General features: G+C 53.2%; 45 protein-coding genes (1 of these 45 running past the window's edge). 9 read left to right on the top strand and 36 right to left on the bottom strand.

Annotated features, from left to right (window positions below; translation table 11 throughout):
• From CHH67_RS03510 to leuC, 19 genes are all read right to left on the bottom strand, one after another.
• On the bottom strand, window positions 1-1489 hold a 1489-nt coding region (locus CHH67_RS03510), incomplete at its 3' end, for a DNA gyrase/topoisomerase IV subunit B (RefSeq protein WP_095263592.1).
• 102 nt (window positions 1490-1591) lie between these two features.
• A complete protein-coding gene (locus tag CHH67_RS03505; protein ID WP_095263591.1) occupies window positions 1592-2581 on the bottom strand; it encodes an ABC transporter permease in 990 nt (329 codons plus the stop codon).
• The gene (locus tag CHH67_RS03500; RefSeq protein ID WP_095263590.1) at window positions 2574-3542 is read right to left on the bottom strand and encodes an ABC transporter ATP-binding protein; all 969 of its coding nucleotides are present in this window, start codon (window positions 3540-3542) and stop codon (window positions 2574-2576) included. Before CHH67_RS03500 ends, CHH67_RS03505 begins: the two co-directional genes overlap by 8 nt.
• 62 nt (window positions 3543-3604) lie before the next feature.
• A complete protein-coding gene (locus CHH67_RS03495; RefSeq protein WP_095263589.1) occupies window positions 3605-4450 on the bottom strand; it encodes a GDSL-type esterase/lipase family protein in 846 nt (281 codons plus the stop codon).
• A 195-nt stretch (window positions 4451-4645) separates the two neighbouring features.
• Window positions 4646-5740, bottom strand: a complete 1095-nt coding sequence (locus CHH67_RS03485) for a threonine aldolase family protein (RefSeq protein ID WP_095263587.1) — start codon at window positions 5738-5740, stop codon at window positions 4646-4648.
• A 181-nt stretch (window positions 5741-5921) separates the two neighbouring features.
• Window positions 5922-6764: a CAP domain-containing protein gene (locus CHH67_RS03480; protein WP_095263586.1), complete on the bottom strand. Its 843-nt coding sequence runs from the start codon at window positions 6762-6764 to the stop codon at window positions 5922-5924.
• A 284-nt stretch (window positions 6765-7048) separates the two neighbouring features.
• Window positions 7049-7510 carry a GNAT family N-acetyltransferase gene (locus CHH67_RS03475; protein ID WP_095263585.1) on the bottom strand — a complete coding sequence of 154 codons (462 nt, stop codon included), beginning with the start codon at window positions 7508-7510 and terminating at the stop codon, window positions 7049-7051.
• A 140-nt stretch (window positions 7511-7650) separates the two neighbouring features.
• Window positions 7651-9450, bottom strand: a complete 1800-nt coding sequence (locus tag CHH67_RS03470) for an ABC transporter ATP-binding protein (RefSeq protein WP_413773600.1) — start codon at window positions 9448-9450, stop codon at window positions 7651-7653.
• Window positions 9451-9518: 68 nt separating this feature from the next.
• The gene (locus CHH67_RS03465; RefSeq protein ID WP_095263583.1) at window positions 9519-11303 is read right to left on the bottom strand and encodes an ABC transporter ATP-binding protein; all 1785 of its coding nucleotides are present in this window, start codon (window positions 11301-11303) and stop codon (window positions 9519-9521) included.
• A gap of 324 nt (window positions 11304-11627) precedes the next feature.
• Complete coding sequence (locus CHH67_RS03460) at window positions 11628-15293, bottom strand: dynamin family protein (RefSeq protein ID WP_095263582.1); 3666 nt, start codon at window positions 15291-15293, stop codon at window positions 11628-11630.
• An 865-nt stretch (window positions 15294-16158) separates the two neighbouring features.
• The gene (locus tag CHH67_RS03450; RefSeq protein WP_095263580.1) at window positions 16159-16440 is read right to left on the bottom strand and encodes an NAD/NADP transhydrogenase alpha subunit; all 282 of its coding nucleotides are present in this window, start codon (window positions 16438-16440) and stop codon (window positions 16159-16161) included.
• A 27-nt stretch (window positions 16441-16467) separates the two neighbouring features.
• Entirely contained in the window at window positions 16468-17154 is a 687-nt protein-coding gene (nth, locus tag CHH67_RS03445; protein WP_095263579.1) for an endonuclease III, read from the bottom strand.
• 85 nt (window positions 17155-17239) lie between these two features.
• The gene (locus CHH67_RS03440) at window positions 17240-19951 is read right to left on the bottom strand and encodes an S-layer homology domain-containing protein (protein WP_095263578.1); all 2712 of its coding nucleotides are present in this window, start codon (window positions 19949-19951) and stop codon (window positions 17240-17242) included.
• Between the two features lie 78 nt (window positions 19952-20029).
• Window positions 20030-20593 carry a GerMN domain-containing protein gene (locus CHH67_RS03435; protein ID WP_095263604.1) on the bottom strand — a complete coding sequence of 188 codons (564 nt, stop codon included), beginning with the start codon at window positions 20591-20593 and terminating at the stop codon, window positions 20030-20032.
• 51 nt (window positions 20594-20644) lie between these two features.
• Window positions 20645-22030, bottom strand: coding sequence for an N-acetylmuramoyl-L-alanine amidase family protein (locus CHH67_RS03430; RefSeq protein ID WP_095263577.1), 1386 nt, complete (start codon window positions 22028-22030; stop codon window positions 20645-20647).
• 240 nt (window positions 22031-22270) lie between these two features.
• On the bottom strand, window positions 22271-22954 hold the full coding sequence (locus CHH67_RS03425; RefSeq protein WP_095263576.1) for a GerMN domain-containing protein: 684 nt from the start codon (window positions 22952-22954) through the stop codon (window positions 22271-22273).
• Between the two features lie 40 nt (window positions 22955-22994).
• Window positions 22995-24431 carry an N-acetylmuramoyl-L-alanine amidase family protein gene (locus CHH67_RS03420; protein WP_095263575.1) on the bottom strand — a complete coding sequence of 479 codons (1437 nt, stop codon included), beginning with the start codon at window positions 24429-24431 and terminating at the stop codon, window positions 22995-22997.
• Between the two features lie 240 nt (window positions 24432-24671).
• The gene (gene leuD, locus CHH67_RS03415; protein WP_095263574.1) at window positions 24672-25274 is read right to left on the bottom strand and encodes a 3-isopropylmalate dehydratase small subunit; all 603 of its coding nucleotides are present in this window, start codon (window positions 25272-25274) and stop codon (window positions 24672-24674) included.
• 19 nt (window positions 25275-25293) lie between these two features.
• Window positions 25294-26718, bottom strand: a complete 1425-nt coding sequence (gene leuC / locus CHH67_RS03410; protein ID WP_176475519.1) for a 3-isopropylmalate dehydratase large subunit — start codon at window positions 26716-26718, stop codon at window positions 25294-25296.
• Window positions 26719-26924: 206 nt separating this feature from the next.
• Here leuC and CHH67_RS03405 point away from each other — a divergent pair, with 206 nt between their 5' ends.
• Window positions 26925-27866: a LysR family transcriptional regulator gene (locus CHH67_RS03405; protein WP_095263572.1), complete on the top strand. Its 942-nt coding sequence runs from the start codon at window positions 26925-26927 to the stop codon at window positions 27864-27866.
• Between the two features lie 133 nt (window positions 27867-27999).
• On the opposite strand, the gene CHH67_RS03400 is transcribed toward CHH67_RS03405, so the two are convergent.
• Together CHH67_RS03400 and CHH67_RS03395 are read right to left on the bottom strand one after the other, a co-directional pair.
• Window positions 28000-28188, bottom strand: coding sequence for a hypothetical protein (locus CHH67_RS03400; RefSeq protein ID WP_095263571.1), 189 nt, complete (start codon window positions 28186-28188; stop codon window positions 28000-28002).
• 84 nt (window positions 28189-28272) lie between these two features.
• Entirely contained in the window at window positions 28273-29082 is an 810-nt protein-coding gene (locus CHH67_RS03395) for a carbon-nitrogen family hydrolase (protein WP_095263570.1), read from the bottom strand.
• Window positions 29083-29389: 307 nt separating this feature from the next.
• On the opposite strand from CHH67_RS03395, the gene CHH67_RS03390 reads away from it, so the two are divergent.
• From CHH67_RS03390 to CHH67_RS03355, 8 genes are all read left to right on the top strand, one after another.
• Window positions 29390-30580 (top strand): pyridoxal phosphate-dependent aminotransferase, encoded by a 1191-nt coding sequence (locus tag CHH67_RS03390; protein ID WP_095263569.1) that lies wholly within the window; start codon window positions 29390-29392, stop codon window positions 30578-30580.
• Window positions 30581-30929: 349 nt separating this feature from the next.
• Window positions 30930-32033 carry a glutamate 5-kinase gene (gene proB, locus CHH67_RS03385; RefSeq protein ID WP_095263568.1) on the top strand — a complete coding sequence of 368 codons (1104 nt, stop codon included), beginning with the start codon at window positions 30930-30932 and terminating at the stop codon, window positions 32031-32033.
• A gap of 56 nt (window positions 32034-32089) precedes the next feature.
• Window positions 32090-33337 (top strand): glutamate-5-semialdehyde dehydrogenase, encoded by a 1248-nt coding sequence (locus CHH67_RS03380; RefSeq protein ID WP_095263567.1) that lies wholly within the window; start codon window positions 32090-32092, stop codon window positions 33335-33337.
• Window positions 33338-33367: 30 nt separating this feature from the next.
• The gene (gene proC / locus CHH67_RS03375) at window positions 33368-34237 is read left to right on the top strand and encodes a pyrroline-5-carboxylate reductase (RefSeq protein ID WP_095263566.1); all 870 of its coding nucleotides are present in this window, start codon (window positions 33368-33370) and stop codon (window positions 34235-34237) included.
• A complete protein-coding gene (locus CHH67_RS03370) occupies window positions 34234-35448 on the top strand; it encodes a 2,3-diketo-5-methylthiopentyl-1-phosphate enolase (RefSeq protein ID WP_095263565.1) in 1215 nt (404 codons plus the stop codon). Before proC ends, CHH67_RS03370 begins: the two co-directional genes overlap by 4 nt.
• Window positions 35445-36122 carry a 2-hydroxy-3-keto-5-methylthiopentenyl-1-phosphate phosphatase gene (locus CHH67_RS03365; protein ID WP_095263564.1) on the top strand — a complete coding sequence of 226 codons (678 nt, stop codon included), beginning with the start codon at window positions 35445-35447 and terminating at the stop codon, window positions 36120-36122. Before CHH67_RS03370 ends, CHH67_RS03365 begins: the two co-directional genes overlap by 4 nt.
• A complete protein-coding gene (locus tag CHH67_RS03360; RefSeq protein WP_095263563.1) occupies window positions 36123-36788 on the top strand; it encodes a methylthioribulose 1-phosphate dehydratase in 666 nt (221 codons plus the stop codon).
• Window positions 36789-36962: 174 nt separating this feature from the next.
• Window positions 36963-37256, top strand: a complete 294-nt coding sequence (locus CHH67_RS03355; RefSeq protein WP_095263562.1) for an SdpI family protein — start codon at window positions 36963-36965, stop codon at window positions 37254-37256.
• 37 nt (window positions 37257-37293) lie between these two features.
• Here CHH67_RS03355 and CHH67_RS03350 read toward each other — a convergent pair whose 3' ends face one another.
• From CHH67_RS03350 to dinG, 15 genes are all read right to left on the bottom strand, one after another.
• A complete protein-coding gene (locus CHH67_RS03350) occupies window positions 37294-38433 on the bottom strand; it encodes a hypothetical protein (protein WP_230875561.1) in 1140 nt (379 codons plus the stop codon).
• Window positions 38434-38458: 25 nt separating this feature from the next.
• Window positions 38459-38920: a hypothetical protein gene (locus tag CHH67_RS03345; protein WP_095263561.1), complete on the bottom strand. Its 462-nt coding sequence runs from the start codon at window positions 38918-38920 to the stop codon at window positions 38459-38461.
• The gene (locus tag CHH67_RS03340; RefSeq protein WP_244908070.1) at window positions 38917-39573 is read right to left on the bottom strand and encodes an RNA polymerase sigma factor; all 657 of its coding nucleotides are present in this window, start codon (window positions 39571-39573) and stop codon (window positions 38917-38919) included. Before CHH67_RS03340 ends, CHH67_RS03345 begins: the two co-directional genes overlap by 4 nt.
• A gap of 24 nt (window positions 39574-39597) precedes the next feature.
• Window positions 39598-40107 carry a GNAT family N-acetyltransferase gene (locus CHH67_RS03335; RefSeq protein WP_095263560.1) on the bottom strand — a complete coding sequence of 170 codons (510 nt, stop codon included), beginning with the start codon at window positions 40105-40107 and terminating at the stop codon, window positions 39598-39600.
• An 88-nt stretch (window positions 40108-40195) separates the two neighbouring features.
• Entirely contained in the window at window positions 40196-40957 is a 762-nt protein-coding gene (locus CHH67_RS03330) for a CPBP family intramembrane glutamic endopeptidase (protein WP_244908069.1), read from the bottom strand.
• Between the two features lie 177 nt (window positions 40958-41134).
• Entirely contained in the window at window positions 41135-41854 is a 720-nt protein-coding gene (locus CHH67_RS03325; protein ID WP_095263558.1) for a DnaD domain-containing protein, read from the bottom strand.
• 17 nt (window positions 41855-41871) lie between these two features.
• On the bottom strand, window positions 41872-43167 hold the full coding sequence (gene asnS / locus CHH67_RS03320; RefSeq protein WP_095263557.1) for an asparagine--tRNA ligase: 1296 nt from the start codon (window positions 43165-43167) through the stop codon (window positions 41872-41874).
• A 23-nt stretch (window positions 43168-43190) separates the two neighbouring features.
• The gene (locus CHH67_RS03315; protein WP_095263556.1) at window positions 43191-44405 is read right to left on the bottom strand and encodes an acetate/propionate family kinase; all 1215 of its coding nucleotides are present in this window, start codon (window positions 44403-44405) and stop codon (window positions 43191-43193) included.
• Entirely contained in the window at window positions 44402-45274 is an 873-nt protein-coding gene (locus CHH67_RS03310) for a 3-hydroxyacyl-CoA dehydrogenase family protein (RefSeq protein ID WP_095263555.1), read from the bottom strand. The genes CHH67_RS03315 and CHH67_RS03310 overlap by 4 nt, the downstream gene beginning before the upstream one ends.
• Before the next feature lie 137 nt (window positions 45275-45411).
• Window positions 45412-46914, bottom strand: coding sequence for an AAA family ATPase (locus CHH67_RS03305; RefSeq protein ID WP_095263554.1), 1503 nt, complete (start codon window positions 46912-46914; stop codon window positions 45412-45414).
• A complete protein-coding gene (locus CHH67_RS03300; protein ID WP_095263553.1) occupies window positions 46907-47440 on the bottom strand; it encodes a hypothetical protein in 534 nt (177 codons plus the stop codon). The genes CHH67_RS03305 and CHH67_RS03300 overlap by 8 nt, the downstream gene beginning before the upstream one ends.
• 322 nt (window positions 47441-47762) lie before the next feature.
• Window positions 47763-48281 (bottom strand): cell wall elongation regulator TseB-like domain-containing protein, encoded by a 519-nt coding sequence (locus CHH67_RS03295; protein ID WP_095263552.1) that lies wholly within the window; start codon window positions 48279-48281, stop codon window positions 47763-47765.
• Window positions 48282-48311: 30 nt separating this feature from the next.
• Window positions 48312-49613 (bottom strand): amidohydrolase, encoded by a 1302-nt coding sequence (locus tag CHH67_RS03290; RefSeq protein WP_095263551.1) that lies wholly within the window; start codon window positions 49611-49613, stop codon window positions 48312-48314.
• Window positions 49588-50253, bottom strand: a complete 666-nt coding sequence (locus tag CHH67_RS03285; protein ID WP_095263550.1) for a redox-sensing transcriptional repressor Rex — start codon at window positions 50251-50253, stop codon at window positions 49588-49590. Before CHH67_RS03285 ends, CHH67_RS03290 begins: the two co-directional genes overlap by 26 nt.
• 45 nt (window positions 50254-50298) lie before the next feature.
• A protein-coding gene (dinG, locus tag CHH67_RS03280; RefSeq protein WP_095263549.1) for an ATP-dependent DNA helicase DinG crosses the window boundary here: on the bottom strand, window positions 50299-51884 show its 3' portion. Its footprint extends 1300 nt past the window's final position; only the last 1586 of its 2886 coding nucleotides appear in the window; its start codon lies off the right edge, out of view; it ends in the stop codon at window positions 50299-50301.

The following is a 51884-nucleotide window of genomic DNA, read 5'->3' as shown; positions in this document are numbered from 1 at the left end:
ATACAATCGCCCGGTACTCCTCGTTTTTCAAAATATCAGCCAGCTTCGACTTCTCCGGGTTCATCGGCTTGCCCTTCAGCGGCAGAATCGCCTGGATTTTCGAATCCCGGCCCTGCTTCGCCGAGCCGCCAGCGGAATCGCCTTCCACGATGAACAGCTCCGTCCGTGTGAAATCCTTCGATTGAGCCGGCGTCAGCTTGCCGCCCAGATTGGAGCTCTCGCTGCGCTTCTTGCCGCTGCGCATCTCGTCTCTGGCTTTGCGGGCCGCTTCGCGGGCTTTGGAAGCCTGGATCGCTTTCTTCAGCAGCGTTTGCGCAACTTGCGGATTCTCCTCCAGGAAAATCTGCATCTTCTCGGTTACGATACTATCGACCGCACTGCGGGCGGAGGCGCTGCCAAGCTGATCCTTCGTCTGGCCGACGAATTCCACCTCCGACATTTTGACGCTGATGACCGCCATCATCCCTTCCCGCAGATCGTTGCCCTCCAGGTTCTTGTCCTTCTCCTTCAGAAGGCTGTTCTTCCGGGCATAATCGTTCATCACACGCGTGTATGCCGTCTTAAAGCCGGTCTCATGCGTTCCTCCGCCCCGGGTCGGGATGGAGTTGACGAAGGATGCCAGCGTCTCCGTATAACCGGCATTGTATTGCAGCGCGATCTCCACTTCGATATCATCCTTCTCGGCATAGAAATGGATGACATCGTGAAGCACATCCTTGCCTTCATTCAGAAACTGAACGAACTGGCTCGCTCCGCCTTCGTAGAAGAACTCTTCGCCATTGCCGCTTCGCTCATCCTTGAGCACGATGCGCAAGCCCGAGTTAAGAAACGCGATCTCCTGAAGCCGCTCGGCCAACGTGTCGTAGTTGAGATTGGTGCTGGCCGTGAAGACGCGTGCATCTGGCTTAAACGTAATCTTGGTCCCGGTCTTGTTCGTATTGCCAAGCACCTCAAGCCCGGTCACCGGCTCACCTACATGCTCCTTGCCGTCCTTGTCCTTCCAGTACTCGAAGCGCTGACGATGAATTTTGCCATCGCGATAGATCTCCACTACGAGCCATTCGGACAGCGCGTTAGTCACCGATGCACCAACCCCGTGCAATCCGCCCGATTTCTTATATCCCGACCCGCCGAATTTACCGCCAGCATGCAGAATCGTAAAGACCACCTGTGGAGTAGGGATGCCTGTCTTGTGCATGCCGGTCGGAATTCCGCGCCCGTTATCATAGACGGTCACCGAACCGTCTTGATGCAATGTAATTTCAATTCTCGTGCAGTACTTGGCCAAATGCTCGTCAACGGCATTATCCACGATCTCCCACACCAGATGATGCAAGCCGGACGTGCTGGTGCTGCCTATGTACATGCCTGGCCGTTTGCGTACCGCAACCAAGCCTTCGAGCACTTGAATGTCGTCAGCATCGTATCCTGAACGGCTGTTACCGCCATTCTGTGATGACTCTGCAAACAAATCGATCTGTTCGACCATTCATGCTCCTCCTTCAATTCTCATATCAAATCATTCAATAACGATACTTTGGGAATCATACCCTAGAAAAAATGCAAACAGATGTTTCATGCTTTGTCCATTTTAATTCAATATATCCCTTCTCGTAAAGACGCTGAATGAAACTAGGATGGCCAAAGCCGCCCAAACCGCCAGTACAATCAGGGAAAAATTGAGTGTCATGCCTTCAATTGGAGGCAGATTGCCGGCCAAATAGTCGGTCAGGTTCAAATTCACCATGAACAGATATTTGGCACTGTTCCAAGCGGAGGCCATGTTCGTCAAAATATTGCCTGCAATGAGAGCCGCCATCATAATGACGATGCTGGCCGCCGTGCTTCGTACAAGCACGGACACCATAAAGGCCAGCATGCCGACACAGACACCGACATACCAGACGAGACCGCCTTGCATCAGCAAATACTTCCACTGCGGCACCGCTTGAACCGTGGACATGTCGACCTCCGAGCCTACGATCGTAAAGCCCGTGAATATCGGCAGATTAAACCCGGCGTAGCCGAAGGCCAATCCGGACACAAGATAAGCGATAATATATGCCGACACCACGATGAGCGAGATAAACATCAACAGTGCGACCAGCTTGCTGAGCAGCACTTTCCATCGCTTGACCGGGCGCGTAAGCAGCATCTTGATCGTCCCCGTCGTCCGCTCCCCGGACACAATATCGGAGGCGATCGCCATAATCATGAGCGGGATGAACAAGGAGATGGAATTATTCATGAACTCACGGGTAAATGTGACGCCATTCGGTTCATTAGGATTTACATCATGCTCCAAATAATACCGCATTTGCTGAATAAAAATCATCCGGTATCGCTTCCATTCATCCGGAATCCGGTCGCTGCTGAGCGAAGACTCGTTATCCGTGATCCGCTGCTGCAGCTCCAGCCGCCAGTCGCTGTTAAACTTGTCGCGGCTTCGCTCAGCCGATTTCATCTGTGCATATGTAAACATCGGCACCAGAACGAGCAGCACAAGCAATATGACATAAAATCGCTTGCGTTTGACAATTTTTATCGTTTCATTCTGGATCAAAGGCCACAAGCTACTCAATATTCTCACCCTCCGTCATCTGGAGGAACAGCTGCTCCAGTGTAGGATTGATCCGGTGAACCGCCCGAATCTCGATACCTTCGCGAACGAGCCGCTCGACCGTCCGGGAGGTGGCATGCTCTTGCATTCGCGTCACAATTGCATCCGAGGACATCCCGGCTAATATTCCATCATCCAGCTCTTCTTCCGGATGCTCCACTACCTGGCAAGCCTCCAGCTGCTCCAATATCTGCTTGCCCTTCGCAGCCGGCTGAAGATCCCATATCACCAGATCGCTGCTGCCGGATATCAATTCCTCCACTTCGCCGACAGCCAGAATCCGGCCGCTGCTAATAATGGCCACCCGGTCACACAGCAGCTGAATTTCACTGAGCAGATGACTGGATACAAATACCGCCAGCCCCTCGGCCGCTAAGCGCTGAATGAACTGCCTCATCTCCTTGATTCCCTTCGGATCCAGGCCGTTAGTCGGCTCATCGAGGATGAGCAGCTTTGGGCGGCCAAGCAGCGCCTGAGCGATGCCCAGCCGCTGTCTCATGCCAAGGGAATAGGTGCTGACCTTGTCGTGAATTCTTCGGTTCATCCCGACCAGATCAACCACCTCGGTGATTCTGGCCTGATCAACTCCCTTTTGCATCCGCGCAAAATGTTCGAGATTTTCCCAGCCGGTCAGAAACGAATACATCTCGGGATTTTCCACGATCGAGCCGACATAACGAAGCGCCTGCTCCTGCTGACGATTGACATCATAACCGCTGACCTTGATCATACCGGAGGTCGGCTTGATCAAATCGACCAGCATCCGGATCGTCGTCGTTTTGCCGGCTCCGTTCGGGCCGAGAAAGCCGAAGATTTCGCCCGCTCTCACATCAAAGGTCACGTCGTGTATAATCCATTTTCGACCAATCTTTTTCTTAACATGCTCGACTGACAATACAACTTCCGAAGATTTTCCGTTCAACGCTTAAGCCTCCTCCGCTATCTTCATGCTCGCGGCTTTACGCCAGGCGGGCGTCCCGCCTGTCACAACAAGCCTTTCACGATTCGTTCCGCTATCGCCTGATATCCCTCGCCGTTCGGATGGAAATGATCCGAGGATAAATACACATCCAGCTTGTGCTGGAACAGGTCAAACGTTGGAACTAGCGTCATATTGGCATCCCGGCTGATCATTTCCATCGCGGCCTGATTCCAGGCGGATACCACGATATTTCCGGGGATGAGCAGCTCCGGCAAATCCGCAAACGGATGATACAGCCCTACGTAGACAATGCGGGCATGAGGGTTAATCTCCCGCAAGGTTCCCAGGATGCGCTGCAATCGCTCGGTTGCCTGCGGGAGCGCCTCCATCAGCAGTTCCGGATCCAGCTCCAGCTCGGCAGCGCCCGAGTTTACAGAAGATAACAGACCGCTGCCTTGAAACAAGTCATTGCCGCCGATGGTCAGCAAGATCAAATCAGCCTGCTCCAGTGAATATCGGACCCCTCGTTCACCAAGCTTCGGCAGCAGCTGCTCAGTGGTTTGCCCGTTGACGGCCAGGTTATTCAGCATCTCCGTTTCCCGGCCCTCCGCATTCAGCAAATCGATGGTGCGCCGCACATACCCGCCTCCGGCATCTCCGGTTCCCCTTGTCAGCGAGTCGCCGATGGCCGCCACCTTAATGGTCTCCGGAAGCGCAGGCAGCCCCTGTGGCTCCGCGGTCACTGGCGGCACGGATTCGATCTCGGTTTCGCCTGGTTGCTCAGTGATTAACTGTCCCTGGGGATAGTTAATATCCCGAAACGCATATACAAAGCCGGCAATGAGCAGAACCGTAGCTACGATCGAGGCTGTAGCGGCGATTCGCCATATCCAGGCAGTTGATTTCATAAGCTCCTCTCCCTCCTGTGAAGTTGGCACACCGGTTAGTCATGATCGATCCTGAAATCATCTGATTCGTCATCATTGATTCTGAAATCACCAGGCTCGTCCACTGCATGAATCGTTCGTCCGGCAACCATTATGTACATTACCTTAAAACTTCCGGGATTCATTTGCAATATGACATGGCGTTTCAAGCTTCCATCATAAGCGTTGGCGAAGCTGCTCATCCAGCAGACGAAACGCTTCTTGCAGCTTAAGTTTCGGCACGCCTACGTAACGATCACCGATCGTTACTTCATAACGGCATGAAACGTCATCATCGCTGCTCAAATAACTGGTCAGGCCGACCCCTGTTGTTTCACAGATGTCAATCATAACAGCCTCCAGTTGGTCCTTCGGCAGAGGCACAAGCACATGAAACATGTTCGATACCGGCACGTTCGGAAGAACCGTAACTCCGTAACAAGCATGATAGAAGCTCGCCAGTTCCTTGGCCCCCTCGTAATATTGCGCCATGCGGGACTCACGCTGATCAAAATAATAATCGGCGCTTAGAATATAGGGATACAGGCTGATCAGATCGCCGCCGTGCCGCCTTTTCCACACTTTGGATGTATGAATGAAATCGGCATCCCCGGCCAGCACCGCGCCCGCAATCCCGCCGATGCCTTTATATAACGAGATGAACACACTGTCAAACAGGCTGCTGATTTCAGCCGCGGACCGTTCATAATACGGCGTTATTTCTAACAAGCGCGCTCCATCCATATGCAGCTTGATGCCGCGTTTACGGCAGTAGGCCGAGATCGCCTCCAGCTCCTCGTATTCAGGCAGCTGGCCCCCGATCTCCCGCTGCGGCAGCTCTAATAGCAGGCACGCAATCTCGCCTTCAATCTGCCGCACATCCTCCAGCCGGATGACTCGATTGTTGTCCGCAATAAGCACCGTTTCGATATGATGAAGCTCCTTCAAGCCATCCTCTTCGTGGATCTCCAGATGGCATAGCGGATGATAAGCCACCCTCTTCAGCTGCTGCCGGTCACACCAAATGCGCAGTGCGATCTGCTGCGCCATCGTTCCGCTCGGGAAAAAGACAGCTGCTTCCTTTCCCAAATAGTCGGCCATCCGGTTTTGAAACTCCTCGATGATTTTCCCGCCGCCGTAGTGGTCGCCCTGCATCGTGCCATCCGCAGCGTCAAGCGCATCTTTAAGCATTTGCACATTGCGTTTGCCATGACCCGTTACCGGATAAGCAGCCCCGATGAATGCTTCAATCAGTGTCTTGTTCTCTGTCATCCGCCTCGTTCTCCCCTTTAAACATATTGTCACTATGCCTAAAGATATCATATCGGCGTTTGTTGCCGCAAAATAAACCTTCGGACGTCGCCCGCCAGCGGCGCAATAAAAAGCCGTTTCATTCCGTAAAAAGAATGAAACGGCTATCGAAGCTCCTGGGGATATCGTGGACATCACCCGATTATTGGCTAATAAATTCTTGAACCCAGTATCCGTTATAATATCCGACACCAATCATCGTAAAGTTCGGAGACAGGATGTTCTCGCGGTGACCTTGGCTGTTCATCCATGCGTTCATCACTTCCTCTGCAGAACGCTGACCCATCGCGATGTTCTCACCAGCATAGCGGTACGAAATGCCGTATGCCTTCATCATATCAAATGGGGAGCCATGGGTAGGCGAGGTGTGGCTGAAGTAATTGTTGTCGCTCATATCCTTCGCTTTATCTACCGCCATGGTCGTCAGTCTGTCATGAACCGTGAGCGGGCTCAGACCTGCCTTCGCACGCTCCTCATTCACCAGTTTCACAACTTGGGCAGCAAAGCTGGATTGATCCGTTGTGCCTGCAGGCTGTGCTGGAGCAGACGGTCTGCTCGGCGCTGCGTTATTTCCGGATCCCGGTTGGCTGCTCTCGGGCTGACTTGCTGACGGCTTCTCTGCAACCGGTGCCTTTGGCTTATCCGGCTGGCTTGTCGAAGGTTGATCTGTCGATGGCTTGCTTGGTGCCGGCTTCTCGGCCGACGGCTTGTTCGCTGCTGGCTTGTCTTCAGCAGGCACCTCAGCCGATGGCTTGTCCACCGCTTGACCCTTGCCCGGTACGGACGGAAGATCCACTTGATACTGGATCAGCCACTTACCCCACCACTGGCCTTCGAGCAATTTCTGAACCGCTTGCTGATAGTTCTGAATCGGCTCGCTCTTGGCCGGTGCGGCCGATGCGGTTTGCGGAAGCAGCATGCCTACAGCAAGGACCGCTGCGATACCGGTCGTGCCGGCGATTTTCTTGAAATTATGTTTGCTCATGAATAAGTCATCTCCTTATTAACCAATGGAATGATTCCGGCGCCTGATCGCATAGATGTTCAGTCTGGGTGTTGTTTCTTAAGTATTGCTGCGATCAGACAATGGTTACATTTTTGTAATTAACTTACGACCACATTGTAACATATCTAAAATTCACAACAAGCCCACAAAAAATGGCAGGCTGATCCGGCCTGAACAACAAAACCGCCCCGGCATACCGGGACGGTTCAAATCAAAAGAAAAATACCCATCACATCCGTGATGGGTTCATGAAAGCAAGAAGACTACAGCTTCTTGCTAAACTGATAACAGTTCTTCTCAAATCCGATATGTTCATAAAACGCATGTTCCGGGGCAAGTTCTTCCCGGTTGCCGCTCACGAGAAACAAGAGGTTGCTACCCTGCTGCTTACCCCATGCTTCTGCTGCCCGGATTAATCGTTTGCCGATTCCTTGGCCGCGGCAGTTTGAGGTTACAATTACCGAAGTAATTTGAGTGACCTGCTCGGTCTTAACGAAGGATTTGACTTGTCGAAGCATGATCATTCCTACAACCTTGCCATCCAGTTCTGCAACCATATTGCAGTGCAGCGGATCGGCAGACATTGCCTCCATCCGTTCACGCATCACATTCAGCGTGGTCGGATAATTCAATTCTCGCATTAGGGAGGTGACAGCTTCCAAATCTTTCTGCTCAAAGTTTCGAATCAGCAGTGCAGGCGCAGACACAACGCTTTCGATGCTCATTATAACCTCATGCTTCCCTTCTTCTATGAAATTGTAAAACTACTATCTCTATTTTGTTAGTTTATGAAGAAGATTGCAAGAGCGATACGACATTTTTTTTACATTTGTGTCGGATTTGTTAAACCTTTGTTAATCCAATTTTACAAAAAACGGTATTGTGCCTCAATCAATCCGTAATAGGTACCTTTTTCCTTCATCAATGCCTGATGATTTCCTTCTTCAATGATCCGGCCATGATCGAGAACAACGATATGATCTGCATGCCGAATCGTGGACAATCGGTGGGCAACGATAAAGGAGGTGCGGCCTTTAAGCAGCAGTTTGAGCGCTTCTTGAATTTTCAACTCGGTTTCGGTATCGATGCTGGCCGTTGCCTCGTCAAGAATGAGAATGCGCGGGTCAGCAAGCAAGGCTCTGGCAAACGACAGCAGCTGACGCTGCCCCATGGACAGCATGTTGCCGCGTTCCTCTACCTCGGTGTCATAACCATTCGGCATTTGAACGATGAACTCGTGCGCGCCGACAGCCTTGGCAACCTCTTCAATCTCCTCGTTGGTCGCATCGAGACGTCCGAAGCGAATGTTGTCGCGAATGGTCCCCGAGAAAATAAACGTATCCTGGAGCACGATGCCAATCTGATGGCGAAGGCTCTCCACCTCGACATCCCGGATGTCGTAACCGTCAATCGTCAGCTTGCCATCTGAAATATCATAGAATCGGCTGAGCAGATTGATGATTGTACTTTTACCGGAACCGGTGTGCCCTACAAGTGCAATGGATTGCCCGGCCTTGACATCCAGATTGATCCCCTTCAGCGCCTGACGTCCCTTCTCGTATTCAAACACAACGTTCTCCAGCTTGATGTCACCTTTAATCTGCGGGAGCTTGGTTGCGTTCGGCTTGCTCTTGATGTTCGGATCCTCGTCGATGAATTCAAAAATCCGTTCAGAGGACGCCATCGCCACGAGGAGCTGGTTGTACATTTGACCCAGGCGGTTAATCGGCTCCCAGAAGTTGCCGACATACTGGGCGAACGCGACCAGAAGGCCGATCGTCAGCTGTCCTTGCTGGATGAGGGTAGCCCCCAGCCAGAACAGAATCAGCGATCCGAAGCCGCCGGTAATCTCAATCAGCGGGCCGAACCCTTGGTTCATCGCAGATGCTTTATCCCAGGACTTTTTGCTGTCCTTGTTCATATGGTCGAAGAACTTCATGTTCTCCTCTTCTTGCGTGTAGGCTTGCGTCACCCGAATTCCTTGAATCGACTCGTTCAAGTGAGAGTTGATCCGCGAGTTCTTCGTCCGCACTTCCTGCCAGGCTCTGCGAATCCGAATGCGAAGCTTGGTCGAGATGAAGAACATGATTGGCACGGTCACGATGACCGCCAGCCCCAGCTTCCAGTTAATCAGAAGGAGGATAATGACGATCCCGAACAACTGGACGCAGTCAATGATCAGGTTGACGACCCCGTTTGTGAACAGATCCTGAAGCGAGTTGACATCGTTCGTAACCCGGACAAGTACGGAGCCTGCTGGGCGCTTGTCAAAAAAGTTGAATGACAGCCGCTGAATGTGGCGGAACAGATCGGCCCGAAGATCGTAAATGACCCGCTGTCCAATAATGTTCGTATACTTGATCCGGAAAATGCCGGTAATCCACTGAATGATGTACAGGACGAGCACGATGATCGTAATCTGATACAGCATCGTCAAGCTTGGAGTGCCAACGCTCGGATCAGGATCAATCGCCTTGTCAATCGCCATACTTGTCAGAAACGGAACAGCTAGCTTGGTCGCTGTACCGATGATCATCATCAGGGCGATCAGCGGTAAAATCTGTTTTGCATAAGGCCTCATATACGAGATGAGCCGGGTTAACTGCTTCCAGTTAAACGGCTTTTCAATCGCATCATCATCCTTGTACACAAAACGCTCGTTCATCTGTCCTTCCGGCTTGTTGTCCCCGGAGGACGTGCGCCTGTGCCGGGGCTCTGTATTTACATTTGTGCTCATACTTGCACCTGCCCTTGCGCCTTGCCAAGACCCTCTTGCGATTGTCTGGCAATAAGATCCGCATATTGTATTTTGTATACATCCTGATAAGGACCAGGAACCGCAATTAGGTCATTATGCTTGCCTCGCTGCACAATTTTCCCTTCATCCAGCACAAGGATCTCGTCAGCATGTCTTAATGAAGAAATTCGATGCGCAATAATAAAGGTGGTTCTTCCGCGCATCACTTCCTGGAACCCGGCCTGGATTTCATGCTCGGTTTCCATATCGACGGCGCTCGTCGCATCGTCCAGAATGAGGATTTTCGGATCCTTCAGCAAAGCGCGCGCAATCGCGATCCGCTGCTTCTGGCCGCCGGAGAGGCCCATTCCCCGTTCGCCGACGATGGTGTCGTAGCCGTCTTTCATTTCCATAATGAAATCATGCGCTTTGGCCAGCTTGGCAACGCGGATAATTTCATCCATCGATACATCCTTCATCCCGTAAGCAATGTTGTTCTTAATGCTGGAGGAGAACAAGAATGTCTCTTGAAACACGGTGGCAATCTGACTGCGAAGGCTTCTCACCTTAATATCATTGATGTTCACGCCATCCAGCTTGATCGTGCCCTGATTCACGTTATAGGCATGCATCAACAGCTGAATAATGGTGGACTTCCCGGAGCCGGTGCCCCCAAGCAGACCAATGACCGTTCCCGGAGGGGCATCGATATTGATATCCTTGACTGCCGCCATTTTGTTGCCGTAGGCAAAAGTGACGCCATCGAATACGACATGACCTTTGACCTCACTAGGCACCAGATCTACAGCATTCTCCCTGTCCTTGACGTCAATCGGCTGATTCAGCAGCTCCAGCACCCGTTCACCGGACGCTTTGGACTGCGTGTAGTTGTTGATATGGAAGCCAATGCCCCACAGCGGTCCGATGATGTACCAAATCAAGCTGAAAAAGGCAACCAGCTGGCCGAGCGTAATCGACTCGTTAATAACCATCGTGCCGCCGACCACGAGCAGAATGACCACGCTGATGTTGGCAAAGAGCTCCATAAGCGGAAAATAACGCGCCCAGATGCCGGAAGCAAAAATTTGGTTCGATTTGTAGCGTTCGTTCCGACCGGAAAACTTCTCCACCTCGTGCGGCTCGCGGGCGAAGGACTTAACGGTACGAACCCCGGTGATGTTCTCCTGGACCGCGGTTGTCAGCGAGCTGAGCGCCAGCCGCATCTCCTGGAAAGCCGGATGGATTTTGGACTCGAATTTAAGCGCTGCCACGACGAGAAACGGCATTGCCACCAGTGTGACCAGCGTCAGCTGCCAGCTGATGGTCAACATCATGATGGCGCCGAAGGTCACCATCAGCAGCATGTTAAGAAGCTGAGCGAAGCCGAAGCCGATAAACATCCGGATCGCTTCCAGGTCGCCCGTCAGACGGGACATCAGATCGCCCGTTCGAGCCGTGTCATAATAACGGAATGATAAAAATTGCAGCTTTTCATAGCAGGCATTTCTCAGCTTGTAAGCGAGAAAGTTTCCCAGTCGGCCACCAAAAAAGCCATGCAGAAACTGCATTGAGGCTTTCAGAATGACAACGCCAAGCACGGTAAGGGCCAGCTGCGGCACAATCCCAAAGTTCTGTTGCTTGATGGCATCATCAATCAGCACTTGCAGCAGATAAGGGTAGACAAGCCCTAATCCGGTTGCAATGGCCAGACACAGGATGGAAAGAAAGAGGTAACTTCGTTTCTCCCAAAAGAAGCCCTGCAGTTGCCTGAGAACATTCATGTTTTTCCTCCTTTGGATTTTCGTTCGGTTATGTAGCATTAATGAAGTTTATCACCGACCTCACCCCTCGGCAAAGAGAATAAATCGCCGTATATTCGCCTTTACCTCCCCATCCCGGCAAATTGGGGAACTTATCGTCGGTTCATGATTAAATAATCGTTAATTCTCATAAATACTGGGGCATGTTATCTCAATTCTTGTACCTTGGGCTTCCCGGAATTCAAGGCCTTATCGCAGCCTGAAAAATAAGCAATAAAAAGCCCCAGGCCCGCAGTGGGGCCAAGGGCTGGAAGCGCCATTAAATGTCATTTTTCACGCAATTTTCTACTCATCCGACCGCTGAGGCCGACGCTGAAGCTGCATATCCAATTCATGAGCCAGCTGCCGCCATACTTCCGGAGACTGCCCATCCTGAAGTGAGCTGACAAGAGCGTCCACCGCTTCGTCGAGCTGGGTCTTCAGCTGGCTAGCCTGAAGCTGCAGCGAATGGGCCAGCTGCTGTTCATAATGAGCAAGCAGCTGCGCCTCGCGAGCCTTCAAGGCAGCCGCGATCGCTTCCTTCACCTTAGGCTCCAGCGCTTCCCGGAGCTTTTGGCTGCCACTGCCTTCGAAGAAGGCTTTCGGGTTTTTGAAGTAAGGCCAGTAGGTAGACCAGTCCTCCCCGAGCTGCAGCTCGGTTTCCTGCAGCTCCGGAGCTGCCCAGTCCTTCTCCCGGCGAAGGGTGAGCGTACAGCCGGCCCAGCCGGAAATGTCCGACACCGCCTCATGCGCCGCCTGCTCCACCCATGTTCGGCCGGCCTTCTCCAGCCTCAGCGTGGTCGCCCACAGCTCCTGATCAAGCTCCAGCGACAGGGTGCGCATCAGATCGCGCCCGCAAGCGGCAAAAGCCGACTTCAGCTGCCCCGCTTCTTCGCGAAGCACCGATGGATGGAACGACTCCTGGAAGAAGCGGCCCAACGCATATTCCAGCCGCTGCCGGACATGGAACAGCAGCTCGCTGCACTCCCGGCCCATATCCTTCGCCAGATCCTGCCCGGCGAGCACAGACAGCCTCGCCAATCCTTGCTCCCGCGCCTCCTTCAGGCCGGCGATTCTCGCCGCCCGGGCATGCTCATCCTGGGCAGCCATATCCGCCCAGGACAGGACGCGGTCCCGGACCACAGCCATCTCATCATAGCCTGCGCGAAGCGACAGCCCCGGCAGTTCTTCTACCGCAAAGTGACCGAGCGCCGTCTCAAAGGCCGGAAAACCGGATTGGCCCAGCTGCTCCTCATCGCCCGCCCGCTTTCCTTCCAGCGCCAGCATGCTGGACACCGGAAAAATATGCGGGCTGCCTACACCGCTCCGCGTCAAATTGCCGCGGACATGCTTCACGACCTCTTCCAGCTCTTCTTCTGTGGACGCGAGATCGGCGGCGTTGACAATAAAAAACATTTTATCAAGCGCAAAGCTGTCCTTCACCCGGCCGAGCTGGGACAGAAACTGTCGGTCGGCCTTGGAGAACGCATGATTATAATACGTGACATACACAATCGCGTCCGCATTCTTAATGAAATTGAAGGTTACACCTGTATGGCGGGCATGAAGCGAATCCGCTCCCGGCGTATCCACCAGCACGATGCCCTGCTCGGTCAGCGGACAGCTGTAGTACAGATCAATGCCGTCAACGAAGCAGGATCTGGTCTCGTCTGCAACGTAGCTCCGGTACAGATCCAGCTGCACGTTCTCGGTCGTGCCGAGCTTGCTGCTCATCATCTCCCACCCGGCGGCCGCCGCTTTAAGAAATCCGTAATGCGGCAGACCGGCCGGATGAAGCCCTTCCGGGGTAAGCCGCTCGGCCGCTTGACGCCAGCTGCTCTCCGCCGGCGGCTCAAGGCCGAGCACACTGAAGGAGTATTTCAGATCCTCCCACCACATCTCGTAGGTTTTCATGCGGACGGCAGCCGTCCCATGCGGCATCGCATCGGTCGGCGCCATAATCCGGTTGACGGCAGCCGTTGTCGGATGCGGCGACACCGGCAGCACCGCTTCGCCGAGCAGCGCGTTGGCGAAGGAGGACTTGCCGGCGCTGAACGCCCCGAACAGCGCCAGCGTAAATGAGCCGCCCGCGAGCGCATCCGCGCGGGCGGTCAGATCCCGCGCGGCCGACGCCAGCGCGGGATGCGGCGCCAGCCGCTCGGCGGCAGCGCGCAGCTCCGCTGCCGCCGCCTCAAGGCGCTGGCGCCGCAGCAGCGCCGCGCCGCCAGGCGCGCCGGCGCGCGGCGCCGTGCGCCCGTGCCCCTCCGGCGCAGCCGGGGCACGGCCCGGGCCGCCCGCGGCCTGCTGCGCAGGCGCCGCGGCGGGCTCCCTCACCTCCGGCAGGAGGCCGGGGGTGAGGGCAGGCGGCGGCGGGAGCAGCTGTGCCAGCTCCGCCGCCCGGGCGGCTTCCGCCTGCTGCAGCGCAGCATAGCGGGCGGAAGCCGCCGATTGCGCCAGCAGCTCGGCGCGCTGGCGCTCCAGCTCCTGCAGACGGACGGCAGCGTCGTCCGTCATGGCAGCGCGCAGCCGGTCGGCCAGAGCCGATACGGCGCGCCGGTAGCTGGCCTTGATGTCCTCGGCCAGCTCCCGGCAGTAGTTCAGCACATACTCCCCGGACAGCATCACGTCCGGGTTCGCCTTCCGCAGCAGCTGCTCCGAAGTAACTGCCGGAAGCTCATTATCCAGCGCCGATTCCCAGTCCGGGGTCCACTGTGCATGCTCGCTGACCACGTCCCGGACCAACTTGCGGACATGCCAGTCCAGCTGCGCCTCGGCCTGCTCCTGAAGCCGGGACAGAAAAGCATCCAGCCGGCGCTTGCGCTCCTCTTCCGTCTTACCGGCGGAGAACAGGAAGCCGACCTTGAACCCGCTCCGGCGGCTGTCCAGAAAGGCCGCCCCCAGCTCCCGCACATCGGCCGGCGTCACATTCGCATTCGCGATGATCGAATCGGCGTCCTGGCGCAGCTGCGCCTTGACCTGATCCGGAAGCCCGCCGATGACACGCTTCTGCTCCTCCAGGCCGTCTAGGCGGCTTGCCAGGGCAGCTGCGGCCTCCTCACCGCCCATTTCCGCCAGCAGCGCTTCCTTCTCCTCCTGCTGACTTCGCACCAAAGCTTCCAGATGCTGATCGCCGACATGACGAACCGAGCGGGCAATGCTGTATGCCAGCAGCGGCTCCCGCTGCTTAAGCAGGCCGGAGATAACCCCCTTCAGCGTCTCCCACTGATTATACGGATGATCCGCGCTTTTCAGCGATGTGCATAACAGCCCTTTATACGTAACCTTCCACTGGGCAAAAGCCTTCTTCACATCGTTTAAATACGATTCCAGCGTCAGCTCGCTGTCCCGATGCTTGTCGATCTGGTTCACGATCAAGTACAGCGGCTTGCCCCAATCCGACAGGCTCTTGGCAAACATCAGATTGCTCTCGGATTGAACATGGTTATAATCCATAACATAAAACACAATATCGGCCATATGCAGTGCCGAATGCGTAGCCATCCGGTGCCCGTCATCGGTGGAATCGACACCTGGCGTATCCATCAGCACGCCATGTGTGCCAAGCAGCGGCACCTCATCCCATACTTCAATCGCCGCATATTCCCCGCCTTCCCGGCAATAGGCGCCCAGCTCCTCCGGTGTCGCCAGCAGCGGCGGAGCATCCGGAGATGACGAGCGGTGGATCAGCGCACGCGGCTCGCCATGACGTATCGTCACCACATTTGCGCTGGTCGGCACCGGACCGGACGGCAGCACCTTTTTCCCGCACAGCGCATTGATCATACTCGACTTCCCGGCAGAGAAATGACCACAAAACGCCAGCGTCAGCTCCCCGGCATTTCCTTTTCGTATCAAATCATCGGCCAGAGCAGCCGAAGCTTCATCGCCCCACTTCACAAATTGCTCCCGGACCTTCGTTAATCCGGACATGCTGGTTCCGCTTTCATATTCAGTAATCAGCTTCACGTCCATCGTTCTCCTGAGATTGTATTTGTTCATATCTCCATTATTCTAACACTGCCCGGGCCGTAAAGGAATCCATTATGTTGGAACTCCTGCCCAGAGAGTCAGCCCCCTAACCGTTTTCGACCTCCTCATTGATCGGACGCCTTTCACCGTTATCCCTTTTGATCAGGCAGAGGTATCAACTGCCGGGCATGGCTTGACCGACCCTATCATCGTGCTAACCCCCACGCCCCGGGAGCTGCACAAGGTGGGAAAAGAGGAGATGACGATGATAAGGACACAATAGCAATAATAGGTTTAGCTGAGAAGAAGTAGAAGTAGAAGTAGCAATAGCAGTAGCAGTAGCAATAGCAATAGCAGTAGCAATAGCAGTGACAGTAGCATTTGCATTTGTTTCTCTGTTTCTTGCATATTTCTCGGGTATTTCTTGCCTATCTCTTGCTTCGTCTCGCCTCTAGTTCTTTCTATTTCTTGCTTCTATCATTTTTTTCTTCTTACATATTTCTTGCTCCTTACATATTTCTGGCTTACTTCATATTTCTTGCTTACTTCATATTTCTTGCCGCCTGTTCCTTGCCTGCTTTTTTGTCCGCTCCCCCCGCCTCCAGCCTGGCTGCAGCTCTCCCTGAACAAAAGGGATAATAGTCAAAGGGGAACACGGAAGGATAACGACAGGAGCATCGACACACCACTTCGACATCACCCGTTCGACAACCAGTGGACATAACAAAAAAAGCCGGGAGGAAAAACATAACGTTTTTCCTTCCAGCTTTAAATGATGCGGGCGGCTTATGGAGCTGCCTATCTTGATCTTTGCACCGCCATAGATGGCATAGCGCTCCGGATCCCGCTTCGGCACCCGCGGCTTTCATTAAGAGAGCAAGCTGCTCTCTTCGGTTGGAATCAGAATTTCAAATACGGAGCCATGCTGCAAAATGGTCAGGCCCCGGGACTTGTCCTTCATGACAACCACTTCCGGTTTTTGAACCATGCGCTCCAAATAATGCTCAGGCGCGTCCCCGGAGTGAGTGAATGTCACACCTTCGACTTCCTGTTCTTCGTTCTCACTCAGCTTGCTTTGGCTCTCCACTACAAATTCAAAAATATCCGAAAACAAAGCAAAATTATCCGTATAAACCGAGATGCATTTCATGAATTTATCCCATCCTCTTTTTCTTGTCTATTTCTGGCCAGCTTTAGGCTGTTCCTTATTCTTCCTGACTGCCCCTGTTTTCATACGTTTCTTGCCTTCGCGGCAAACATCGAGCAGCGGGCATACCTGGCACAAAGGATTTTGGGCTTTGCAGTGATATCTGCCAAAGAATATGAGACGGTGGTGCGTGATCGTCCATTCTTCACGCGGCACGCGCTTCATCAGCTTCTTCTCCACTTCCAGCACGCTGTCCTTCCAGGCAGCAAGTCCAAGGCGTTTGGAAACACGCTCTACATGGGTATCGACAGCGATCGCGGGCACGCCGAAGGCGTTAGAGACGACGACGTTGGCTGTTTTTCGTCCGACGCCAGGAAGCTTGACCAACTCGTCATGGGCTTCCGGCACCTCACCACCGTACTGTTCTATGAGAAGTCTGCACAGATTCTGAATATGCTTTGCTTTGTTTCGATACAACCCGATGCGCCGAATATCCTGCTCCAGCTCTTCGATTGGTACGGAAATATAGTCCATGGGCGTTTTATATTTCTGAAACAGATCCTTTGTCACTTTATTGACCGTCTCGTCCGTGCACTGCGCAGACAACAACACTGCAATCGTCAGCTCAAACGCATTGCTGTGGTTTAATTCGCAATGTGCATCGGGAAACATCGTTTCGATGGTATCCAGTATATGCCGTACGGTGGCCGCATTCATATCCATTCCCTCCCGCAAAAAAAAGTCTTGATGCGAAAAATCCCCGCATCAAGACGGTGTTTCTCGTGTAATCCCCAATGATCGCTTACTGTTTCACAATCTCAACCACAACACCGTGGTTCAGGTACAGTACAATATTATCATTATCTTGCAGGGATTGCACGGACAAAGTCGTGTCACCTTGATGAACAAATACTTTGTCAGCATAAGGGAAGCGATACTGGTCATTCACTGATCTGCGCTTTACATGCAGTTCGGCGTTGTCCAAACGCCAGAACGAGCGCTCCAGCTTGTCCATGACATGGATGATGGTTACGCCTTGAATGTCCTTGCGAATTTCAACCCGGTCCCCAGGAGACAGCGTGCTGAGATTCGGAGCTGTCGAGCCGTTTCTCGTTACTCTGACACCTGCGCTAACGTTGACGCTTTGGCTCACGCCCGAATAATCCTTCACCATCAGGTTCGTGCCGGAAGCGTCAAGGGCGGTCACCTCGCCGAGCGTCAGCTTGACTTCAGCAATTCGAACGGCCGTCGTGCCCTGGAGATCTACATTCACCAGCGTGCCCGGACGCAGATCGGCAAGCACAATCGCTTGTCCGCTTTCGCCGACCAAGGTAGCTTTATCGGTGAAAATATCGCTCGTCGTTCCGTTAGCTTTGACGCGCATCCGGTTTTTGGATGGCTCGGTAAAGACCACTTCGAATTGAGCGGAGGAATTGAGCTTCAAGCTGTGCAGGTAATCCTGATTAACCGACAGCTGCGCGGTTACGGAATCCCCTACGCGGACATCCGACAGCGTCGCATTGGACTTGCCGAACAGTTCCACCAACAGATTGTTGTTGTATGGGATCTCCTCCACTTTTCCTCCCGCTGTCAATATGGAAATGACCCGGTTCCCGGTATGGATGGCGCTGATCGTGCCTTCTACCTTGTACACAACCTCGAGCGACAAGGCCCGGGTTCCGACCAGCGTCACGCTGACTTTGCGTCCTGCGCCAAGCAGCGGCTCGACGCGGTCCAGCGTTGTGCCCATGCTTGATTCCAGCTTCGTTTTGTCATCCAGGATGATCACCCGCGGCTGGTTGTTCGTATCGCGCACGGTCAGCCAGCGCGTCTTGGCGTCATAGCTCACAATCGTAGCCGCATCCAGCTGTTCCATCTGACGACCCGTCACTTCAATCTTCGTTACGCGCTCTTCGCCGTCAATGGTCAGAATAACCTGATCGCCGGATACATCATCTGCAAGCAAATCGGAAAGCGCAGGATTTACAACCCCGCTCAGTACAATCTCTGGCTTGTTCGCCAAAAACTTCGTTTCCAGCTGCGTGCTGCCATTGCGCTTGTACGTGATGGTTCTCCCGTTCGCTTCCACCGAATAGAGCATTCCTTGTACGGTGCGATCTACGTTCTGCGTCACTTCAACCGATTGGAGGATGCTGTTCTGAACGGAATAATTGACAGCAGAACCGGCCTTCAGCTCAGCAGGTGACAGAAGCTGGTTTTGGTAACGGAGCACGGTCGCATCGTCCCATTTGAAGGTTTCTTCATAACCGGTGCTGTCCTTGAGGGTCATCGTTTTGTTGACCGTATCCACGCTCTGAAGAACACCTGAAGCCGTTTTGTTGACCAGCCCGCTTTTCACCCGAATCGAAACAATTCGCTTCTGCGGACTGAACGTTTCACGCTCAATCACGAGCAGGCTGCCCTCCACCAGTGCACTCGCCTCAATCTGACGGCCGTTCTGGTCGAGGAAAATCGTATTGGCATCATAAGTCAGCTCTTCGAATGTGTTGTTCACATCGAGCCAGATAACATAGTTCGGCGACAGACGGGCATACGTGCGCTCCAGGCGCTCGACATGCTCGGTCTGATCCGTAATTTCCACATAAGCGGCCGTACCGTTGCTTTCAACAACGATCGCCTTCGTATATGGCTTCACATCGGCAAGCGAAATTCTTGCCTCCGAATCGGAAGTAAAATATGGGGTTGCCCCGTTAAGCTTGTACGTATTTACCTTGCCGTCTACATAGAGCTGCAGGCTTTCGTTGTCCACAGACATAATGACGCCTTCATGCTGATTGGCGTAATTGGTGTCGATGTAGGCTTGCGCACGGCTCAGGAATGTAGCCAGTTGAGCGCGTGTCACCGCCCCTTGGGGATCAAATCGGTTGCCGTTCACACCCTGGGTCAGTCCAAGGTCTATCGCAACCTTGACAAACCCGAGCCGATCCGGAGAAATTTGGGCGTTGTCTGCAAAGCTTGTCGCCTGATTGCCGGCTGCTTCCGCATCCGCCGTCCGTCCAATCGACCGGATCAGCACCTCGGTGATCCATTCCCGGGTCGCTTTTTTAGCTCCCCAGATCTGTTGGCTGTCCGCTTGAGATGCTTCCTTCTCGCTGTCCAGCAAATTGCGCTGCAGCGCCAAAGCTACATACGGTTTAAAGTATGTATTCGTTTCGATGTTTGTCGGTAATGTCGCAGCGCCGCTGCTTAATTGATCCTGCATGCTTAAAAAACGGATCGCCATCGTAACGGCTTCCTCCTGCGTCACCGGATCATTCGGGCGAAACTTGCCGTTATTCCCGGTTACGATTCCCTGTGCCGCAAGCTTGTAAATATACTTTTCTCCCCAGTAACCTGTATTTACATCGCTAAAACCGCTCGCTACCGATTGGGTAGCGGCGACTGTGGTTTCGTCTGCGGAAACGACGGAGGCTCCTCCAAACGCCAACAGTCCGGCCATGACGGCGGAGACCACTTTCTTGGAATGAACATGCTTGCTGTGTCTAAGTACCATTTTCTTTCCCCTCTCATAACTACTGCTTCATCATTTACTAATATTCGACAGCAATTTGTGATCTCCTTCTCCGTTTCATCACCGGGTCATTGGATATTCCAAAGTCACATGACCCATCAGCGATTCTGCCTGTTGTCCGTCGATGAGAATCTGAATCGCGTTCACTTCTTCAAATTGGAAGAACGTATTCTTCAAAGCGTCGATGGCAAAGGCTTCGCCCCCGGCCCCAAGGTTGGCTTCCGCCGGAATATGCACGTCCAGCGTCAAGGTCCCGTCTGCTAAAGCGACGGAAATCAAATCAATCTTCTCCCAAAGCGGAATCAGTTCCTCGCTCTCGCTCGTTTGCAACGCTTCATAGGCAGCCTTATACTTCTCCTCTGGCGTTTCATACGAAATTTCGGCCACACCTTCCCGAAGCTCCATCAGATCGGGATCGGTATAATATGCCTTAATGCTCTCGCTCTGAACCTCCGGCTGCACAGCTCCGTTATCGCCACCAGCCCCCTGGCCTGTCTGTCCGCCCGGTGCGGGCTCGTTATGCCCCGGCGCGCTGCCCGGCTCAGTTCCGTTATTTTGACCACAGCCTGCGCCAAGAAGCATGACAGCTGCCAGAAAACCTGCTGACCATATTTTTTTGTTCAACATTCTTTCACCTCCCGGTTACTCTTCTTCTCACTTACCATCATGATGATCCTAGTTCACCTGCAGATAGTTTTTGAGGCCTCTTACGATGGCCGCTGCAACCCGATCCTGTGTCGCCGGGTCAAACAGCTTGCTCTCATCGTTACTGTTGCTCAAAAAGCCAACTTCAAGCAGCGCTCCCGGCATGTTCGTCTCGCGAATGACATGGAAGTTACCATACTTCACTCCGCGGTCACGAAGGCCGATCGCTTGCACAATTTCCTTATGCAGAGCATTGGCAAGCGCCTTGTCGGACTCATGATAGTAGTACGTCTCGGTGCCGCTGGCGGAGGAAGGTCCGCTGTTGGCATGAATCGATATAAATACATCCGCCTTCAGATCATTTGCGATTTTAGCGCGCTCTCTCAGTTCGAGGAAGGTATCGGTGCTTCTTGTCATCACGACATCAATATTCGGCTCCTGCTGCAGCAGCCGCTGGACTTTCAGAGCCATCTGCAGATTGAAATCCTTCTCTCTTTTCCCTGTGACTCCGATCGCGCCAGGATCATGATCGCCGTGACCGGCATCGATCACTACCAGCTTCTTCCCGCCCGTTCCCGGGTTCGGCGCTGAAGCTGTATTCAGATCGACAGTAAGAATGCCCGATCCGTTCTCAAGACCTGAAACGGTATAATTTTTCGCATAATTAAGATCCACCACGATTCGAACCGTCATCGGATTTTCGTTAAACAACGAATATCGTACCGACTTGACGTCCGGATAACCGCTGACCGTAAATTGCCCGCTTTGGCTGACACTGTTGAAATTGTTGTTGCTGCCAAAGCCATCCGAAAATCGGGTGTTTGTCAGATCAATGACGATACGGTCAGGGTTGCTTAGCGTGGACACGTTCGCTCTCGCATTGCCGGATACGGCAACCATCAGCTTGTTTTCGTTGAAGCTCAAGCCGTCTACGGTTGCTGCTGTCCCGGAACCATTCCCGCTTCCTGGAGCTTCGCCGCCGCTGCCAGTGGATTGAAGATAAACCGCCTTCTGCTGATTATCCCATCTCACCTGAAGTCCCATCTGCTCACTGACGAAGCGAAGAGGGACCAGCGTCGTTCCTCCGCGGAGGACAGGCGCTTTTGTCATCTGGACGCGCTGCCCGTCGATCGTCGCATACGAGCTTCCGATCACCATGCTCACGTTTTTCACGCTGTTTTGGACAGTGACCGTTTGCGTAGCCTTCGTCCAGGACACACGGAATCCGAGCTGTTCGGACACCACCCGAATCGGAACCATGACCGTACCGTTCTGATTCTCAACCACCACGCCAGATGATAGATTCAGCTCCTGACCATCCAGATAAATCTTTGCACTGTACGAACTTGCATCCGCCATTCTAGGAAACGCAATCATCATGACAACTAGAAACAATAAAAAACCAACCTTCTTCATCCTTCACCCCTACCATCCTAAAATTTTGCCATTGATTGGCGTTTCAGACTCGGCCTGTCCGACATTACCTGACAACGATTTAGACGCACCTACACCTTAAAAGTTGCGGGAAACTTGCCGTTTTACGACAAAAAAATCCTACTCTCATAACGAGAATAGGACTTTAGATTTATATATTTTCTTCCATTTTGAGTTCGAAGTCTCATTTCATGTGCCGAGCAAAAACGGAAGAGATGAACGTTAAGGATTTCGCTTCATCGGATGCTCAAGCTCCACATGTCCCATTAACGACTCAACTTTCTCTCCTTCAAGCAACAACTCAATCGCCTGCACCTCTTCAAACTGGAAGAAGGTCTGCTGTAGTGCGTCGAGAGCGTACATTTCCCCGCCGGCTCCCAGATTAGCTTCCGCCGGCTTGCTGATGTCAATCGTCAATTCACCGCCGTCTAAACCGATCGACCGAAGCGTAATGGCTTCAGACCAAAGCGGCTTCAAGTCGGCGTCATCGCTCTGTTGCAGCGCCTCAAACGTCTTCTTGTATTTATCCTGTTCGTCGGTGTACGTGATTTCACGACTGGACTGCTTCACGTCCAGCATCTCAGGATCTGTATAGTAGAGCGTAACATTCGCTTTATGGCTGTCTGCTGGCGTCGAAGTCACGTCTTCACTCCCCGTTTCCGGTGAATTATCCCCGCCGGCTCCACTGTTGACATTCGTCGCACTGGTATCCGGGCTGTTCTGCTCCGATGGTTCATTTGTATCGTTCGGCGTTTCCGGCTGCTCCTGCGGCTCCTCCGGCAGCATGGCCGCCGTCTCCTGGCTTGGCTCCGTTTCGCTCGGGGCCGCTGCCGGCTTCTCACCGCAGCCTGCGCTGAATACCAGCAACAGTGCAAGCATTCCCGTCATCCAATATTTTTTGTTCATTGTGTGTGTCCCCCTCTCAGATCAGCTTGATGCTTCCCGTCTATCGTATGCCAAGATATTCTTTAATACCCTCCACAATCCCTTGTGCAACACGATTCTGGAAATCTTCTCGTAACAGCTGGGCTTCATCACCCTGGTTGGTCATAAAACCAATCTCGAGCAGGACGGCAGGCATCTTCGTCTCCCGAGTGACAAGGATATTCTGGTATTTCACACCTCGATCCCGCAAGCCTGTAGCCTGCATAAGATGCTTGTGCATTACGCTCGCGAGCAGCTTGCTTTCATCCCGGGTATATAGGGTTTCGGTACCGTTAGCACTGCTGGCAGTGCTGCCGTTGCCGTGAATGGACACAAAGATATCAGCTTTCACATTGTTGGCAAGTTGCGCGCGTTCCTTCAGCGTGGGATACGAATCATCGCTTCGGCTCATGACGAGATGAATGTCCTTCTCCTCTTCCAGTAACGCTGAAACCTTAAGGGCTACCGCTAGGTTAAAGTCGCTTTCCTTAACCCCTGAGACGCTGGTTACCCCCGGGTCGGTACCGCCATGTCCGGGATCTATCACAACCGTTTTCTTGCCATCGCCTACCGGAGGAAGTGCCGGCAGTGTGCCTCCCGAATCCTCAGCTGCGTTAAGATCAATGATGATAAATCCGGAATCATCATTGATCACAGTATAATTTTTAGCGGTGGTCAGGTCAATGACGATCCGCAAGGTGGACGGGTTGTCGCTGAACATCGCATACCGGACTTTTGCCACATCCGGATTGTCCGTTACGATCAGTTCACCGCTTCTCTTGCTGTCGCTGAAGCCGTGCTCAGCCATGAACCGCTCGGAGAAATTCGTTTGTGGCAAATCAATGACAATCCGCTCCGGCGCATTCATCCGGAACACGCTTGGCGCAATCTTTCCTTCGGTTTCAAGCATCAGCCTGTTGTCCGCAAATGTCATCCCGGTGAGCGTTACCCCTGCCTGACTGCCGCCTGCTGGCGGCTGGGCTGTCCCGGTGCCTGCATCCGTGCCAGGCACTGTCTCCGCTCCCGTGTCCGGCGAAATCAGATATACCGCCTTCGCCTGGTTGTCCCATTTAACATCAAGTCCCATCTGCTCACTGACAAACCGCAGCGGCACGTAAGTGGTCTGCTTGTCGAGCATTGGCGGAATCGCCAGTTCAACAGCAGCCCCATTGATCTCGGCCTGATGCTGATTGAGCGTCATCTTCACGAGTGTATCGGCATTCTCAACGGTAACCGACTGCTCGGCCTTGTTCCATTTCACGTTAAAGCCAAGGTTTTCGGACACAATCCGGATCGGGATCATAACCGTCCCCTTCTGATTTACGACTTGAACATCCGAGGTCAGGCTCAATGGCTCCCCGTCCAAAAAAATGTGTGCGTTGGCAGCATCTGCCGCCACAGGCTTCGGTACAGTCAGCAAAAATACGAACAACATTAGTAGAAATCCCAGCTTTTTCATGAATCCTCCTCGACCATCCCATGTATAGATTGTTACCGCAAAATATGTACATCAGCTTCTGTCATGCCGTGACAGACTCCGACAACAAAACCGAAATCAGCCTATCGTCTTCCTCTTTCCGAGGATATGTTTTGCATATTTATACCATCATACCAAAAAAAACTTCCATTTCCTACACAGGAAACGGAAGTTTTATAATCTTGTAATTTTTAATAGGAAACCACGCGAATGATGGCAAGTTTATCCGAACAGGCGTTCCGCATGTTTCTTCTCATAAGCATCAATTGAGTCCGCATGCTGGAGTGTCAAGCCGATGTCATCCAGCCCTTGCAGCAGAAACTGGCGGCGATGCTCATCCAGATCGAAATCATAGTGCAGCCCTTGGTTGTCCGTGATTGTTTTGTTCTCCAGATCCACATTGAGCTGGTAACCGACATTTGCTTCCGTCCGCTTGAACAACTCATCCACCTGCTCCTCGGAGAGCTTAATCGGAAGAATGCCGTTCTTGAAACAGTTGTTATAGAAGATGTCGGCAAATGACGGCGCAATGATGACGCGGAACCCGTAGTCCAAAATGGCCCATGGCGCATGCTCGCGTGAGGAGCCGCAGCCGAAGTTAGCTCGGGAAATCAGAACGGAGGACCCTTCGTATCTCGACTGATTGAGCGAGAAGCTCTCAATCGTGCCGCCCTGCTCGTCAAAACGCCATTCGTAGAACAAAAACTGTCCGAAGCCTGTGCGCTCAATGCGCTTCAAAAATTGCTTAGGTATGATGGCATCTGTATCTACATTCACCCGGTCAACGGGTGCAACAATTCCGGTTAATTTCGTAAATGCTTGCATATGCTTTCTCCTCCGTCCTTTAGCTCACAACTTCTTCGGCAATAAAGTTCCAGTCACGCACATCGACAAATCTTCCTTGGATGGCAGCTGCCGCAGCCATCGCAGGCGATACGAGATGCGTTCTGCCGCCGCGTCCTTGGCGTCCCTCGAAGTTCCGGTTCGATGTAGACGCGCAGCGTTGTCCAGGCTGGAGAACGTCAGGGTTCATCGCAAGGCACATGCTGCATCCGGCTTCACGCCATTCAAAGCCCGCTTCGATGAAGATCTTGTCGAGCCCTTCCTTCTCGGCCTGAATCTTCACACGGCCAGAGCCCGGCACAACGATCGCCGTTACCTTATCAGACACTTTATGACCTTTCGCTACCGCCGCAGCTGCGCGAAGATCCTCAATCCGTCCGTTCGTGCAGGAGCCGATGAAGACATAATCAATCGGAATTTCCGACATCGGAGTTCCCGGCTCAAGTCCCATATACTCCAGCGCCTTTTCCGCAGCTTTGCGCTCGTTCTCGGTTGCAAAATCAGCCGGATTCGGCACGCTAGAAGTAATGTCTGTGCCCATGCCCGGGCTCGTGCCCCAGGTCACTTGAGGAATCAGTGTCTCAACGTCAAATTCAACCACCTTGTCAAATTCCGCGCCTTCATCGGTAACGAGCTTCTTCCATTCCGCCACAGCGGCATCGAAAGCCTCGCCTTGCGGCACATACTGACGTCCACGCAAATATTCAAACGTCGTCTCGTCCGGAGCGATCATCCCTGCTCTTGCTCCGCCTTCGATCGACATGTTACATACAGTCATGCGCTCTTCCATCGACAGCTCGCGGATGGCTTCGCCTGTATATTCGATAACATAACCGGTAGCAAAGTCTGTGCCGTACTTGGCGATAACGCCGAGGATCATATCCTTCGCGGTAACGCCAGGCTTGCGCTTCCCGACAAAGCGAACCTCCATCGTCTTCGCCTTGGCCTGCTGCAGACATTGCGTCGCGAGCACATGCTCAACCTCGCTCGTTCCGATCCCGAACGCAAGCGCTCCGAATGCGCCATGCGTGGAGGTGTGGCTGTCGCCGCATACAATCGTCTTGCCCGGGTGCGTGAGTCCAAGCTCAGGCCCCATAACATGGACAACCCCCTGGTCGATCGTGTCCAGGTCGAACAGCGTTACGCCAAAATCCTGACAGTTCTTCGTCAGCGTATCGATCTGCTGCTTCGAAATCGGGTCGGTAATGTTAAAGCGATCCTTGGTCGGCACATTGTGGTCCATCGTAGCAAACGTCAGCTCCGGACGGCGCACCTTGCGGCCGCTTAGACGCAAACCTTCAAACGCCTGCGGCGAAGTAACCTCATGCACCAGATGCAAGTCGATGTACAGAATGCTCGGCTTGCCTTCTTCCTGATGAATGACATGATTATCCCAGATTTTCTCGAACATTGTCTTTTTACTCATCAATATCACCCCATTGTTCTTTACGTCCATAAACAGGCTCCAATACGTTCATGAGAGATGCGATTCTGGTGCTCTGACTGCTCCAGCAGTCATTGTAACGAATCAGCATCTTTACGATGATAGTAATATAACATTTCCTTCTTCATTGTTCCAAGATATAATAACTATAGATGTAATAGGATTCAGCTATAACGGAGTGATACGATATGGAATTAAGACAATTGCAATATACGCTGCAGATCGCAGCTGACAAGAACTTTTCGCGCGCCGCAGAGAAGCTTCATATCGCCCAGCCTTCCCTGAGCCAGCAGCTGTCGAAACTGGAGAAGGAGCTCGGTGTACGACTGTTTCAGCGCAATACGAGCACAGTCGAGCTGACGCATGCAGGCGCAAGCTTTGTCGAGCATGCGCAGAAAATTATGGATGCAGTGGAGCAGCTGAAGCAGGAAATGTCGGATATTTCCCAGCTTCGTAAAGGAAAAGTGGTGGTCGGAAGCATGCCGATTACCGGCTCTCACCTGCTGCCGCGCGTCCTCCCGGCATTCAAACAAAGTTATCCCGATATCGAAATTACGCTGCTTGAGGATTCGTCCATGAATCTGGAGAAGCTGACGGCCAGCGGAAAGGCAGATCTCAGCCTGCTGGCGCTGCCGCTGTCCGAGCCTTCGCTGTCCTGGGTGCCGATCGGCGAGGAAATGATCGATCTGGCCGTGCCGCCGCAGCATCCGCTTGCGGAACGGGCAGCCGCTGACCCGGTTCGGCCCATTACGATTGACGAGATCCGGAATGAAGCGTTTGTGGTGCTCAAAAAAGGGCAGGGCTTCCGGAAGCTGACGTTTGATATATGTCGGGATGCCGGTTTTGAACCGAACGTCGTATTTGAGAGCAACAACATCGAGACGCTCCAGTCTCTCGTCGCTACCGGCATGGGGATCACGCTGGTGCCACGCTTTATCGCCCGGGCCAAGCGCAGCGAGTTCATTCCGGTGTATCTCCCGCTTGCGGAGCCGTCGCCGAGCCGGACGCTGGTTGTCGCCTATCGGAACGGAAGATACTTGTCGAAGGCAGCCGAAGCTTTTATTGATACATTCAAGCAGGTGCTCGACAAGCTGGTCGTGGAAGACATCCAGGATCCGCCCCGCATGTAATCCATACCTATACAAACCGAAAGGCAGGCCCCAATAATCGCAATCGATTCTTGGGACCTGCCTTTTAAATTCAGCTATATTTATGGTGTGCAGCACCAGGCTGCCCTTCTACAAGCCGATCCCGGCCGGATCATTATTTGCGCAGATTATGCTGGTCAATCAGCCGGTTCTGTTCATCCGCAGTGCGCGACTGCTCTTGAATGGCGGCATCGTCCTGGTTGTTCCCGCCGCCCGCTGCTTCCTCAACAAAGCTGCGAAACTGTTCCTTCTGCTGTTCTTTCTTCTCGATTTCACGGCTGCCTGTCGGGTTGTTGTCTGCCATTCTTCATACCTCCTCTCGAGCGGATTATCCATAGTATACCCGCCCTGCCAGAGATAGAAACTGAAGATATGACCGACCGCCAAGCTAGAAGTATAGCCGGGGACGCCGGTCCTCGAATACCGGGATGCGCTGTCTCACTTCTCCCGGCAGCGCGCGGTCGATCTTGCCGGTCAGAATCACCTCTTCCTCGCCGCCCTCGGCAACGATCTCGCCCCACGGATCGATGATCATGGAATGACCGAAGAAGTCCGTATCGCCGCTCGTTCCGACGCGATTGCAGGCCACAACGTACATCTGGTTCTCAATCGCCCGGGCCATGAGCAGCGTGCGCCAATGATGTAGGCGCGGATGCGGCCATTGAGCCGGTACGAACAGCACCTGTGCCCCTGCCAGCGCAAGCGTGCGCGACAGCTCCGGAAAGCGGATATCATAACAGATGGAAGCTCCGGCGGTGATGCCTTCCAGCTCGAAGCTGACGACCTGCTCTCCCGCCTGAAGATGCTTCTCTTCGTCCATTAGCCGAAACAGATGGATTTTCGAGTATTTCGCCAGCTGCTCCCCATTCCGGCCAAACACATACATGCTGTTATAAATCTGTCCGCCGATATTCTCCGCAATCGAGCCGCCGACAACCTGAATGCCGTGGCTACGGGCAAATGCGGACAACTGCTCCGGCAGGCGGCGCCCTTCCGGATCGGCAATATCCCGGATGCGATCAAGCGCATACCCTGTGTTCCACATTTCCGGAAGCACGATGACATCCGGCTTCTCCTCTGCCGATGCCGCCTTCTCCATCAGGTCCAGCATGCGCTTCAGATTGGCGTCCGGATCACCGAGCTCCACATAAGCCTGCACCACAGCGATATTCATTTCCGATTTCACTTGTTCTCCCATCACGTTTCCTCCTGCCGTATATGCTAACCTTTGAGCACGAAAGAGCCATATCCAGACAACCTTCGCGCGAATAAGTATTCGGATCATGAAAATGTAAAGCCATGCTGTTATCATAGCCTTCAGCGCAGCCCGACTGCAAGAGCCGATCCCTATTCCCTCTATACAGCCCTGATAAATCGTGATAAATTATTTCTAATTGCTTGCTATTGTGCACAAATTACTTTGTGCGATGTCTGATTTCTTACTTCTTGTTTGTACTGTATTTGTAACGTATGTGTATTTCGATAACCGGAGTGATGAAGAAACAATGAGCCAACATTTGAATCCTTTTACGATAGAACCCGCCGAGCTGATGTCTCAGCTGCCGACCCAGTTTTTTGCGACGCTGGTAGCCAACGTCAACCGTCAGATCGCCCAGGGGCATGATGTCATTAATTTGGGCCAGGGGAACCCGGATCAGCCGACCCCCGCTCACATTGTCGACAGTTTGAAGGAAGCTGCCGGGCAGCCGCAGTTTCATAAATATTCGCCCTTTACCGGCTTTTCCTTCCTGAAGGAAGCGATTGCCACCCGCTACAAAGCTGATTACAACGTCGATCTTGATCCAGAAACCGAGGTCGCGATTCTGTTCGGCGGAAAGACAGGCCTGGTTCAGCTGCCACAGGTGCTGCTCAATCCCGGCGATGTGTGCCTCGTACCCGATCCGGGCTATCCGGATTACTGGTCAGGCGTAGCGCTTGCCCGGGCTGAGATGAAATTCATGCCGCTAACCGCTCAGAACGGCTTTCTGCCTGATTATGATGCGATTACCCCAGCGGATCGCGACAAGGCGAAGCTGATGTTTCTTAATTATCCGAACAATCCGACATCCGCGACGGCGCCGCTGTCTTTTTACGAAGATACCGTTGCGTTTGCAGCCAAGCACGGCATCGTGGTGGCCAGTGATTTTGCATACGGTGCGATCGGGTTTGACGGCAGCCGTCCGGTCAGCTTCCTGCAAGCGGAAGGAGCCAAGGAGGTCGGCGTGGAATTTTATACGCTGTCCAAAACGTACAATATGGCTGGATGGCGTGTCGGTTTTGCGCTCGGCAATGCGAAGATCATATCGCTGATCAATGCGCTTCAGGACCACATCTATGTCAGCCTGTTTGGAGGTATCCAGGCAGCGGCCGCAACGGCGCTCACCTCCTCCCAGCAGTGTGTGGAGGATCTGGTATCCCGGTACCAGTCCCGGCGGGATGCGTTCTATGACGCTTTGGCGGACATCGGCTGGCAGGCCGACAAGCCGAAGGGCTCCTTCTTCTGCTGGCTGCCTGTGCCGAAGGGGTACACCTCCGTCTCCTTTGCCGATCTGCTGCTGGAAGAAGCCAAGGTAGCGGTTGCGCCAGGCGTCGGATTCGGCACCCACGGCGAAGGCTATGTCCGCATCGGCCTGCTCAGCGACGAGCAGCGTTTGCGTGAGGCTGTGCACAGAATTCGCGCTTTGAACCTGTTCTAGTCAGGCTTTTTCCTTTTGAAAAATAAAGTACAGTGTGGTATTCTGGCATTAACGAAACACATACTTGATGAAACGCGTTGAAGGGACCAGTAAGAGAGCCAGGCGCGATTGTAGAGAGCGGATTCCATGGGCTGAAAGAATCTGCCGCGACCCCTTTCCGAATCCTACCCCCGAGCGGCCTGCGTGCAGCAGGACAGTTCCCTGCTGTTACAAGGATCAAGCCGGGTGAGCTGTGCTCATCAATAAAGGTGGTACCGCGGAAGCACAAACTTTCGTCCTTTGCATAAGGACGGAAGTTTTTTTGTATTCAATTCGGAGAAATGACAATACGTGTAAGGAAGTGATTGCGATGCGCCCACGCATCGTCGTAAAGATTGGAAGCAGTTCGCTTACGAGCAGCGAAGGCGGACTTAACATGGAAGCGGTCGGCTTTTATGCCGGCGAGCTGGCGTCGCTGCGATCCGCCGGCTATGATGTGCTGCTGGTCACATCCGGAGCCGTCGCTGCCGGATTTCGAAAGATTGGCTATGCCTCAAGGCCGAGCCAGCTGCATGAGAAGCAAGCGGCGGCAGCTGTCGGGCAGGCGCTGCTTATGCGAGCTTACCAGAACGCCTTTGCCGGGCACGGCCTTACGTCTGCCCAGATCCTGCTGACCCGGACCGACTTTGCCAGCCGCAAGCGGATGAACAACGCCAGCATGACCATTGACGAGCTGCTCAAGCAAGGGGTCATCCCTGTTATTAACGAGAACGACACCGTCTCCATTGACGAGCTTAAATTCGGAGACAATGATACGTTGTCCGCCCTGGTTGCCAATCTTGTCCGTGCACAGCAGCTGCTCATCCTGACCGATATGGACGGTTTGTATACAGCCGACCCGCGTAAATCGGCAGATGCGAAGCGGCTGGATGAAATCGAGGAAATCACCGCCGAAATTTACAGCGCGGCAGGCGGCGCCGGATCGAGCGTTGGTACAGGCGGCATGCGCTCCAAAATCGATGCCGCCAAAATCGCCACCCGCGGCGGTGTACCCGTATTCATCGGGCAGGTCAAGGAGGAAGGCGATTTGCTCAAGGCGCTGGAACACCGGGGCAAGGGCACCTATTTTGCCACCCAGCTCGCCTCCCTTCCGGTGAAGAAGCAATGGCTGGGCTTTACGTCCTCGCCGCTGGGTCAGATTATCGTTGACGCAGGTGCCGAGAAGGCGCTGCTGCATGGCGGGCACAGCCTGCTTCCTGTCGGAGTGAAGCGGGTGGAAGGACATTTTCATGCCGGAGATGTGGTGGAAGTGCGGAATGCGCACGACGAATGCATCGGGCGCGGAATCGTCAATTATGATGAGGAGCAGCTTCAAGCTGTACTCGGACTGCCAACCGGCGAGGTCGTTGCCAAGCTGGGCGAAGTTCACAGGCTGGAAGTGATTCACCGCGACGAATGGATTACCCTGAAATAGATACGATCATGCTTGTTATAGAATTTCTAATATCAATCTGTCAGGAGGAATGAATCATGAGTGAGGTATACAACAAAGCACAGCTGGCCAAAAGCGTAACCGGGCAGCTCGCTAAACGGAGCAGCGCCCAGAAGAACGAGGCGCTGCTCGCGATGGCCGATGCGCTCGTTCGGCAAGCCGAGGACATCATTGCCGCGAATGCGGAAGACCTTCTCCGCGGGAAAGAACTGGGCACCTCTTCTTCCCTGCTGGATCGCCTCGCACTGAATGAGGCTCGCATCGAAGGCATCGCCGAAGGATTAAGACAGATTGCAGCCCTTCCGGATCCGGTCGGTGACACGCTGGAGCAATTCGAGCGTCCGAACGGGCTGAGCATCGTCAAAAAACGCGTGCCTATCGGCCTGATCGGCATCATCTATGAGGCGCGTCCGAACGTCACGGTCGATGCCGCAGGTCTGTGCCTCAAGACAGGCAACGCCGTCGTCCTGCGCGGCGGCTCCGCGGCGCTGTCCTCCAATCGCAAAATCATCGAGGTGCTGCACCAGGCCATGGAGCAAACGGCGCTGCCAAAAGAGGCGCTTCAGCTCGTGGAGGACCCGGACCGTGCGTCAGTCGACGAAATGCTGAAGATGAACGGCGTGCTGGATGTCATCATCCCTCGGGGCGGCAGCTCGCTCATCCAGAACGTCGTGATGAATGCCACCGTGCCGGTTATCGAAACCGGGGCAGGCATTTGCCATACTTACATCGACGAAACGGCCCGCCCCGACATGGCCGGCGCCATCGCACTGAACGCCAAAGTGCAGCGCCCATCGGTCTGCAACTCGATGGAAACGATGATCGTCCACCGCGCATATGCAGAGGCGCATCTGGCGGAGCTGGCAGAACAGTTCCGCAGCCGCAATGTCGAGCTCCGCGGCTGTGAGCGAACGCTGCATTACATCCCTTGGGCGGTGAAAGCCACGGCCGAGGATTATGCGACGGAGTATAACGATTATATTTTGAACGTGAAGATCGTCAATGATCTAGATGAGGCTATCGACCATATTACAACATACGGTACGAAACATTCAGAATGCATCGTGACTGAGACGCCGGAACATGCGGAGCGCTTCCTCGAGGAAGTGGACGCCGCAGCCGTCTATCACAATGCGTCCACCCGCTTCACCGACGGATTTGAATTCGGATTTGGCGCCGAAATCGGCATCAGCACCCAGAAGCTGCATGCACGGGGTCCTATGGGACTTCCCGCGCTTACTTCCACCAAATATGTTATTATCGGTAGTGGCCAAATACGCAATTAAATCTAACCATCCATGAAGGAGGAAACAACCATGTGCCAATCCCCGCAGAACCGGCCTTTAATAGATGACACCATCACCTTCTACGGCGCCGGCTCCATGGCTGAGGCGATCGTTCGCGGCCTCGTCAGCCGCGCCGTCGTGCTTCCCGAGAAAGTGTTCATGCTGAACCGGAGCAATGCGAGCCGCCTGAACGAGCTGAGCGACCGTTACGGTATTCAATTCGCAACAGATGAAGCTGAAAAAACAAACATATTGAGCCGTTCATCCGTCATCGTACTGGCAATGAAACCGAAGGACGCCGCCAAGGCAATCAAAGACCTCGGCCCTCTGCTGTCCCCTGACCAGCTGATCATCTCTGTCATCGCGGGACTGTCCATCCAGACGATTCAGAGCTTGCTGGGGCGGCCGCAGCCGGTGGCCCGCACGATGCCGAATACATCAACGTCCATCGGCCTTGGTTCCACAGGCATTTCCTTCTCTAAAGGGATGGCTGAGGAACAACGCCAGCTTGTGCTGAACCTATTCGAAGCGGTCGGCAGCGTCACCATTATTGAAGAAGAGAAAATGGACATTCTGACCGGAATTTCCGGAAGCGGACCTGCCTACTTCTATTACATGATGGAGGCGATGACCGCAGCCGGCATCCGCGGCGGACTGACCCCCGAGCAGAGCAGCGAGCTGACGCTGCAAACGATTCTCGGAGCGGCGCGCATGGTGCAGCAGACTGGCGAAGATCCTTCCGCATTGCGGGCCAAGATCACCTCGCCTAACGGCTCCACCCAAGCCGCGCTCGAGACACTGGACAAAGGAGATTTCTTTGAAACGGTCATTGCGGCCGTACATCGCTGCGCAGAGCGCTCCAAGGAGATGGGCGCGCTGCTGAAGGAGCAATTGTCATGAGTCAATGTATCGCAACGTATCGAATTTATGACGACCAGGCGGATTTTCACAAAAAAGCGACGTCGATTGCGGTCGGCATGACCGTCGGCAGCTGGACCGAGCTGCCCCAGGCGAAACGGGACGCCATGCAGAAGCATCTGGGCGAAGTGGTCTCCGTAGAGGTCCATGAAGGCTGGGAGCCGGGCAGCCGCTATGCGGACGTCCGCATCGGATATCCGGACATCAATTTCAGCCGGGATATCCCTGCCCTGCTGGTGACGGTCTTTGGCAAAATCTCGATGGACGGGCGCATCAAGCTGACCGGGCTGGAGCTGTCCCCCGAGTTCATGAGCGGATTTCCAGGACCGAAGTTCGGCATCGACGGCATCCGTGACCTGCTCGGTGTGCACAACCGTCCGCTGCTGATGAGCATCTTCAAGTCGGTCATCGGCCTGAACGCCGATGAGCTGAGAGATCAGTTCATTCGCCAAGCGCTTGGCGGCGTGGATCTGATCAAGGACGATGAAATTCTGTTCGAGAACGAGCTTACACCGATTGAAAAAAGGGTCAAGCTGTGCATCGAAGCTGCCCGAGAAACCGAGCAGACAACCGGCAGAAAGCTGCTGTATGCCGCGAACCTGACCGGCAGAACGTCCGGGCTGCGCGAGCGCGCCCTGCGGGCCATCGATGCAGGCGCGAACGCGCTCTTGTTCAATGTGCTGGCCTATGGATATGACGTCCTGCACGAGCTCGCCTCCGATCCGGACATTCAAGTGCCGATCATGGCACATCCGTCGATGGCGGGCGCCTTCTACCAAGCGCAGCATTACGGGATCGCTGCCCCGGTTCTGCTCGGTCAGCTGATGCGGATCGCCGGCGCGGATCTGGTGCTCTTCCCATCTCCTTACGGATCTGTAACGATGCCGCGTGAAGAGAATCTCGCCATCCGCAACGAGCTGCACAGTGCCAAGCTGGACGTCAAGCGCAGCATGCCTGTGCCTTCGGCGGGCATTCACCCGGGGCTTGTGCCGCGGATCCTTCGCGACTTCGGCAGCGATGTCGTCGTGAACGCAGGCGGAGGCATCCACGGACATCCGATGGGCACCGAGGCAGGTGGACGAGCTTTCGTTCAAGCGATTGATGCCGCAATGAAGTCCATCCCTCTGACCGAGTATGCCGAGCAGCATCAGGAGCTGAAAGCCGCACTCGACATCTGGGGAGGAGAAGTATGACATCAGGAAGAAAACCGGTCGTCTTTTGCGACTTTGACGGAACCATTACGAACAACGACAATATCGTGGCCATTATGAAGCATTTCAAGCCTGAAGGCTATGAGCCGATTATGAAGGATACGGTAGAACGGAGGATTTCGATCCGCGAGGGCGTGGGCCGCATGTTTGCCCTCTTCCCTTCGTCCATGAAGGAAGAAATCACAAGCTTTGTGCTGGAGAATGCAGGCATTCGGGAAGGCTTTGCAGCATTTCTCGATTATTTGAAATCCGAACAGATTGAATTTTATGTCACAAGCGGCGGCATCGACTTCTTTGTCGATCCTCTGCTGAAGCCCTTTGGCATCCCGGCAGATCATATTTATTGCAACGGTTCGAACTTCGATAGTGAGCGCATCGAGATTACGTGGCCTCATCCGTGCAAGGGGTCTTGCCATAACGATTGCGGCATGTGCAAGGTGACCGTGATGGACCAGTTCCCGACCGAGCAGTATTACCGGATTCTGATTGGGGACAGCCTCACCGATTTCGAAGGCGCCAAACAAGCCGATCTGGTGTATTCCCGCTCCACGCTTACTGAACAGTGCAAGAAGCTTGGCGTGTTTCATGTGCCTTTCGAAACATTTACCGACATTCAGAACGACATGAGAAACAAGTTTAAACAGGAGGTGCTGTAAGTGGCATTTTCAGATATCCGGCTTGAACAGAAACAGGCTGCCCTGCAGGATCTTAAGGGGATTAAGGAACTGTTCGCTTCGCGAAACTGGTTCCCCGGCACCAGCGGCAATCTGTCGGTCCGCGTGGGTGATTTCAACCCGGAACAGTTTTATTTTGCCGTGACAGCCAGTGGAAAGGATAAGTCGGTACATACGCCTGAAGATTATCTCTTCGTGGATCAGAACGGGGTGCCGTGTGAAGCAACCGGTTTAAAACCGAGTGCCGAAACGTTAATTCACTGTGAGATTTATCGCAAAACAGGGTGCGGCGCCATCTTCCATGTGCACACCATCGATAACAATCTGATCAGCGACTGGTATGGTGAACAAGGGTATGTCCCTGCCCAGGGAATCGAGCTGATCAAAGCGTTTAACATTTGGGAGGAGGATGCGGCGATTCGCATTCCGATCCTGCCGAACTATGCGGAAATCCCGCGCATTGCCGAACTTGTACCGGATGCGATCGACCCGGCAGTGCCCGGCATTTTGCTGCGCAACCACGGCATTTATGCCTGGGGCAACAACGCGTTCGAAGCAAAGAAACATCTGGAGGCGTTTGAGTTTATATTCGAATACTCCTACCGTCGTCTGCTTTTGAATGCCGCCCGCCTGCACAGCGCGCAATAAACACAGAATCAGATGAAGAGGCAGGGACCCGCGCATATCGTATTTAAGGGTGAACATGAGTGAGGGAGTGACTTGGCCAAGCTGCAAGCTTACCTTGACAGCTCCCTTCCAGTGTGACGTCATTGCAGCCAAGACGGTACCGTTCCCAGCCGAAATGATGAAAGAGGTGTTCTTTTGGATCCAAGTTTATCGCTCGGAATCATCTTTCTTCTATACGGGGCTCTGATGGTGGTGATCCCGCCCAAAACCCATAAAAACTTCTATGCCTACAAAACGGCAGCTTCACTGAAAAATCCGCGAAACTTTAAAGTGGCGAACCGACTGGTGGGCCTTCTTCTTCTCATCAGCGGAGCTGTGCTGCTTGCTCTGGCTCTTGTAACCAGAAGCTTCTTGGTTACTGCGATCATTGCTGCGGTGGCATATATCGTCATTTATACGCTTGTTGAGATAAGACTAAAAAACCTGTAAACGACTTTTCGCGTTTACAGGTTTTTATCTTGTTTAATCACTTGCCCAATTCCCTGCCGGATTCAAAAGACGGCGGCTCCGGTGCAAGCGGCTCAGGCGGCATAACCTTCTGCCTGCTCCCGGTCATCAGCTTGATACCTCCACCAATCAGGATAGCCGCGACAATCCCCGTTTTCAGGTAGGTGCGGGCCTGGTAGTCCAGGTGCCAGTCAGGAAGAAGCGTATGGATCAGCGGCAATACCATCGTCGAGAATACGAAATAAATGCCGAGGGTGATCAGCCCGATACCCAGCCAGCGCCGCTGCGCTTCCCCCCCTTTAATAAGCGGGCGGTCCTCCAGCGGCTCCCTGCCATATCGGCTCGCTTGCTGGAGGCCGTCGAACAGGGCATAACACCAGATGAGCGGAATCAGGAACAAAAACAAGGATAACCGGAACTCATCCAATATATAAATGCTGCCCAAAAACAGAATCATGAGCTGCATGCCTCGCTGCTGCAGGCCAAGATACATCTGTCCCGCTCCGGGAAACACCGACAACAGAGTCGCAAACATCTTGCTTCTTCGTCCGTGCTCACGACCGATCTCCAATTCCTCGAACAAGCTGCGATCAAACAGCAGCTCTCCCTCATGCTTGCGATTAACCAGCTTCACCACATCAAACATGCAATACAGCCAAATGATCGGCAGCACGCCTAAAAACATCAGAAAGGCCGACTCATTCGTAAAGACCGAAATAAACACCAGAAATGTGCCCAGCCCGAAAAAGGCAATCAGAAATGACAGTCCACGCTGCATTAAGCCTAGCTGAAAGTGACCAAGACCAGGGATGAAAGAAAGCAGAATCGTATAGAATCGCTCGGTCTCTTCTCTAACGTCCCCGCGCGTCTGCATCGGGCGGCCGTATTCATCGTATACCGTGGCCATCCGGGGCTCGCGGAGCAGCGCAATAAACAGGTCCAGCATGCTGATCCCCCAGAAAAATACCGCAGCGAGTACACCGAGCACAAACAGCCCTTCAGACGCTGTCATGACGCCCAGGACAAATCCTCCGCAGAGGCTGCCGAAGAACAGCAGCGGATACAGCAAGGAGCGAACCCTTCGTCCCCAATAGTAATGTCCGAGACCGGGGAGCATATTCAACACAAGCGCAACCATTTTGCTTCGCGGTGTTGTCATGTTAACATCATCCTCTCACGTAAATCTATCTGGTCAAGAGCTGGTCAATCCAGCCCGTCGTTGTATCCACCCATCGCTCGCTGTAGGAAGGCATCGTGGAATCGGCAGCAGGCACAAGGCCATCCTCGGCTGGAAGAAGCCGCTCATATGCGCCCGAGAACATAAACAGCATTGTGATGGAAGCTGCGATGGTATAATGGAACAGCGGCCGCTCATACCATCGTTTCGGCCTGTCCTTATCGGACTCCGGCACCGCTGACCGGTAAGGCACGATCTTCTCATGCGCAATCAGCCGCTCGGCAAATTGATCGGGCGCTTCCAGTGTCGGCAGCTCCGCTTCGATATCAGCCAGCGCCTCCATATAGAGCGCAAGAGCCGAATCGTCCGAAGTAATGCAAGCTTCAAACCAGGCGGCTTCATCATCCGAGACTTCGCCCCGAATATATGCCTCCGCCACACTTCTGAGCTGGTGATGAGGCTGTTTCATCTCCATTCCTCCTTCTTCCATCGTTTGCGAATCCATTGCCTTGCACGGTACAGCTTGGATTCCACTGTTTTGACCGTGGTGTTCAGTTCGGCGGCAATCTGCTCATAATTTTTCTCATCCAGATAAAAAGCCGTTACCACTTCCCTGTGGTTATCAGGGAGAACACCCAACTTATTCTGAAGTTCTTCCCTCTTCTCCTTGCGAATCAGGAGGGCAACCACATCCTCATCTTGGGAGGGCAGCTTGTCCAGCTCCTGCATACCTTCGGCTGCCTGCTCATGCACCTTGCGAGACAGCTTGCGCTTGATATCGATCGCCTTGTTTAAGGTAATGCGGGTGATCCAGGTTTTAAATCCTTCAGACCGGTATTGGGGGAGAGCCCGGTACACTTGAAGAAACACTTCCTGTGATGCATCCTCCGCTTCCTTGACATCTCGCAGCACCGAGTATGCCGTATGAAACACATGTTGGCTGTACTGTTCAACCAGCTCGCGAAAAGCCTCCTGATCGCCCTGGAGGATGCGTGTGACTAATTGTTCTGCTTCAATGGCTCTCCCCTCCTTCCCATAAGCAATAGACGCGATTAGGGTGGACTCCCCCTGCACTTTTTGATAAAAAAATAAAAAAGCGCCCCATAGAGACGCTTCATTCACACTGGCTGAATATGTATTCCGCGATCAATTCTCCAATATTTTGGCCATGTAATATTCATCAATATAGGCACCGTTTAGGATCAGCGAATGCTTCTTGGTCCCCTCTATTTCAAACCCCATCGCCGTGTATAGCTTCACCGCTGGCTCGTTATGAGCCATCACCGTCAGCTCCATACGGTGAATGCCGTGCGCCCTCGCCCATGCCTCGAGCTCCCGGAACAGCTTCTTGCCAATGCCCTGGCCAGAATATTGCTGAAGGATGCCGATCACGATATACAGCGAATGACGGACTCGTTTAAGCGAGGAGCCATTGCCGGCAATAAATCCGACCAGCTGTTCCTGGTCAAAAGCACCAATAAACGTGGAATGCTCCGATTCGTGGATGGCGGTTAACCTGCTCCGCTGCTGTTCAACCGTTGTTTTACGCTCACCAGGCTCATACAGCATATAAGCGGTCTCCTGATCGAGCCGCAAGCTTAAACGGAGAAGCTCCTCTGCGTCATCCGGCGTTAATGTCCGTATTGTAATTTCCATGAAAGTTCACTCCTGTAACATCATTGATTTTGTTTGGTACAACCTAGTCTAGCCATATATCATATGAACCTATGAACCTATGTAGCTGTCAGATAATCATCCCACTCATCACAAACCACAGATTCATCACAGCATGCATCACAATCACTGGACCGAGCCCCTGAGAGCGGATCGCCACAGCTCCCATCATCATCCCGAACAAGGAGAACAGCAGACAGATCGTCCAGGGAAAACCAAGATGAAGATGATAGAAACCAAACGCTGTGCCCCCGATGACGAGCCCCTTGATATCACCGTAATCCTCGGTCAGCTGGCTTAGGACATACCCGCGCCATAACAACTCTTCCAGAACGGCATTGATGAGCGCAAACAGCAGGGCATAGAACGCCAGCTGCGCCAAATCATCCCGGCTCCAATCCACGACGAAAGCAAATGCAGCGGCTGAAACCGCAGCAAAGATAAGCATGAATCGCCAGACCGGATCTCGCCGAAAACCGGTAATAATCCATGGAAAATAAAGCGCCCGCCCCCATTGTCCTGCAGTCATGAGCCGCGGCCTGCCTTGCCCCAAGCTACATGAGGCCGCAGCCAGCGGCAATATAAAGACCATTAATCCCAGACGTGATAACACAATGGCCAGATCGCCCGTATCGGCCAATCCGTGACGGATCCATGCGCTAAAAGCCTCGTACAGAACGTAACCAAGCAGCAGAGCGGTTGCCATAATAGTTGTGTTGAAGATCGCTTGTGAACGTTTGCGGAGCAGTATCCCGCTCACAATCAATCCAATTCCCCACACCCATATCATATAAGCGGATCCTGTCTGCGCAATGATAATCGTTACAACCATGAATAACAGGCTTGCTGTGAAGCTGCTTGAATCTTCTCTAGTAAGCAAACTGGCGTCTCCCCATCCTTGAAACGATATTCCTTCATGATACGCTTGAACCCGTCCTGTTTCAATAGCATTCAACTAAACCACACCAGAAAGAAAAAACACGCCCCGAAGGGCGTGCTTTGTCCGTCATTATGATCTGCCTCTGAATTTTTGCGTATACGCTTTGGCATCCTGGACGGTGCGTACGCGATTACGGCTCCATTCCAGCAGAATTCTATCAATATAACGAAAATGAAGCTTTCCGGCAAATACCGCTTCCTTCAAAGCAAGCAGAATAAGCTCGTCCGGATAACGATCCTCATCGACCCAGCCGGAGATTGTCTCCAGCTCCATCGGGGATAACGGCCGGCCGAATTCTTTCTCAAAAATCGTAAACAGATTCCGCTCTTCCTTCACCGGAGCCGCGAGGGAAGCAGCCGTTTCCCGCAATTCATTCCGGGACCTGGCCGATGGAGCAGAACGAACCTTGCCGCGGCCTGATGGCCCCTCAGCTTCCTCCGACAGGCGTGCCGCTAGCTTCTCGTATAACTGGTTCAGGTTGTAGCGCTCATAGTGAATCCCCTGCTCTTCGTCCACATACTCGTCGATGCCGAGCAGCCCTTCCTTGATCAATCGCTGCAAGCTTGCCGCGATCGTCTCCGGCGAAACGCCAGTGACCTGCTGCAGCTCTTCAATCGAAGGAAATTCGTTGTATTCCACCTGTTGATATCCGATCAGGTGGATGAGCAGCATCGCTTCACGATCGCTGATCCCGAGAGAGCGATAATGTCGGAGAAAAGCGTATGGCAGCACAGCCATTCGCTGGCTCATGCCGGCAGCCATTCCTGCCGCCAAGTCGCTGCGGTCCATAGACTCACCTCTCACGGTTACGGGTACAACCGGTACAGCATCCGCGGGAACGGAATCGTTTCGCGCACATGCTCCAAGCCGCAAATCCAGGCTACGGTACGCTCAAGTCCGAGCCCGAAGCCGGAATGCGGAACAGAGCCGTATCTGCGAATGTCCATATACCACTGATAGGTATCCATAGACAGCTCATGCTCCTTGAACCGCTCCTCCAGCAGCTCAGGATCATCGATCCGCTGCGATCCTCCGATAATCTCCCCGTAGCCCTCTGGCGCGATCATATCGGCGCACAGTACGACCTCCGGACGATTCGGATCCGGCTTCATATAGAATGCTTTGATGCTAGCCGGATAATGGGTAATGAATACCGGCTTGTCATAATTTTCAGCAATCGCCGTCTCATGCGGAGCACCAAAGTCCTCGCCCCATGGAACGTCAAAGCCTTTCGAGTTCAGGAACTCAATCGCTTCGTCATACGTAATCCGCGGGAACGGAGCCGAAATCGCCTCCAGCTTGGAAATATCGCGACCGATGGTCTCCAGCTCCTGACGGCAGTTTTTAACGACCGATTGAACGACATGCGTAATAAACTGCTCCTGCACCTGAAGGCTCTCCTCATGGTCTGTGAAGGCCATCTCCGGCTCAATCATCCAGAACTCGATCAGGTGGCGGCGAGTTTTGGACTTTTCAGCCCGGAACGTCGGACCGAAGGAATACACTTTACCGAGCGCCATGGCTGCAGCCTCAAGGTACAGCTGGCCGCTCTGGGTCAGATAGGCATCCTCTTCAAAATATTTGGTGTGGAACAGATTCGTCGTGCCCTCCGCGGACGTTGGCGTCAGAATCGGCGGGTCAACCAGCGTGAAGCCGTTCGTATCGAAATATTCCTGCACTGCGCGAATGATTTCCGCACGGATCACCATAATCGCCCGCTGCTTCTGCGAACGGAGCCACAGATGACGATGGTCCATCAGAAAATCAACACCGTGCTCCTTCGGCGTAATCGGGTAGTTCTCTGTAAGATGAATAATTTCAATTCCGGTCACGGTCATTTCATACCCGGATTGGCTGCGCGGTTCCTCACGTATGACGCCGGTCACATACAAAGAGCTCTCCTGGGTCAAGCTTTTGGCATCATTCCATACCTGCTCGGGCACTTCACTTTTGACCACTACGCCCTGGATGTATCCCGTTCCGTCCCGCAGCTGCAAAAATTGAATTTTTCCGCTGGAACGTTTGTTGTTGATCCAGGCGCCGATGGTTACGCTCTGACCGACGTGCTGGCTCACGTGACGAATCACACTTTTGGTCGCCATGCTATAATCTCTCCCTTATATCACTACTTTTCAAGCTGTGAAGCTTGTACGATGCGATGCGTATCCCTTGCAATGACCAACTCTTCGTTTGTCGGGATCACCAGCACCTCCACTTTGGAGTTCGCTGTGGAAATACGGCGCGGATCGCCGGAGCGAATTTTGTTCAATTCCTCATCCAATTCTACGCCAAGATAGGTAAGCTGCTCCAGCACGCGCTGACGCAGCACAATCGAGTTCTCGCCTACGCCGGCGGTGAACACGATCACATCCACGCCGTTCATGGCTGCTGCATAGGAGCCAATGTATTTCCGGAGGCGGTATTCGTACATATCGAATGCCAAAGTCGAATTCGGCTCACCCTTCTCCATGCCCTCCGTAATTTCGCGCATATCGCTGCTGACACCGGAAATGGCGAGAAGACCGCTATGCTTGTTCAGCATCGAGTTCACCTCGTTGACCGTCAGCTCTTCCTTGTTCATCACGTATGGCACGATCGCCGGATCCAGATCACCGCTGCGCGTTCCCATCATCAGGCCTTCAAGCGGCGTCATACCCATCGATGTGTCCACCGATTTTCCGCCCTGTACCGCAGTAAGCGAAGCGCCGTTGCCGATATGGCAGGTGATAATTTTCAAATCCTCGATCGGACGGTTCAGAAACTCTGCAGCCGCCTGACTGACATAAGCATGGGAGGTGCCGTGAGCGCCATAGCGACGCACCTTATACTTATTATAAAGAACTCTAGGAATAGCGTACAGATAAGATTTTTCAGGCATCGTCTGATGGAACGCCGTATCAAAGACAACGACCTGCGGAATGCCTGGCATGTTGGTCTCTGCCGCTTGAATCCCCATCATCGAAGCCGGGTTATGCAGTGGCGCAAGATCGAACAGACGACGAATTTCCGACTTGGCCTCACTGTTCACAAGCGCCGATTCCTTAAAGGATTCGCCCCCGTGCACGACGCGGTGTCCTACTGCCTGAATGTCATGAATTGTGCTGATGACGCCATGCTCTGCATCTGTAAGCATGCCAAGAACCTTACGGATCGCCGTAGTGTGCTCCAAAATTTCGCTGACTTCGGTTACTTCCTGCTTGCCAGTCGGTTTATGCGTAAGAATGGAGGAGTCCATACCGATGCGTTCTACAAGTCCTTTGGCCAATACGGATTCATCGCTCATATTATACAGCTGGTATTTCAGCGACGAGCTGCCGGCATTAATTACGAGAATGTTCATATGCGGTCACCATCCTTGTCGTACTTGAAAAAGCCCTCTCCCGTCTTCACGCCGAGCTGTCCCGCGCGCACCATCTTCTTGAGCACGATGGACGGACGGTATTTCAGCTCCCCGTACTCGCGGAACATGCGTTCCAGCGCTGCGAGAATGGAATCCAGACCGAAGCGGTCTGCCATTTCGAGCGGGCCGTGCTGGAAGTTGTAACCGATTCTCATGGCATCATCGATATCCTCGGCCGAAGCTACGCCCTCCTGAAGCAGATGCATCGCTTCATTGATCAAGAGCGTGATCATTCTCGTTGTGACAAAGCCTGGGGATTCGTATACCATAATCCCTTTTTTATTTGTAATTTCTTCAACGAAATGCTTCGTTTCTGTAAATGTATGATCTGAAGTTTTAAGACCCCGAATAATTTCAACCAAATCTACTTTGGATACAGGGTGAATAAAGTGCATGCCAATGACACGCTCCGGATACTTGGTCGAGCTTGCAAGCTCGGTCAAGCTGAGCGTGGAGGTGTTGCTGGCGAGTATAATATGGCTCGGGCATACTTCATCCAGCTTCTCGAATACTTTCTTCTTCGCATCCAGATCCTCGATGATCGTTTCGATGACCATATCACAGGAGCTGAGCTCTGCAAAATGTGTCACCTTCTGGATGCGGCTAAGAATAAGCTTCTTCTCCGCCTGTGTAATTCCCCACTTCTCGAGCTGCTTATCGAGGCTGGTTTCGATCATGCTATACGAATAGTCCAGTCTCTCCGGTGTTTTCTCCACCAGCAGCACGTCAAGCCCCTTGGCAGCTAACATTTCGGCAATTCCTTGCCCCATGGTTCCGCCGCCGATGACGCCGATTTTTTTGAAATGCATGGTTGTTCTCTCCATCCTTTCTGTATCTCTTGCTCTATTGTACCCCTATTTGTCGAAAAATACATACTATTAGACGACAAACTATAATAATATCTTAGCACGAGAAAAAAGTAAAAAAAAATAACCAGCATAACATTTTATGCTGGTAAAATTGTATTTTCACGAAATTGACAACGGAATTGTTCCCCGGAGAGAAGTTCCTCCTTCATCAGGATATCAAGTGAGTTGTCGAAAATCGGCCGATTTTGTTCTAGCATCTGTTTCGTGCGGCCCATCAACGCTTCCAAAATCTTATTGTTCTCTCTCATGAGCTCCTCAGTCGTCACCATATTCATATTGATAATGCCGAGCGAAGTGAGGCCCGATTTCATCATCGTCTCCACGATGTTCAGCGACTGTTCAAAGTCATTGCTAGAGCCGGTACTGCGCCCGCCGTAATAGATTTCTTCGGCAGCTGCCCCGCCAAGCGCAATCATGATCTGCTCTTCCAGGAATGTCCTGGTATACAAGTACTGCTCCTGCTGCGGATTGTGCCGCACATAGCCGAGCGCCTTGCCGCGCGGGCTGAGCGCAACCTGCTTCACGCTTCCCGGACGAACCAGCTCTGCCATGATGGCATGTCCAAGCTCATGGATAGCCACCCGCCGCTTCTCTTCGGTATTCGACTCCCGGTCAGAGCGCTCGCCCATCATCACTTTATCAATGGACATGGACAGATGGCGCTGTGTGATCATGCTGGCTTCCTCACGCATCGTATAGATCGCCGCTTCATTCATGACGCTTTCGAGCTGTGCGCCGGAGAATCCGTACGTTTCCTCCGCGATTTTGTCCAGATCGACATCCGGTGCGAGCGGCTTGTTATCCGCATGCAGCCTCAAAATATGCGCTCTGCCCTTTTTGTCCGGGAGGTCCACCTGGATTAGTCGGTCGAACCTGCCGGGACGAAGAAGCGCGCTATCGAGCATTTCTTTCCGGTTCGTCGCTGCAATGACAAGAATCCGCGGGGTGTCCTGGGAATAGATACCGTCCATCTCGGTCAACAGCTGGTTCAGCGTCTGGTCATATTCACGCTGCTGTCCGCCTTCACGCTTGCCGCCGATCACATCAATTTCGTCGATGAAGATGATCGCGTTCTGCTTGTTTTCTTTTGCCGCTCGGTTACGAGCATCCTTGAACAAATCCCGGATTCGCCCGGCACCTACACCGACATACATTTCAACAAACTCACTGCCTGATGCTGCTACAAACACGGAGTTGGTATAATGCGCCGCCGCCTTGGCCATCAGCGTTTTTCCTGTTCCCGGAGGCCCTGTCAGCAAAATGCCCTTCAAGGGGCGAATGCCGAATTTCTTAATATCTTCATGCCGAATCAGAAAATCGAGCGCCTCGCGCAGCTCCTGCTTGGCATTGTCCTGCCCGCCGATCTCTTCAAAGGTCAGCTTGGCCGGCCCGCTTTTCTTCCGTTTGCGCTCCTGACCAGCGCCCACAGCGATGCCGCCTTTCAGCTTGGCCACCAGCAGCAGCCCTCCGATCAGCGCGCCTGCAATAAGCAGCGGAACGATGTTCACGCCGATATAAGCCAGAAACACAATAAGGACGGGGATAAACCCGATGACAATTTCCTTAGCTAGCTTAGACATGGTTCCACACCCCCATCTGACCGCCCTGTCTTGGAAGGATAATAAATTTGGCCGACTTGCCGTCGGACAGACTTACATATACATTCTTATCATCAATGGAAGCCTTCGCCTGCAAATGCGGCGAAGCCTGGGCGAGCTGTTCCAGCGAAGTCTGGATTCCCGTATACTGCCTGTTATCCATCGCCTCCGCGACCGAAAGCATCGCACGATCCCACCATTCATTCAGTTCCTCGGAGGAATGATCCTCCACGTCGATCTTTAATTCTTTACTCCCGATCACGGATGTTCCTTCTTGCTGGATTTTCTGAACGAGGCCTTGAAGATTCGTGTCCGGCTCCAAATCCAGTTTCAAGTTCACCGTATCCTGTTTAATATCAATATGAGCGCTCTTCACGCCATCATACGTAGAGACAATTTGGTGAAGCGGGCTTTGAACCGCCAACTTCTGATATAGAAACCAACCGCCAAAGAGGACCACTGACGACAGAACAACCGTCAATGCAATAGGAACAATACGTAGTTTCATGAAGTTCCTCCTTCTATCTTTCTATATAAAATGTGATATCTTTCAATATATACGAGAGCACAAAACAACGAAATATCAACAATATACTTTTAAGTACAGATTAGAGTATATCACATTTTATATACTTTTTCATATAAACCTGTGAATATATTATAAACTTCTGCAGAAATTCGTACACAATGCCAATACAAAAAGGTCGAAAACAGCGTGAGCGCACTGTTTTCGACCTTTTTATGTTGTAAAAAATACCGGATAACGTTACACCCGCGATCTTACATCGGCGCAGATCTTTCATATTCATCCGATTTCACTGCCATTTGTGTTACTGGTTCGGCAAAATAATGTCGTTTCCGATCTGATTGCCGTCCTGAAAGCGATAGAATCGGTAGCCGATCTGGCCGCTATTCTCATACAACAGCTGCCAGGCGTACTCCCCTTCATACATGCCGGGCACCAATCGTTTAATGACGGCATTCGGCATTTCCTGGAGGATTTGCGCCCGCATCTGCTCTTCGGACAACCCGCTGCTCAAAGGCTCGGCATGAACACCCTCCGCACCTTCCACAGGCACATTATCCTCGGTGAATTTGACCCAGACGATCAGCTCCTGCTGATCCGGCCCCTGACCGGTAACAACCCAGTATGTATTATCTTCGCCCCATACCGACTTGTATGATTTGTCCGCCGTCACCAGGTTCCCATACTGTCTGGCCGCACCAATGGCCAGTCTTTCCTCATTCCATGAATCTGTCATCACATAAGAATAATAGATTTGAATGCCTAACAGCAGCAGCAATACGCCGGATACACTCAGCCATATCCACTTGGTTCGTTTTTTCAATCCGCCATCCCCGCTCCCACGTCAATATGCTTACTGCGCCGTCAGACGCTCGAACGTGCGCTGGGCTTCACGGCGAATGCGCTCCTCATCCACGGTGAGGCATTCCCCGTTCTTAACCAGCTGTTTGCCGTCCACCCATACATGCTCAACATCTTTAGCGCTTGCCGAATAAACGACATGCGAGATGAAATCAGTATGGGGCAGGAAATGGGCCTGATCCGTGTTCAGAGCGATCATGTCAGCCTTTATGCCTACTTCAAGTCTGCCCACCTCATTCAAGAAGGCGGACTTCGCGCCATATTCCGTACCCATGCGCAGCGCTTCCGATGCCGGTACAGCTGTCGGGTCACCGCTCACCCCTTTATGAATGAGGGCAGCCAGCCGCATTTCTTCGAACATGTCCAGATTGTTGTTGCTCGCCGGGCCATCCGTGCCGAGAGAGACGGTGACGCCCGCCTTGAGCAGTTCAGGGACACGCGCGACGCCGCTTGCCAGCTTCAGGTTGCTTCCCGGATTATGCGAGATCGCGACGTTGTGCTTGGCAAGAATGTCAATCTCCTCATCTGTCAGATGAACTGCATGCGCCAGCAGTGTCGGTCGGGAGAATACTCCGAGCCGCTCCAGATGCGCGACCGGGCGGAGCCCGTAATCATCCACATTTTGCTGAACTTCGGCTTTTGTCTCCGACATATGCGTATGCAGCGGCAAATCTAGATCCTCAGAAGCCTGCACAAACATCTCGATCAGCTCCGGTGGACATGTATACGGTGCATGCGGCGACATCATCGATGTGATGCGGCCATCGGCCTTCCCATGCCACGCCTTCGCAAACGCAATCGCTTCATTCAGCTTCTGACGCTGCTCTTCAGGGGGACAGAGGCCGATCACGCCGCGCATTAGCACGCCGCGCATTCCCGACTGGTCTACAATCGAAGCGACTTGATCCATATGATCGTACATATCAACGAAAGCCGTCGTTCCGCCCTTCAGCATTTCGACTACTGACAGGGAAGCTCCCCAATAAATGTCCTCTGCCTTCATCTTGGCTTCCATCGGCCACATCTTCTCCTGCAGCCATACCTGCAGGGCCAGATCATCGCCGTAGCCCCGGAGCAGTGACATCGCCGCATGGCCGTGCGTATTCACCAGTCCCGGCAGGAACAGCAGATGGGTTCCGTCAATGATCTCGATCGGCTCCTCGATCTGCGGTTTTTGTTCCCCTATATACGTAATCCGGTCATCCTCAACCACCATATAGCCCTTGATAACCGACTGGTTGCCTTCTAACACAGCAAAGGTGCCGTTCTCAACCATCCACTTGTGTTTCTTCATGAGCCGATTCCTCCTTCCCGTTATCCAAATAGTAGGCCAGACTTTGCAGGTCTGTCGTAAAGTCTGCCGTATGGATTCGGATATGTGCCGGTGCTTTCAAAATAATAGGCGCAAAATTCAATATGGCCTCAATGCCGGCGGAAATCAGCTGGTTCGCCACATTCTGGGCCTCAAAATCCGGAACGGTAATGATCCCGATCCGGATCGCATTGTCGCGCACGGTACGCTCAAGCTCTTCCATCGGCTGCACCGTCAAATTGTTGATGCTAGTTCCGATTTTCGCCGGATGCGCATCGAAGACGGCTACGATTTTCATATTATCCTTAAGAAATGCATTGTAATTGGATAGCGCATGTCCGAGATTACCTGCCCCGACCAGCGCGACATTAATTCTCTGGTCCAGCTTCAGAATCTGGCGAATCTTCTCAATCAGATAAGAAACATCATAACCGATGCCCTTGCGGCCAAAATCGCCGAAATACGCCAGATCCTTACGGATCTGCGCCGGGTTCAAGTCGAGCTTCTGCCCCAGCTCTTGGGAGGATACCGTTGTAACCTCCCGTTTGTGAAGCTCATTCAAGTATCGCAGATATACTGGCAATCTGCGAACGACAGCCTCTGAAATTTTATCCGATTTCATGCATGCTCCCCCTATTAACAGGCTATTAAATGTTGCGGCTTGCTCCTATTGTAATAACGATTCGTCATTGGTGATTTCATTCTTCTTGTTATGATTCAGCCACTCGGCAATTCTCGGCACCATCTGATCGGTCGGCATATGCTCCATCTTCGGGCCCGGCAGCGAGTACAAGAAATATTTCCCGTAGTAGGATTCGATCACACGCGTGTCAAAGACGATCACGATTCCCTTGTCCTGCGCGGTCCGTACGAGCCGGCCGAAGCCCTGCTTAAAGCGGATGACCGCCTGCGGCACAGACAGCTTCATAAAAGGGTTCTTCTTCTGCTGCTGAAGCAGTTCGCTCTTGGCTTCCACCAGCGGATGGCTCGGCGGCTGAAACGGCAAACGTACGATCGCAAGGCAGGTCAAGGCTTCGCCCGGAACATCGACCCCTTCCCAGAACGAGCTTGTGCCAAGCAGCACAGATGCACTGCTGTCCTGAAAGCGGCGAATCAGCTTGGTCCGGCTTCCCCCGTCAACCCCTTGTCCCAGCACAGCGATCTCGCTTGAGGAGAGCGCCTCCTTCAAGGGCTCGTACACTTGACGCAGCATGCGGTAAGAAGTGAACAGCACCAGCATCCGCCCTTTCGTCGCCTCTGCCGTTTGCGCCAGCGATTGAACGAGCGTATCCACAAATTTCGGATCGCCCACCGTCCCCTTCACGCTTGGGAAATCCCGCGGAATCACAAGCAGCGCCTGCTCCCGGTAGTTAAACGGCGAAGGCAGTTGAACCGTATGCAGCTGCCCTTCTTCAGCTGCTTCCTGAAGACCGAGGCTGTCGATCATGAATTGAAACGATTTATCTACCGACAGCGTGGCCGAGGTCAGAATGACACTCCGCTTTTTATCAAAAAACAGCTCTTTCAGCTGCGCGCTGACATCCACCGGAACGGCATACATCTGAAGCGACTTGCTCTTGAAATTCGAGCTTGCCTCCATCCAGTATACGATACCTTCATTATCCAAAGCCATAAACTGGTGCAGCCCTTCACGGTGAGAAGCGAGATCCTTGAATAAGCCGGTGATGTCGGTAATGAGACTGTCCGCGCCATAGTCGTCCAGCTCTTCCTTGATTTCAGCTGCAAGCTGCTCGCCTTTGCGAATACATTCGCCCAGCGTGACATAAATCTGACGCTCAATCTCGGCCAAACTATCCCAATCCTTGGGCTTTTTGACAGGGGAAAGGCGCATGGTTAGCTGCCCCGACTCGCCTGAATCCCCCCGGTCCGGAATCAGTCCGAACAGCAGCTCGTTCAGCCGGTCCCAGTTCTCTTTCACCGTAATCAGATCCGGATACAAGCGGTCGATGACGCCAATCCATTGGGTCGCTTTCTCCTCGGCCGAGGCCGAGAGCATCTGGCGCAGAGCCGGCAGCTGCCCGTTGCGGCTGTCCTTGTACAAGCGGGTGAGGGTGTGCGTGACGGTAAAATACTTCATCGACAAGCCCAGATGCTTACCGGCCACATCCTCCAGATGATGCGCCTCGTCGATAACCAGACGATCATAGGACGGGAGCAGCTGATGATTCGCTTTCACATCCGTGAACAGCTTGGAGTGATTCGTGATGACGACATCTGCCAGCCCGGCTTCAT

Source organism: Paenibacillus campinasensis, from assembly GCF_002272015.1.
Taxonomy (GTDB): domain Bacteria; phylum Bacillota; class Bacilli; order Paenibacillales; family Paenibacillaceae; genus Paenibacillus_AQ; species Paenibacillus_AQ campinasensis.
Note: the sequence above shows the minus strand (reverse complement) of the source record. Positions and strands in the feature narration are given on the sequence as shown.

Bases quoted from the DNA above. Each gene is read 5' to 3' on its own strand.
- CHH67_RS03390 (WP_095263569.1), top strand. From the start codon at position 29,390: ATGAGCCAACATTTGAATCCTTTTACGATAGAACCCGCCGAGCTGATG.
- CHH67_RS03290 (WP_095263551.1), bottom strand. From the start codon at position 49,613: ATGAAGAAACACAAGTGGATGGTTGAGAACGGCACCTTTGCTGTGTTA.
- CHH67_RS03365 (WP_095263564.1), top strand. From the start codon at position 35,445: ATGACATCAGGAAGAAAACCGGTCGTCTTTTGCGACTTTGACGGAACC.
- CHH67_RS03345 (WP_095263561.1), bottom strand. From the start codon at position 38,920: ATGAAACAGCCTCATCACCAGCTCAGAAGTGTGGCGGAGGCATATATT.
- CHH67_RS03465 (WP_095263583.1), bottom strand. From the start codon at position 11,303: ATGAATGTTCTCAGGCAACTGCAGGGCTTCTTTTGGGAGAAACGAAGT.
- CHH67_RS03425 (WP_095263576.1), bottom strand. From the start codon at position 22,954: ATGAACAAAAAATATTGGATGACGGGAATGCTTGCACTGTTGCTGGTA.
- CHH67_RS03440 (WP_095263578.1), bottom strand. From the start codon at position 19,951: ATGGTACTTAGACACAGCAAGCATGTTCATTCCAAGAAAGTGGTCTCC.
- CHH67_RS03460 (WP_095263582.1), bottom strand. From the start codon at position 15,293: ATGGACGTGAAGCTGATTACTGAATATGAAAGCGGAACCAGCATGTCC.
- asnS (WP_095263557.1), bottom strand. From the start codon at position 43,167: ATGGCGACCAAAAGTGTGATTCGTCACGTGAGCCAGCACGTCGGTCAG.
- CHH67_RS03400 (WP_095263571.1), bottom strand. From the start codon at position 28,188: ATGGCAGACAACAACCCGACAGGCAGCCGTGAAATCGAGAAGAAAGAA.
- CHH67_RS03420 (WP_095263575.1), bottom strand. From the start codon at position 24,431: ATGAAAAAGCTGGGATTTCTACTAATGTTGTTCGTATTTTTGCTGACT.
- nth (WP_095263579.1), bottom strand. From the start codon at position 17,154: ATGAATGCGGCCACCGTACGGCATATACTGGATACCATCGAAACGATG.
- CHH67_RS03395 (WP_095263570.1), bottom strand. From the start codon at position 29,082: ATGGGAGAACAAGTGAAATCGGAAATGAATATCGCTGTGGTGCAGGCT.
- CHH67_RS03470 (WP_413773600.1), bottom strand. From the start codon at position 9,450: ATGAACGAGCGTTTTGTGTACAAGGATGATGATGCGATTGAAAAGCCG.
- CHH67_RS03300 (WP_095263553.1), bottom strand. From the start codon at position 47,440: ATGAAACTACGTATTGTTCCTATTGCATTGACGGTTGTTCTGTCGTCA.
- CHH67_RS03405 (WP_095263572.1), top strand. From the start codon at position 26,925: ATGGAATTAAGACAATTGCAATATACGCTGCAGATCGCAGCTGACAAG.
- CHH67_RS03430 (WP_095263577.1), bottom strand. From the start codon at position 22,030: ATGAAGAAGGTTGGTTTTTTATTGTTTCTAGTTGTCATGATGATTGCG.
- CHH67_RS03450 (WP_095263580.1), bottom strand. From the start codon at position 16,440: ATGAAATGCATCTCGGTTTATACGGATAATTTTGCTTTGTTTTCGGAT.
- CHH67_RS03330 (WP_244908069.1), bottom strand. From the start codon at position 40,957: ATGGTTGTAACGATTATCATTGCGCAGACAGGATCCGCTTATATGATA.
- leuD (WP_095263574.1), bottom strand. From the start codon at position 25,274: ATGCAAGCATTTACGAAATTAACCGGAATTGTTGCACCCGTTGACCGG.
- proC (WP_095263566.1), top strand. From the start codon at position 33,368: ATGTGCCAATCCCCGCAGAACCGGCCTTTAATAGATGACACCATCACC.
- CHH67_RS03310 (WP_095263555.1), bottom strand. From the start codon at position 45,274: ATGCATTTCAAAAAAATCGGCGTCATCGGCGGCGGAACCATGGGGCAA.
- CHH67_RS03480 (WP_095263586.1), bottom strand. From the start codon at position 6,764: ATGAGCAAACATAATTTCAAGAAAATCGCCGGCACGACCGGTATCGCA.
- CHH67_RS03285 (WP_095263550.1), bottom strand. From the start codon at position 50,253: ATGAAATCGGATAAAATTTCAGAGGCTGTCGTTCGCAGATTGCCAGTA.
- CHH67_RS03485 (WP_095263587.1), bottom strand. From the start codon at position 5,740: ATGACAGAGAACAAGACACTGATTGAAGCATTCATCGGGGCTGCTTAT.
- proB (WP_095263568.1), top strand. From the start codon at position 30,930: ATGCGCCCACGCATCGTCGTAAAGATTGGAAGCAGTTCGCTTACGAGC.
- CHH67_RS03325 (WP_095263558.1), bottom strand. From the start codon at position 41,854: ATGGACCGCAGCGACTTGGCGGCAGGAATGGCTGCCGGCATGAGCCAG.
- CHH67_RS03380 (WP_095263567.1), top strand. From the start codon at position 32,090: ATGAGTGAGGTATACAACAAAGCACAGCTGGCCAAAAGCGTAACCGGG.
- CHH67_RS03475 (WP_095263585.1), bottom strand. From the start codon at position 7,510: ATGAGCATCGAAAGCGTTGTGTCTGCGCCTGCACTGCTGATTCGAAAC.
- CHH67_RS03305 (WP_095263554.1), bottom strand. From the start codon at position 46,914: ATGTCTAAGCTAGCTAAGGAAATTGTCATCGGGTTTATCCCCGTCCTT.
- CHH67_RS03370 (WP_095263565.1), top strand. From the start codon at position 34,234: ATGAGTCAATGTATCGCAACGTATCGAATTTATGACGACCAGGCGGAT.
- leuC (WP_176475519.1), bottom strand. From the start codon at position 26,718: ATGAGTAAAAAGACAATGTTCGAGAAAATCTGGGATAATCATGTCATT.
- CHH67_RS03315 (WP_095263556.1), bottom strand. From the start codon at position 44,405: ATGAACATTCTCGTAATTAATGCCGGCAGCTCGTCGCTGAAATACCAG.
- CHH67_RS03350 (WP_230875561.1), bottom strand. From the start codon at position 38,433: ATGACAACACCGCGAAGCAAAATGGTTGCGCTTGTGTTGAATATGCTC.
- CHH67_RS03335 (WP_095263560.1), bottom strand. From the start codon at position 40,107: ATGGAAATTACAATACGGACATTAACGCCGGATGACGCAGAGGAGCTT.
- CHH67_RS03495 (WP_095263589.1), bottom strand. From the start codon at position 4,450: ATGAAATCAACTGCCTGGATATGGCGAATCGCCGCTACAGCCTCGATC.